45 protein-coding genes, 1 tRNA gene and 2 pseudogenes (1 of these 48 only partly in view) are annotated in these 57,671 nt (G+C 62.5%); 32 read left to right on the forward strand and 16 right to left on the reverse strand.

What is annotated here, in order from left to right:
• Positions 1-138 precede the first annotated feature (138 nt).
• Positions 139-1,518, forward strand: coding sequence for an FAD/NAD(P)-binding protein (locus tag ACMDCR_RS13725; protein WP_413993061.1), 1,380 nt, complete (start codon positions 139-141; stop codon positions 1,516-1,518).
• Positions 1,519-1,538: 20 nt separating this feature from the next.
• On the opposite strand, the gene ACMDCR_RS13730 is transcribed toward ACMDCR_RS13725, so the two are convergent.
• Genes ACMDCR_RS13730 through ACMDCR_RS13740 form a run of 3 tightly spaced genes read right to left on the reverse strand, consistent with a single transcriptional unit; the run spans position 1,539 to position 4,740 of the window.
• The gene (locus tag ACMDCR_RS13730) at positions 1,539-2,549 is read right to left on the reverse strand and encodes a zinc-binding alcohol dehydrogenase family protein (RefSeq protein WP_413993062.1); all 1,011 of its coding nucleotides are present in this window, start codon (positions 2,547-2,549) and stop codon (positions 1,539-1,541) included.
• Positions 2,546-4,015 (reverse strand): mannitol dehydrogenase family protein, encoded by a 1,470-nt coding sequence (locus tag ACMDCR_RS13735; RefSeq protein WP_413993063.1) that lies wholly within the window; start codon positions 4,013-4,015, stop codon positions 2,546-2,548. The genes ACMDCR_RS13730 and ACMDCR_RS13735 overlap by 4 nt, the downstream gene beginning before the upstream one ends.
• Positions 4,016-4,020: 5 nt before the next feature.
• Entirely contained in the window at positions 4,021-4,740 is a 720-nt protein-coding gene (locus tag ACMDCR_RS13740) for a GntR family transcriptional regulator (RefSeq protein ID WP_413993064.1), read from the reverse strand.
• Between the two features lie 199 nt (positions 4,741-4,939).
• On the opposite strand from ACMDCR_RS13740, the gene ACMDCR_RS13745 reads away from it, so the two are divergent.
• From ACMDCR_RS13745 to ACMDCR_RS13770, 6 genes are all read left to right on the forward strand, one after another.
• On the forward strand, positions 4,940-5,965 hold the full coding sequence (locus ACMDCR_RS13745) for a sugar ABC transporter substrate-binding protein (protein WP_413993065.1): 1,026 nt from the start codon (positions 4,940-4,942) through the stop codon (positions 5,963-5,965).
• Between the two features lie 180 nt (positions 5,966-6,145).
• Positions 6,146-7,165: an ABC transporter permease gene (locus ACMDCR_RS13750; RefSeq protein ID WP_413993066.1), complete on the forward strand. Its 1,020-nt coding sequence runs from the start codon at positions 6,146-6,148 to the stop codon at positions 7,163-7,165.
• Positions 7,165-8,124 carry an ABC transporter permease gene (locus tag ACMDCR_RS13755; protein ID WP_413993067.1) on the forward strand — a complete coding sequence of 320 codons (960 nt, stop codon included), beginning with the start codon at positions 7,165-7,167 and terminating at the stop codon, positions 8,122-8,124. The genes ACMDCR_RS13750 and ACMDCR_RS13755 overlap by 1 nt, the downstream gene beginning before the upstream one ends.
• 3 nt (positions 8,125-8,127) lie before the next feature.
• Positions 8,128-9,675, forward strand: coding sequence for a sugar ABC transporter ATP-binding protein (locus tag ACMDCR_RS13760; RefSeq protein ID WP_413993068.1), 1,548 nt, complete (start codon positions 8,128-8,130; stop codon positions 9,673-9,675).
• Between the two features lie 312 nt (positions 9,676-9,987).
• A complete protein-coding gene (locus tag ACMDCR_RS13765) occupies positions 9,988-10,656 on the forward strand; it encodes a hypothetical protein (RefSeq protein WP_413993069.1) in 669 nt (222 codons plus the stop codon).
• 270 nt (positions 10,657-10,926) lie between these two features.
• The gene (locus ACMDCR_RS13770; RefSeq protein WP_413993070.1) at positions 10,927-11,961 is read left to right on the forward strand and encodes an NAD(P)-dependent alcohol dehydrogenase; all 1,035 of its coding nucleotides are present in this window, start codon (positions 10,927-10,929) and stop codon (positions 11,959-11,961) included.
• A gap of 5 nt (positions 11,962-11,966) precedes the next feature.
• Here the strand turns inward: ACMDCR_RS13770 and ACMDCR_RS13775 are convergent, their stop codons facing one another.
• Both ACMDCR_RS13775 and ACMDCR_RS13780 read right to left on the reverse strand, forming a co-directional pair.
• Positions 11,967-12,596, reverse strand: coding sequence for a hypothetical protein (locus tag ACMDCR_RS13775; protein WP_413993071.1), 630 nt, complete (start codon positions 12,594-12,596; stop codon positions 11,967-11,969).
• Between the two features lie 108 nt (positions 12,597-12,704).
• Complete coding sequence (locus tag ACMDCR_RS13780) at positions 12,705-13,013, reverse strand: Dabb family protein (protein ID WP_413993072.1); 309 nt, start codon at positions 13,011-13,013, stop codon at positions 12,705-12,707.
• A gap of 261 nt (positions 13,014-13,274) precedes the next feature.
• Here ACMDCR_RS13780 and ACMDCR_RS13785 point away from each other — a divergent pair, with 261 nt between their 5' ends.
• The gene (locus ACMDCR_RS13785) at positions 13,275-13,958 is read left to right on the forward strand and encodes an outer membrane protein (protein WP_413993073.1); all 684 of its coding nucleotides are present in this window, start codon (positions 13,275-13,277) and stop codon (positions 13,956-13,958) included.
• 118 nt (positions 13,959-14,076) lie between these two features.
• On the opposite strand, the gene ACMDCR_RS13790 is transcribed toward ACMDCR_RS13785, so the two are convergent.
• On the reverse strand, positions 14,077-14,382 hold the full coding sequence (locus ACMDCR_RS13790) for a type II toxin-antitoxin system HicB family antitoxin (RefSeq protein ID WP_413993074.1): 306 nt from the start codon (positions 14,380-14,382) through the stop codon (positions 14,077-14,079).
• Between the two features lie 185 nt (positions 14,383-14,567).
• Positions 14,568-15,980, reverse strand: a complete 1,413-nt coding sequence (locus tag ACMDCR_RS13795; RefSeq protein WP_413993075.1) for an MFS transporter — start codon at positions 15,978-15,980, stop codon at positions 14,568-14,570.
• Positions 15,981-16,260: 280 nt separating this feature from the next.
• On the opposite strand from ACMDCR_RS13795, the gene ACMDCR_RS13800 reads away from it, so the two are divergent.
• The 3 genes and pseudogenes from ACMDCR_RS13800 to ACMDCR_RS13810 all read left to right on the forward strand — a co-directional run.
• Entirely contained in the window at positions 16,261-16,893 is a 633-nt protein-coding gene (locus ACMDCR_RS13800) for a CDGSH iron-sulfur domain-containing protein (RefSeq protein WP_413993076.1), read from the forward strand.
• Positions 16,894-17,436: 543 nt separating this feature from the next.
• Positions 17,437-17,688, forward strand: a complete 252-nt coding sequence (locus ACMDCR_RS13805) for a hypothetical protein (RefSeq protein WP_413993077.1) — start codon at positions 17,437-17,439, stop codon at positions 17,686-17,688.
• A gap of 41 nt (positions 17,689-17,729) precedes the next feature.
• Positions 17,730-17,933, forward strand: a pseudogene (locus ACMDCR_RS13810) (DUF1214 domain-containing protein); the annotation flags it as partial.
• A gap of 142 nt (positions 17,934-18,075) precedes the next feature.
• On the opposite strand, the gene ACMDCR_RS13815 reads toward ACMDCR_RS13810, so the two are convergent.
• The gene (locus ACMDCR_RS13815) at positions 18,076-18,462 is read right to left on the reverse strand and encodes a hypothetical protein (protein WP_413993078.1); all 387 of its coding nucleotides are present in this window, start codon (positions 18,460-18,462) and stop codon (positions 18,076-18,078) included.
• Between the two features lie 1,948 nt (positions 18,463-20,410).
• Complete coding sequence (locus ACMDCR_RS13820) at positions 20,411-21,130, reverse strand: outer membrane protein (protein ID WP_413993079.1); 720 nt, start codon at positions 21,128-21,130, stop codon at positions 20,411-20,413.
• A gap of 318 nt (positions 21,131-21,448) precedes the next feature.
• Between ACMDCR_RS13820 and ACMDCR_RS13825 the strand changes: the two genes are divergently transcribed.
• On the forward strand, positions 21,449-21,706 hold the full coding sequence (locus ACMDCR_RS13825; RefSeq protein ID WP_413993080.1) for a hypothetical protein: 258 nt from the start codon (positions 21,449-21,451) through the stop codon (positions 21,704-21,706).
• A 546-nt stretch (positions 21,707-22,252) separates the two neighbouring features.
• Positions 22,253-22,519 carry a hypothetical protein gene (locus ACMDCR_RS13830; protein WP_413993830.1) on the forward strand — a complete coding sequence of 89 codons (267 nt, stop codon included), beginning with the start codon at positions 22,253-22,255 and terminating at the stop codon, positions 22,517-22,519.
• A 180-nt stretch (positions 22,520-22,699) separates the two neighbouring features.
• Here ACMDCR_RS13830 and ACMDCR_RS13835 read toward each other — a convergent pair.
• Positions 22,700-22,900, reverse strand: a pseudogene (locus tag ACMDCR_RS13835) (hypothetical protein); the annotation flags it as partial.
• A gap of 66 nt (positions 22,901-22,966) precedes the next feature.
• Positions 22,967-23,042: transfer RNA gene (locus tag ACMDCR_RS13840), tRNA-Phe, on the reverse strand.
• A gap of 288 nt (positions 23,043-23,330) precedes the next feature.
• Here ACMDCR_RS13840 and ACMDCR_RS13845 point away from each other — a divergent pair.
• On the forward strand, positions 23,331-28,568 hold the full coding sequence (locus tag ACMDCR_RS13845) for an MG2 domain-containing protein (protein ID WP_413993081.1): 5,238 nt from the start codon (positions 23,331-23,333) through the stop codon (positions 28,566-28,568).
• A 233-nt stretch (positions 28,569-28,801) separates the two neighbouring features.
• Positions 28,802-30,907, forward strand: a complete 2,106-nt coding sequence (gene pbpC / locus ACMDCR_RS13850) for a penicillin-binding protein 1C (RefSeq protein WP_413993082.1) — start codon at positions 28,802-28,804, stop codon at positions 30,905-30,907.
• Positions 30,908-30,997: 90 nt separating this feature from the next.
• On the opposite strand, the gene ACMDCR_RS13855 is transcribed toward pbpC, so the two are convergent.
• Positions 30,998-31,870: a MurR/RpiR family transcriptional regulator gene (locus ACMDCR_RS13855; protein WP_413993083.1), complete on the reverse strand. Its 873-nt coding sequence runs from the start codon at positions 31,868-31,870 to the stop codon at positions 30,998-31,000.
• A gap of 120 nt (positions 31,871-31,990) precedes the next feature.
• On the opposite strand from ACMDCR_RS13855, the gene ACMDCR_RS13860 reads away from it, so the two are divergent.
• The 7 genes from ACMDCR_RS13860 (at position 31,991) to ACMDCR_RS13890 (ending at position 41,516) form a co-directional block, all read left to right on the forward strand.
• Positions 31,991-32,761 (forward strand): N-formylglutamate amidohydrolase, encoded by a 771-nt coding sequence (locus ACMDCR_RS13860; RefSeq protein WP_413993084.1) that lies wholly within the window; start codon positions 31,991-31,993, stop codon positions 32,759-32,761.
• Positions 32,762-32,841: 80 nt separating this feature from the next.
• Entirely contained in the window at positions 32,842-34,431 is a 1,590-nt protein-coding gene (locus ACMDCR_RS13865; protein ID WP_413993085.1) for an amino acid permease, read from the forward strand.
• A gap of 91 nt (positions 34,432-34,522) precedes the next feature.
• Complete coding sequence (locus ACMDCR_RS13870; RefSeq protein WP_413993086.1) at positions 34,523-35,896, forward strand: glutamine synthetase family protein; 1,374 nt, start codon at positions 34,523-34,525, stop codon at positions 35,894-35,896.
• Between the two features lie 107 nt (positions 35,897-36,003).
• Entirely contained in the window at positions 36,004-37,389 is a 1,386-nt protein-coding gene (locus ACMDCR_RS13875; protein WP_413993087.1) for an aldehyde dehydrogenase family protein, read from the forward strand.
• A gap of 141 nt (positions 37,390-37,530) precedes the next feature.
• The gene (locus ACMDCR_RS13880; RefSeq protein WP_413993088.1) at positions 37,531-38,697 is read left to right on the forward strand and encodes an iron-containing alcohol dehydrogenase; all 1,167 of its coding nucleotides are present in this window, start codon (positions 37,531-37,533) and stop codon (positions 38,695-38,697) included.
• 60 nt (positions 38,698-38,757) lie between these two features.
• The gene (locus ACMDCR_RS13885) at positions 38,758-39,639 is read left to right on the forward strand and encodes a phosphotransferase (protein ID WP_413993089.1); all 882 of its coding nucleotides are present in this window, start codon (positions 38,758-38,760) and stop codon (positions 39,637-39,639) included.
• Positions 39,640-40,151: 512 nt separating this feature from the next.
• Positions 40,152-41,516, forward strand: a complete 1,365-nt coding sequence (locus tag ACMDCR_RS13890; RefSeq protein ID WP_413993090.1) for a porin — start codon at positions 40,152-40,154, stop codon at positions 41,514-41,516.
• Positions 41,517-41,692: 176 nt separating this feature from the next.
• Here the strand turns inward: ACMDCR_RS13890 and ACMDCR_RS13895 are convergent, their stop codons facing one another.
• Entirely contained in the window at positions 41,693-41,935 is a 243-nt protein-coding gene (locus ACMDCR_RS13895) for a hypothetical protein (protein WP_413993091.1), read from the reverse strand.
• 726 nt (positions 41,936-42,661) lie between these two features.
• On the opposite strand from ACMDCR_RS13895, the gene ACMDCR_RS13900 reads away from it, so the two are divergent.
• Both ACMDCR_RS13900 and ACMDCR_RS13905 read left to right on the forward strand, forming a co-directional pair.
• The gene (locus ACMDCR_RS13900; RefSeq protein WP_413993092.1) at positions 42,662-44,008 is read left to right on the forward strand and encodes a porin; all 1,347 of its coding nucleotides are present in this window, start codon (positions 42,662-42,664) and stop codon (positions 44,006-44,008) included.
• A gap of 1,483 nt (positions 44,009-45,491) precedes the next feature.
• Positions 45,492-46,694, forward strand: a complete 1,203-nt coding sequence (locus ACMDCR_RS13905; RefSeq protein ID WP_413993093.1) for a porin — start codon at positions 45,492-45,494, stop codon at positions 46,692-46,694.
• Positions 46,695-46,738: 44 nt separating this feature from the next.
• Here ACMDCR_RS13905 and ACMDCR_RS13910 read toward each other — a convergent pair whose 3' ends face one another.
• Positions 46,739-48,808 carry a transglycosylase SLT domain-containing protein gene (locus ACMDCR_RS13910; RefSeq protein WP_413993094.1) on the reverse strand — a complete coding sequence of 690 codons (2,070 nt, stop codon included), beginning with the start codon at positions 48,806-48,808 and terminating at the stop codon, positions 46,739-46,741.
• Positions 48,809-49,251: 443 nt separating this feature from the next.
• On the opposite strand from ACMDCR_RS13910, the gene dapA reads away from it, so the two are divergent.
• From dapA to ACMDCR_RS13925, 3 genes are read left to right on the forward strand one after another with little or no spacing between them, the layout of a single operon-like run.
• Positions 49,252-50,142 carry a 4-hydroxy-tetrahydrodipicolinate synthase gene (dapA, locus tag ACMDCR_RS13915; RefSeq protein WP_413993613.1) on the forward strand — a complete coding sequence of 297 codons (891 nt, stop codon included), beginning with the start codon at positions 49,252-49,254 and terminating at the stop codon, positions 50,140-50,142.
• 30 nt (positions 50,143-50,172) lie between these two features.
• Positions 50,173-50,643 (forward strand): SsrA-binding protein SmpB, encoded by a 471-nt coding sequence (gene smpB, locus ACMDCR_RS13920; protein WP_413993095.1) that lies wholly within the window; start codon positions 50,173-50,175, stop codon positions 50,641-50,643.
• Positions 50,644-50,676: 33 nt separating this feature from the next.
• On the forward strand, positions 50,677-51,306 hold the full coding sequence (locus tag ACMDCR_RS13925; RefSeq protein ID WP_413993096.1) for an FMN-binding negative transcriptional regulator: 630 nt from the start codon (positions 50,677-50,679) through the stop codon (positions 51,304-51,306).
• Positions 51,307-51,313: 7 nt separating this feature from the next.
• On the opposite strand, the gene ACMDCR_RS13930 is transcribed toward ACMDCR_RS13925, so the two are convergent.
• Positions 51,314-51,958: a uracil-DNA glycosylase gene (locus ACMDCR_RS13930; protein ID WP_413993097.1), complete on the reverse strand. Its 645-nt coding sequence runs from the start codon at positions 51,956-51,958 to the stop codon at positions 51,314-51,316.
• Positions 51,959-52,146: 188 nt separating this feature from the next.
• Positions 52,147-52,815 carry an NYN domain-containing protein gene (locus ACMDCR_RS13935; protein ID WP_413993098.1) on the reverse strand — a complete coding sequence of 223 codons (669 nt, stop codon included), beginning with the start codon at positions 52,813-52,815 and terminating at the stop codon, positions 52,147-52,149.
• 431 nt (positions 52,816-53,246) lie between these two features.
• Here ACMDCR_RS13935 and rpoZ point away from each other — a divergent pair, with 431 nt between their 5' ends.
• The 5 genes from rpoZ to acpS all read left to right on the forward strand — a co-directional run.
• A complete protein-coding gene (gene rpoZ / locus ACMDCR_RS13940; protein WP_413993099.1) occupies positions 53,247-53,624 on the forward strand; it encodes a DNA-directed RNA polymerase subunit omega in 378 nt (125 codons plus the stop codon).
• Positions 53,625-53,805: 181 nt separating this feature from the next.
• Positions 53,806-55,998 (forward strand): RelA/SpoT family protein, encoded by a 2,193-nt coding sequence (locus ACMDCR_RS13945; RefSeq protein ID WP_413993614.1) that lies wholly within the window; start codon positions 53,806-53,808, stop codon positions 55,996-55,998.
• A gap of 170 nt (positions 55,999-56,168) precedes the next feature.
• Positions 56,169-56,753: an orotate phosphoribosyltransferase gene (gene pyrE, locus ACMDCR_RS13950; protein ID WP_413993615.1), complete on the forward strand. Its 585-nt coding sequence runs from the start codon at positions 56,169-56,171 to the stop codon at positions 56,751-56,753.
• A gap of 9 nt (positions 56,754-56,762) precedes the next feature.
• Positions 56,763-57,530: a pyridoxine 5'-phosphate synthase gene (locus tag ACMDCR_RS13955; protein WP_413993100.1), complete on the forward strand. Its 768-nt coding sequence runs from the start codon at positions 56,763-56,765 to the stop codon at positions 57,528-57,530.
• Positions 57,527-57,671 carry the start of a holo-ACP synthase gene (gene acpS, locus ACMDCR_RS13960; RefSeq protein WP_413993101.1) on the forward strand. Its footprint extends 263 nt past the window's final position, so 145 of the gene's 408 nt are visible here — the first part of the coding sequence; the start codon lies at positions 57,527-57,529; its stop codon lies beyond the right edge, outside the window. Before ACMDCR_RS13955 ends, acpS begins: the two co-directional genes overlap by 4 nt.

The following is a 57,671-nucleotide window of genomic DNA, read 5'->3' on the forward strand; positions in this document are numbered from 1 at the left end:
GGGACTGGCTGCCCGGGACAAGCCCGGGCATGACCAACTTGAGCCTTTCTCGCTGGGGTTCCAAAGACCGGAGCAGCGGGCTTGCTGCCAGCGCGCCATTGATCTATCAAAATACTAGATTATTAGACCGGCTTGGACATGCTCTCACCTGATCCCCTTCCATCCACCCGGCACATCGTGATTATCGGCGGCGGGGCGAGCGGCGTTCTGATGACGGCGCATTTACTGCGCCATCACGATCCGTCGCTGCGAGTGACACTGGTGGAGAAAAGCAGCGAGCTTGGTGCAGGCATCGCTTACGGTACGAGCCATCCCAACCACCTGCTCAATGTCCGCGCCGCCAATATGAGCGCCTATCCGGACGATCCCGATCATTTCTGGCGCTGGGTTGGCGAGCACAGCAGCGTCGACTGCCCGGATGCTCAGTCCTTCGCACCGCGCAGGCTCTATCGCGACTATCTCGCCGACCTCCTGTCGCCCCATCTCGTGCAGCGCGCGGGGAGCCGGCGCCTCACCATCGTCAATGACGAGGTGACGGGCCTCGAGGAACAGCCGCAAGGGCTCCTCGTCAGCTTTGCGGGGCGGGAGCCGTTGCAGGCGGATATCGGCATTCTCGCAACCGGCAATGAGGGGCCGAAGCTTCAGCCCGCGTCCTGGCGCTTCGACGGCTGGTTCGACGCCGGCCCAACCTCCTTTTCAGCGGACGCCGAGGTCGTCATTGTCGGCACCGGGCTGACCATGGCCGACAGGGTGCTCTCGCTGCTGCATGCCGGGCATCGCGGGCGGATCACCGCGATCTCCCGCCGGGGCCTGCGGCCGCATGCGCATCGGCCGGTGCCTGCTTTTCGCCTCGATACGGCCGACATCCCCTATGGCACCGGCATCACCTATCTCACCCGCTGGCTGCGGCAGCTCGTACGCCAGCACCACGCCGCCGGTGGGGACTGGCGCAGCATCGTCGATGGTTTGCGGCCGTATACACAGCCCCTGTGGCGCAATCTTTCGCATGAAGCCCGCCGCCGTTTCCTGCGCCATGCCCGGGCCTGGTGGGACATCCACCGCCACCGCATGGCGCCCGCGGCGGCGGCACGGCTTGAAGCGGCGCGCGAGGCTGGCCAGCTCTCCATCGTCGCCGGCCGCGTTGCCGGCTTCGAATCGCAGGACAGCGGTGTGCTGGTTCGCTATGTCGCCCGCACGGGCACGGCGGAACAACAGATCCGCGCCGATGCGGTGTTCGAATGCCGGGGCCGGGCGGCCGATGTAACGGCTACCGACAATCCCGTACTGCGGCAACTCCTGGCCGAGGGCGCCGTGCGGCCCGATCGCCTGGGCCTTGGTCTCGACGTCGGCGAGGATTGCGGCATCATCCACCGCGATGGCGCCGCCTGGCAACGCATCTACGCGGTCGGGCCGATCACATCCGGGGTGTTCTGGGAAATCGTCGCCGTGCCCGATATCCGCCAGCAGGTGGCGAAGTTGGCCGGCCACCTCATGCAAGGGCGCGTCACTACCGCGTGAGCTCAGCCAGCGTCACCCTCCTATACGGACAATATCGCCTTGATGACCCCCGCCTCAGGCTTCGACCACGGCGGGATCAGAACCGGCGCTTCGTCGAGGCTGCCGCTGTGGCTTGCGAGCGCCTGCATCGGCACCTTGCCGCCTCGCATGGCTGACAGCACCGTCTCGAAATCCGCCCGCACGGCATTGCGGCTGGCAAAGAGGGTGGTCTCCCGCTTATGGAATTCAGGATCGTTGAAGGTGATGTCAGCCCGCACCAGCGAGAGCAGCACATAGCGCCCGCCATGACCGACAAGGTTGAAGCCCTTCTGCATGGCGGCGGGGCTGCCTGTGGCATCGATCACGCAATCGAAATAGTCGCCATCGGTGGCCTGGCCGAGCCTCTCAAGGATGTCTGGAGAAGCCTCGAATACGGCATCGGCGCCAAGCTCGTCCTGACAGAAGGCGAGGCGGCGGGCGTTGAGGTCGACCACGCTGACATGCGCGCCGGCCGCCTTGGCGAAGATAGCGCCCGCAATGCCGATCGGGCCGGCGCCGACCACCACGACGCGATCGCTTCCGCCGATGCCGCCGCGCGAAACGCCATGGGCGCCGATGGCGAGGAATTCCACCATGGCGGCCTGGCTCGCGGTCAACCCTTCAGCCGGAATGACGTTGGCTTCGGGTACGGCGATATAGTCGCAGGCGCCACCGTCGCGATGCACGCCGAGCACTTCGAGGCGCTGGCAGCAATTCGTCTTGCCGGCGAGGCAGGCCCGGCACCGGCCGCAATAGAGCGTCGGCATGATCGAGACGATCTGGCCCTGCCGCAGGGATGAGCCTGCCGGCGCCGTCACCACCTCGCCGCCGAGTTCGTGGCCGATCACGCGAGGATAGGAGAGATAGGGCTGGTTGCCATGGAAGATGTGGTAGTCCGTGCCGCACACGCCGACATGGCGGATGCGCACCAGGACATCGCCCTCACCGGCGCTGGGTTCATCCCGTTCGATGATGCGCAGCCGCCCGGGCTCCTCGCAACTTAGGGCTCTCATGCCAGGCTCCCTGATCGAATGGCATTCAGCACGCCCTCGGAGGCGATGGCGCGATAGGCTTGCTTCAGCTTGGCCGTGAAGCCGCGATTGCGCGGCAGCTCCTCGCCGAACACGGCGGAAAGGCCGAGGAAGGCGTCGACCACGGCGTCCGGCGGCGTGGCGCGTTGGTCGGGCTGGCTCGTCCAGGCCTGGAAGGTCGGATCGTTGAGGGGCAGGGGGCCACCCTTGTCGTCGATACCACCGGAGGAGCGGATCCAGGCCGCCACGGCGAAGATCTGCGGGTCGCAGGAAAGTCCCTTCGCCAGGCAGTCGCGGATCGGGGAGAGGATGCGTTGCGGCAGCTTCTGCGAGGCGTCGCTGGCGATCTGCGCCGTGCGATGATGCAGCGAGGTGTTCTCGTAGCGGGCGAGCAGCTTGCGCGTATAGTCGAAGGCCTTGTCGGCCGGAATGGCGAGCGTGGGGATCACGCATTGCCAGTAGCGCTCGATCAGGCCGCGGATGAGGGGATCGCCTATCGCCTGCGACACCAGCTCATAGCCCGACAGCCGCCCCACCGCCGCGATGGTGGAATGCGTGCCGTTCAGCAGGCGCAGCTTCATGTGCTCGAAGGGCTCGACGTCCCCGGCGAACTCGACACCGCTCTCCTCGAGACGCGGCCTGCCGGAGACGAAGCGGTCCTCGATCACCCATTGCGTGAAGGGCTCGCCCAGCACCGGCCAGGCATCGGCAAGGCCGAGGGCCGCATCGGTGGAGGCGCGGTCGGCGTCGGTGGTCGAGGGCACGATGCGATCGACCATCGAGGAGGGGAAGGCGATCTCGCCGGTGATGTAGGCGGCAAGGTCCTTGTCGCGCAAGGCCGCATATTCGGTGAGCACGCGCTGCAGCGTGCGGCCATTCTGCGGGAGGTTGTCGCAGGAGAGCAGCGTGAAAGGACGGATGCCAGCCCTGCGGCGCCGCTCGATCGCCTCGGCCAGGAAACCCAGCGCCGAGCGTGGCGAGGCGGGATTGGCGAGGTCATGCGCGATATCAGCATTCTCCTGCCTGAGGCCGCCGGTACCGAGGTCGACGGCGTAGCCCTTCTCGGTGATGGTGAGCGTGACGATGCGGATGGCGGGATCGCTGAGCCGGGCTAGCAGTACCTCTGGATCTTCGGGCGCGACGGTCACGCCGGAGATGGCGCCGATGACACGCAGTTCCTCGCGGTCGCTGTCTCGGATGGCGAGAGTGTAGAGGCCGTCTTGCGGTTCGAGGGCGTCGCGCGTATCCGGGCTGCGCAGGGAGGAGCCGATGATGCCCCAGTTCGTTTCGCCGCGCGCCAGACAGTCGTCGATATAGACGGCCTGATGCGCCCGGTGGAAGGCGCCGGTGCCCAGATGAACGATGCCTGGCGTCACCTTCGAGCGGTCATAGGCTGGCCTGACGATAATTGATTTGAGCTGGGGCAGGGTGGCATTGCAAAGGCGCATACATCTCACTCGACGACATAAGGTCCGAATTCTTCCGGCAATTGTTTGAGGATATGGAAGATCATGTCGAGATGTTCTTCCATGAATTGGGCTGCTTCCCCGATCCTGCCGGCATCGAGCGCGTCGAGTACGACAAGGTGCTCGTCGAGAACGACGTGCAGGCGGGAAGGCGTGCCGAAGAGGCGCACGAAGCGGGCAAGGCGGCTCTTGGCCTGTAATACCGTGGACCAAACACCCTCGCGCGCAGCGAAGGCTGCGAACGCCTGGTGGAAATTCTCATCCTCCTCGAAGAAACGGTCGATGTCCCCGACGGCCAGTGCCTGGCGCTGCACCTCCACAATGGCGCGGGCCTGCGCGCTCAGGGCCAGACTCCATTTGGCGGCTGCCTCTCGCAGCAACGCGAGCTCCAGGTTCTTGCGCACGAAATGACTGTCGCGGACCTCACCGAGCCGGATGGGCGAGACGAAGCTGCCCTGCTGGGGATAGACATCGATCAGACCCTCTTCGCTGAGCCGCGTGACGGCCGAGCGCACCGGCGTACGAGAGACACCGAAATGGCGGCAGATGCGGTTCTCGCTGATCGAGGTGCCGGGCAGCAGCCGCGTGGTGATGATCGCACGCTTGAGGGCGTCATAGATCTGGTCGGCGACCGGACGCTTGCGGTCGATCTCGACAGCAAAGCCCAAACCGTCTTCCTCGCTCTCCTTGAGTGTCTCGGAAGACATTGCGCCATCTCCTCCAAAAAAACCAATGCCGGCAGGTGGATAGCGCTTTGTCTTGAATCGCACCAGCAGGTACGATTTCCATCCTTGCCCCACAAACACTATTGCATGTTTCGAGCTTGGATCCTAGTATCCAAATCGTCAGGCGGGCCGAGAAAAACAACAAGGGCTCGCGCCAAGATGCCAATGGGAGTGGAAACGCATGTTTGCCCGACATAAGCTTTTTGCCTGCGCGGCCGCCATGGCCCTGTTCGCAGGAATGGTGCCGGCTCTGGCCGCCAACGACACCAAGGTCGCCCTGGTGCCCGGCGGCCCGCACCCCTATTTCGCGGCCTGGGATCAGGCGAGCAAGGATGCCGCCAAGGATTTCGGCCTCGGTGCCGCCGACTATAAGGTGCCGCAGAAATGGGAGCTCAGCACTCAGAATGAGCTGCTCGAAAGCCTTGTGACGCAAGGCTACAACGCCTTCCTGATCTTCCCCGGCGATCCCGTCGGTTCGGTCTCCACGGCCAATGAGCTGGCCGATACAGGTGCACCGGTCATCGCGACGGCCGGCTGCCTGAAGGACCCGTCGAAGGCTGCCTTCTGCCTCGGTACGGATGTCAGCAAGTCGGCCTATCTCGGCACCAAGGAACTGTTCAAGGCCATGGGCGGCAAGAAGCGTATCGCCCATTTCACCGGCTTCCTGGTTGATCCGAACACGCAGCTTCGCATTGACGCCGTAGAAAAGGCGGCCAAGGAAGAGGGCGGAACGGTTGTCCAGGTCATCGCCGATATCGATGCGCCGGAACCGGCCGAAGAGAAGATCAATGCCTATCTGGCGGCCCATGCCGGGGAGATCGACGGGATCGTCACCACCGCGTGGGTTCCCTCCGTGGTTGCCGCCAACGCCCTGCGCAAGATCGGCGACAAGCGCATCAAGATGGTCGGCATCGACCATGACGAAGTGGTGCTGAAGGCGATCAAGGACGGCTTCCTGGCCGGAACCATGCTCCAGAATCCCTATGGGCAGGCGTATATCGGCTCCTTTGTCGCCGACAAGCTGCGCCATGGATGCGCCGTGAAGGCCGATGCGCCGTTCACCACCAATGCGCTGACCAGCCACTTCATCGACTCCGGCACCGTCTTCGTCGATGCCTCGGGTGTCGACAATTATGTCAGCGCGATGCAGGGTATCACCAAGACCCTGCTGGCGGACTTCCAGAAGACCTATCTGGACTGCAAGTAAGTCCGGCTCATGAGGTAATGGCCTTCCCCGCTTGCCAGGGAAGGCCAACCGCCGTGGCCCCAGAGTTGCCCGGAACCATCGTTCCGCCAATGGCTTGGTTGAACATCCTGAATCGCCTTCTGCGGCGGTTCATCCTTTTCCAGAAGTGCAGTATCGCCCATGACAGGTGACGAAACGCCCATGGCAGCTCTGGCCTCGCGCCCGGTCGACCAGCCGATGCGAAGCGGTTCGTTACGCTTCTACCTGACCAACGAATTCGGCCTCGTTGTCCTGATTGCCCTTTTCGCCTGTCTCTTTGGCCTGCTGACCGAGGGGCGGTTCTTCTCCAGCTTCAACCAGTTCGCTCTTGGCCGTGTCGCCGCCATCAACATCATGGTGGGCTTTGCCATGATGGTGGTGATTGTCACGGGCGGGCTCAATCTCGCAGTCGGCGCGATCGGCGTCTGTGCAGCGATGGTGTTCGGCTTCGTCGTCGAACGGGGAGGCATGCCCTGGCCTATTGCTGCCGTCGCAGCCATCGGGACCGGCCTGGTCCTCGGGTGGATCAACGGCTTCGTGATCGTGCGCTCCGGCCTGCACAGCTTCATCATCACGCTCGCCAGCATGAGCATCTTCTTCGGCACGATGACCTATCTGACGCAGGGCCAGTCCTTCCGCTCCATTCCTCCGAGCTTTTCCAGCCTGTCCACCACGCGCCTGTTCGGCCTGGTCTCGCCGGTGCTTCTCATCGCCATCACCGTCGGCCTGCTTCTCATCGTTCTCTACCGCTACACGGTTGTCGGCCGCGAGATGCTTGCCGCGGGCGCCCGGCCGGAGGCTGCGGAGCTTTCCGGCGTCCGGGTCGGCCGCATCTTCATCCTCTGCCACATGCTGTCCGGCGCGCTGGCGGGTGTGGCTGCGCTGATCGTGGTAGCCCGCAACGCGGCGGCCTTGCCCACCATGGCCGGACAGCTCGGCCAGGACTGGCTGTTGCTCGCCTTCCTGGGACCGGTGCTCGGTGGCACGCTACTCGGCGGTGGACGCGTATCGGTGATCGGTACGCTGCTCGGCGCCATCCTGGTGACGATGCTGTCCAACGGGCTGCTGCTCCTGCAGATCGGCGAATTCTGGGTACAGGCCTGCCTCGGCGTGCTCCTGCTCATCGCCGTGCTGATCGATCTCGCCCGGCGCTCCTATCTCGCCCACCGGAGGATGGTGTGATGCGGCAGATCCTGCAGACCGACTGGTTCGGTCCTCTCGCCATCATTGTCCTGGCGGTCGCCATTATCACCCCGTTCAACCCGGGCTTTCTGTCGACACTGAATATCCAGGTCCTGCTCCTTGCCATCACGGCGAACATGCTGATCGCCTTCTCGCAGATGATCATCATCGCCATCGGCCAGATGAACCTTGCGGTCGGCGCGATCGGCGGTCTGGCGGCCATCAGCTTTGCCGGCATGATGCAGGTCTGGGGTCTGCCGGCGCCGCTGGCTGCGCTGCTTGCGGCGGTGGTTGGCCTTGCCGCCGGCCTCGTCAACGGCGCCTTCATTGCGGCCACCGGCATCTCGGCCTTCGTCATTACCCTGGCGACGCTCTCCGTCTTCAAGGGCGTCAACCTCGCCATCACGCGGGCCCAGCCCTTCTATGGCGTGCCGCAGAGCGTCAAGGATTTCGGCAACACCAATTTCCTGGGGCCGCTCCCCTGGCTGGTGATCCCGGCGGCCATTGTCTTCGTGCTTATCTGGTATCTGCTCAACCGCCTGCCGCTCGGCCGCTTCATCCTGGCGATCGGCGGCAATGCCCATTCCGCGCAGCTCTCCGGCATCTCTGTCTCGCGCACCATAGTGATGGCACATGCCCTGTCAGGCCTGCTTGCGGCGCTCGCGGGCGTCGCCTGGGTGGCGCGGCTCGGCATCGGCCAACCCACTATTGGCGACGACTGGCTGATACTCTCCTTCGCTGCTCCGGTGATCGGCGGCGCGGTGCTTGCCGGCGGCCATGTCTCCGCCTTCGCCACGCTGCTCGGCGTTGCCATCGTGGCCATCATCACGCAGGCGCTGGTGCTCTTCCACATCGATCCATTCCTGGTGCAGGTGGTGCTTGGAGCCCTCATCCTCTGGGCCGTGGGCATGAACCGCTGGCGCGAGGTCCGCCTCCAGCGCGGCCTGAAGAGGATCTGAGCCATGGCGGACCTGACCTCGGATCCGGTGTTCCAGGCGCGCGGCGTCAGCAAGTTCTTCCCCGGCGTCAAGGCGCTGGAAGGCGTCTCGATCACGCTGGCCAGAGGCTCGATTCATGCCCTCCTGGGCGAGAACGGCGCCGGCAAGTCCACCTTGATCAAGCTGATCACCGGCGTGCTTCGCCCAGATGAGGGCGAGCTTTTCGTCGACGGCAAGCCGGTGCATTTCACCTCCACACGCGATGCCATCGCCACCGGTATCGGCGTGGTGCACCAGGAGCGCAATCTTATCCCGCGCTTTTCGGTGGGCGAGAACATCATGCTTGAGCGCCTCAGCGGCCGGCTGCTCAAGCCCATCGACTATGCGGAGATCAACAAGGAGGCCGGGCGCTGGCTCGACGTGCTCGGCCTCGATCTCGATCCGTCCACGCCAGTCTCCCGGCTGAGCGTCGCCAAGATGCAGCTTGTCGAGATCGCCAAGGCCTTGTCGCTGCGCTCGCGGGTGCTGCTGCTCGACGAGCCGACGGCCTCCCTTACGCCGCATGAGACGGTGGCCCTGTTCGCCCTTCTCAAGAAACTGAAGGAGGAGGGCGTCAGCATGATCTTCGTCAGCCACAAGCTCGAGGAGGTACAGGAGATCTGCGATCAGGTCACCGTGCTGCGCGACGGCCGGAATGCCTGCGACAGCCAGTCCATGAAAGGCCTCGGCCGCCAGGATCTGGTGCGGCTGATGATTGGCCGCAGCGAACAGATTCCCGACTGGCAGCCTCGCGACTATTCCGCAGCTTCGCCGGTGCTGCAGCTCGAGGGCCTTGCTACCCCGCTCGGCCATCGCGACATCAACCTCACGGTGCGGCGCGGTGAGATCGTTGGCCTCTATGGGCTGGTCGGGGCAGGGCGGACCGAGCTCGCCAAGTCGATCATGGGCCAATATCCGGCCATAGCGGGCACGATTAGGCTCGAGGGCAAGCCCGTCACCATCGGCAGCGTGGGTGACGCCATCCACACCCACAAGCTCGGCTATGTCAGCGAGGACCGCAAGCAGGAGGGGCTGATCCTCCTCCATTCGGTCCTCGACAATGCGGGCATCACCCTCTGGCGCAAGCTGGCCCGATATGGCGGTTTCCTCACTGATCGCACTGTGCGCAATAAGGCAGAGCCCTATATCCGCAAGCTCGAAGTGCGTACGCCTTCGCTCGGTCAGATCGTCGGCAACCTCTCTGGTGGCAATCAGCAGAAGATCAGCGTGGCCAAATGGCTGGCTGCCGGCGTCCGCCTTCTGATCGTCGACGAGCCCTCGGTGGGAATCGACATCAAGACCAAGGCCTATCTGCATGAATTGCTGCGCGAATTGTCGGATGCAGGCACGGCCGTGCTGCTGATCACCAGCGACATGCCCGAGATGATTACCCTGGCCGACCGCATCGTCGTGATGAACGGCTACCGACTGGCCGGCGATGTGCCGAACACGCGCGATTATGCCGCGGTGAGCGAAGGCATCATGAATCTGATCCACAAGGTGGATGATGCAACCGCCCTATCTGCCATCTAAATTCCTAGCGCGCTCGGTGATGGTCGAAGTTTTGATGCAACGGCACGTGGAGGACACAGAGGCCGAGAGTGCATCAGGAGCGCTGCTCGCGATTTGACTCGGTTCCTCGCTTAAATTACCGTTAGCAAGACTTCTGGTTCTTGGTCCTCCTCAAGCAGGCTTCACTTTCTTTCAAAGTGGGAGGTCTCTCCAGTAATCTTTCAGTTGTTCGCTCTCGGTGTTACCACGCTATTCTTCGTTAGTTCTCTGATATTCTTGTATTGCGGGCGGCTTCTCGGCCTACGATACATGAAAAAGGAGGGAGTCGACAGCATGTCGAGCCTCCTCACCATCGAGGGTGCGGTATTCGCCTTGATCGGATTGCTTCTTGCTTTCACCATATCTGGCGCGTTGTTGCGGTTCGACGAGCGCCGGCAGTTGGTCCTCCAGGAGGCCAACGCCGTAAGCACCGCCAATGATCGTCTCAGCCTTTTTGAGGGGCAAGCTCGCGATCTACAGGCCAAGCTGAGGGACTATACGGCGGCCCGGATTGAGCTTTACGAGATGCCGCGCGATCTGTCGCTCTGGGAAGGCACGGAACTCTGGTCCCCGGAACAACTGATCAAGATACGGGAATCCAAGAAAAAACTCTGGGAGGCGGCAGTCGCCGCTTGCCCGCAGTCCAATTATCGGTCCGCGTGCACATTGGCGCTGCCGGCCCTTGGCAATGTGTTTGAATTTGCGAGGCTGCGCGAGGGGGCCGCCGAAAGGCATCCGCCCCAAATTGTCTACGCCATGCTTTTCGGCTTCGGGCTGGGCGGATCGCTGCTCGCCGGATTCGGCATGGCAGCAGCACCCAGCCGGCTCCACATGCTGATCTTCGCCGCGATGCTGGGGATCACGCTATACGTCGTGACGGACACGGAGTTTCCACGGCTCGGCGTCATTCGCGTTGATAGCTTCGATCATTTTCTCATTGATGTTTATCAGCAAATGCAGTGAGGCGCGCTCCTGGATCATCGTACGGCAGCCTTGTCGTCCCCCTTTGTCGATGGCAATCAGGGAGCAGCACCGACTGCAATCGCCATGCCGATCCGGAGATCGGTACACCGATTCCGGCCGTTTCATGGGACCGCTGACCTCCCAGCCGGCTCGTCCTTTCCGGCGGCCGGGAGGCCACTTGTTCCGGGGAGTTGAACACCGCGGGCAACCCGCCCTAAAGTCAAGCGAAACGTGCCGACTCCCTGTCGGCGCCCCTGTCAGGAGGTCCCCATGCTCGCCCTCGTTCTCGAACGCCAACACGAATTGTCCATGCGCGAGATCGACCTGCCGATACAGGTCGGGCCCGATGACGTGAAGATCACGCTGCACACAGTGGGGGTCTGCGGCAGCGACGTGCATTATTACACCCATGGCCGCATCGGCAGCTTTGTCGTGAAGGAGCCGATGGTGCTCGGCCATGAGGCTGCCGGCACGGTGGTCGAGGTTGGCTCGAATGTGAAGACGCTGAAGGCGGGCGATCGTGTCTGCATGGAGCCTGGCATTCCCAACCTTTCTTCGCGCGCCTCCAAGCTCGGCATCTACAATGTCGACCCGTCCGTGGTGTTCTGGGCGACGCCGCCGGTGCACGGCGTGCTCACGCCCCAGGTCGTGCATCCCGCCGCCTTCACCTATAAGCTGCCCGATAATGTCTCCTTCGCCGAAGGCGCCATGGTGGAGCCCTTCGCCGTCGGCATGCAGGCGGCGGCACGCGCCCGTATCGCCCCTGGTGACGTCGGTGCGGTCATCGGCGCGGGCCCCATCGGCATCATGGTCGCGCTGGCGGCTCTGGCTGGCGGCTGCAGCAAGGTGCTGATCTCGGATTTCAGCAAGGAGAAGCTCGAGATCGCCGGGCGCTATGACGGCGTCATCCCGGTCGACCTCGGCAAGGAAAGCTATGCCAGCGCCATCGCGCGCGAGACGGCGGACTGGGGCGCTGACGTGGTGTTCGAGGCGAGTGGCAGTTCGAAGGCCTATAACGGCATCTTCGACCTCGTGCGCCCGGGCGGCGCGCTCGTGCTCGTCGGCCTCCCGGTAGAGCCTGTGACCTTCGACGTGCCCGGAGCCATCTCGAAGGAAGTGCGTATCGAGACCGTGTTCCGCTATGCCAACATCTATGATCGCGCCATCGCCCTGATCGCCTCCGGCAAGGTGGATCTCAAGCCGCTGATCACCGGCACCTATGCCTTCAGGGACAGCATCGCCGCCTTCGAACGGGCCGCCAAGGCGTTGCCGACGGATGTGAAGCTGCAGATACTGATGGATTGAGCGTATCAATCCGTCGATGCCTGCGTGAACGCGACACCTGTCGCCACATCGTTCTGCAATCGGTAGGTCAGCGTCTGCAGCTTCGAGCCCTCGTCTGCGCTGGCGGTCGTGCTATTGTATTTCAGCCGGTTGGCGCTGTCGGGCTTTTCGCGGCCGAGCGCCCTGGTGATTGCACCGAGCTTGCTGCCGAGGCCGGGGACGCCGAAATCGAGACCTGTGAGGCCGGCCGGCGCCGCGCTGCATCCCTCGATGTTGCTGGCCGCGCTGTTCTCGATGCTGACCACGGTGACGGCGTGCTCATCACCTCCGATCTCGCCCGAGGCAAAGGTCAGCGCCACCGGGTCCTTGCCCGGCGTTAGGTAGCATAGCCAATACGTGGCATCACCGGCGTCGCCATGGTGCTGGATCGTGCCGCCGAACTTCGTCGCGATGACGGTGAGGGTGGTAATCTCCGGCTTCACTTCGAGATCGCCGGCCCTGATGCTCTTGACGGGCGCCTTCTTCAACGCCTTGCCGCTGACCACGCGGTTGCCGAGCACTTCATTGGCAAAGCCCGGCAAGCTCGGCTCCGCATGGGCGGGGATCGTCAAGCTGGCGATAAGCGAGGCGCAAGCAGCGAGCAGTCTCTTGCCCATATGAGAATCCACAGGGATGTGATCGTAGAGCCGGTCCGCTATCAATAGATCATCGAGCGGAAACAAAGCATTAAATAGTGACGGCTCTTATTCATCGTCTCTCGCTTGTCATAGGGTGAAATCAGCAACCATCACACCGTCCAGGCCACTGTCGAGGCAGGGAAGCAGGCGCTCTGCCAGGGCAGCCCGTGCCGGGTGGCTGAGATAGGCTTCCCGCGCCGCTTCATTGTCGAAATCCATGATGAAACCATGCCGGAAGCCTCGGTCGAGACCTTCCCGGCTGTCGTTCCTTCCGGCTACGACCGCCGACAAACCAGGAACGATATTCTTCATCAGGGCAAAATCTGCGAGCAGTTCATCAATCGTCTCTTCAGCTATGTCGTTCCTGAACTGCAAGAACACGCAATGACGGATCATCGGTGCCTCCTTTTCATCTGCAATATCTTAGACATGAGAGAGGCCGCCCGAGGCCCGTCGCGATCTTTTCCCGTAGCTTCGGCGAGAATGCGGCACCCGGCGAAATAAGCCGGTCAACCCTTGCTGCTCGGGGGCAACGGGCCGCCTTGTATCATCATTCCTGAAAATATTCCGGGTCGAATTCACGCCTTTGTGGCGTTTGAGTTGCAGCCATGCCCGTCTCCATCGTCTGGTATCGGCTTCCCGGCAGGGGTGAGCGGTATGCAGAGACTTGTTTTCGCCACCGCGTTTATTGTGGCCGCAACGATCGCCCATGGCGCCGATCTTGCGCCGCAACCGGCGGAACCTGCCGCGCCGGTCGCTTTGCCTTTCAACTGGAGTGGCCCTTATCTCGGCCTTCATGCCGGCTATGCCTGGGGACGGGAAGACGATTACCAGAGCAGGCTCTTTCCGACGCCCGTCACCAGCGGCGACAGGTTCAATCTCCAGGGCTTCGTCGGCGGTGCGCATGCCGGCTACAACTACCAGATCGGTCAATTCGTCCTGGGTGCCGAGGCTGATCTCGATGCGACAGGCATCAGCGGCAGTTCCCGGTTCAGCGACGAAGGCGGCGCCGTCGCGGGCGTACTCAAGCTGAAGAGTGACGTGCAGGGCTCCGCACGCCTGCGGGCCGGCTATGCCATTGACTATGTGGTGCTTTATGCCACTGGCGGCCTCGCTGTTGCCGATGGCAAGCTGAGCGTGAACGGGGTCAGCGACCAGAACACTCATCTTGGCTCGACGATCGGTGCCGGCGCCGAATATGCCTTCATGCCAAGTTGGATCGGCCGGGCCGAGCTGCGCTTCAGCGACTTCGAGAAGAAGAGCTATCAGACGCCGGATGGACCGGTGAAGGCCGATTGGAACCAGACGTCAGCCACTGCCGGCGTCGGCTACAAATTCTGACGATGATGACCGTACTCTAAAGCGTTTTGCGATCTGACGGAATCGGCAAGAATCGCAAAGACGCGTCGAAACAAAGAGTTAGAGCAAAGCGGCGTTTACGCCTAAACGCGTTTTTGCTCTAGCGCATACTTGGCTGGTGGGCGGCGGGATCCTGCATCGCGCCCGCCCCTACGCTCATCATCAGCGCGCCGTCGGCTACCGCGTCAGCGAAATCCAGATTGGCAAGCAGCGTCGCCTGCGAGCGCGCGACCGGCCTGATGATGTGACTGGCATCCTGGTCGCGGAGCCAGCGGCTCAGCTCGGCACTCGCCCGGCGATGGGCCTCGTCGATGGTGCGGCCATGGGCGACGCACCCCGGGCAGTCCGGGAAGACGACATCATACGCGCCATTCTGTCCGGCAATCAGAGCAACATAATGTGTCATGGACGCCTCCTCCATGATGGCCGCTGCACTATACACCGTCGCGCGGGGAGGTGCCGGCATAGCTGGCTACATGACGTAGATTTAATCCGGCTCCCTGATGGGGGAGATCGCTGGGAGCCGAGCTGGATGGTCTTATCGACGCTGTCGCTCGGGGGCGAACGATGCAAGGGCCCATCCCCTGCGTCTCAATCAGGCCCGGTGCGGAAGAGCAATGGCGACAGACGCAGGCCTGCGATGAAGCCGGGAATGGCGATTGCGATCGCGATGGCGAAGACCACCAGCATGGCCTCCCGCAGGCCCTCCGGAGAGGTTGCGGTGGCCGCGCCCGCCATGTTCGCGACCAGCCCCAGCAAGGCCGCTCCGATGGCATAGGCAGCCGACTGCAGGGTGGGCAGCAGTGTGGAGGTGCGGCTGCGGTCCTCTTGCGGCGCAGCCTCCATCAGGCCCTGGCAGAGATAGCCCCAGCTCGTGCCGAAGCCGACTCCGATGAGGATCTGGCCGATCGCCAGAAGGGCGATCACATCGAATTCCAGTGCCGCAAGGATGGCGGCGAGGCCGACGACCAGCAGCAGCGGCCCAACCCAGACCAGCCGTCGCCGCAGCGCATAGGATGCCTTGCCGGCCACCACGATGGCGGTGATGCTCCACGCGATCGCCATGAGGGCATTGAGGGCGCCGGCCAGGGTCGGCCCGTAGCCCCACAGATGCTGGATGAGATAGACCAGATAGACGGAAGGGGCAGATTGGGCCATCGGCATCAGCAGGATGACCCAGAGGCCGAGGCCCGTCGGCCCTCTCAGCCGGAAGGCGCCGGACGGGAAAAGCCTTGCGGTTGCCCTTCGGTCGCCCCACACGGCTCCGGCATAGAGGAGCGCCGCGAGGACCAGCAGCCCCGCCGTGGCGAGGACGCCGCCGGCGAGATCGGCGACCATGACCAGCAGCATGCCGGCGGTGATCGCTCCGAGCTGGGCGAACGGCACGGCCTCGCCGGCGAGCCTTTCCCGGCCTCGGGGAACGACTTTGAATACCAGCCCCATGAAAAGGAGCGAGAGCGGCACGTTGATCAGGAAGGCCACCCGCCAGGAGATGGTCTCGCTGATCACGCCGGCAATCACCGGTCCGCCGAACGCCGCGCACGCCCAGACCATCGCCTCGGCGCCAAAGACTTTCGGCACCAGCCGCGAGGGGAAGATCTCCGGGATCAGTGCATAGCAGGTCGCCGCGATCAGGCCCTCGCCGAAGCCCTGGAAAACGCGCCCCGCCAGCAACACCGGCATGGTCGGCGCCAAGCCCGCCTGCAAGGTGCCGAGGGTGAACAGCAGTGCCGCGGCCTGCAGGCCAATTCGCGCCCCGAAACGGGCCTTGACCAGCGCGGCAATGGCGCCGCCGACAATGGCAAAGAGCAGATACAGGCTGAACGACCAGGAAATCAGTGCAGCTCCGCCAAGTTCGTCGATGGTGGAGGGCAGCGCGGTCGAGACGAGGAAGCCATTGAAGGCGAACAGCGCTACGCCCAGGCACAATGTCGCCGTCGCCGCGGCATAACCCGGCGCCAGCATTTCCTGCCAGCGCGCATCGATCGTTGCCTGCACTTCCATGAAACTCTCCAGCCCTTGCGCTTAAGCATCCCGAGATAGGCGATGAAGGCAAGCGCGATCGCCTTCCGGATATCGGGGCTACAACTTCAAGTGCAGTTGAGGTCAAGGCGCCTTTTCCAACTTTGTCGTCGCCGGGTCTTGCGGGATGGGCGCGGCGTCTTCTGCGTCGACATCGAGCTTCCCCTCCCGGCAGGCAGCTTCTTCCACTGGTGCGGTTGCTGTTTTCGCGCAACACTGGCTTGCCGCTCGCGGGGCGGCAAAGTCATCGAGGAGAAAAGGGATGGCAGTCGAGATTGTCGAGGGCAGGGAGGTGACGATACGGTTCGACGGTGGCCGGTGCATCCATGCCAGGCGCTGCGTGATGACGCAGCCGGGTGTCTTCCGCGCCAACGTCGAGGGCGCTTGGATCGACCCCGATGCAGCAAGTGCCGAGGAGGCGATGGATGTCGCCCTCGGCTGTCCGTCCGGTGCCATCGAGGTCACACGCAAGGCCGGCCCGCAGGAGGCCGCACCGCGCGCCAACCGGATACTGATCCGGGAGAATGGGCCGCTCGCCGTGCATGCCGATCTCCATATCAAGGGCGAACCGGCCCAGTTCCGGGCAACGCTTTGCCGCTGCGGGCTATCGAAGAACAAGCCTTATTGCGACGGGAGCCATGCCGGCAATTTCACTGCCAGCGGCGAACCGGCTGCGCAGGCGAGCACACTTCAGATCATCGACCTCGTGGGCCCGGTCGAGATCACGCCCTTTCCGAACGGGCCGCTCGGCGTGAAGGGTGCGCTGGAGATCTCCTCGGGCACCGGACGCAACACCAATCGCGTGACCCAGACAGCTCTCTGCCGCTGCGGCCATTCCGGCAACAAGCCCTATTGCGACGGTACGCACAAGAAGGTGGGTTTCGAGGCACCCTAGAGCAGAGCGCGTTTGAGCGGGAGCGCATCTCCGGGTTCACCTGTTGGCACCAAATGCATATTGCGGTTCCAGGTACCTGGCGCGGTCTTCGACCGTTCGGAACTGCCGCGGGACGACAGCGCTGACATGTTGCAGCCGGGCCCAGCGCCTGCCATCGTTGGCGCGTGCCATGAGGCTGCCTGTCGACAGGCAGGTGTCCAACCGATCGGAGGCCCTATGCCGGATGATGTGCCAAGCACGCTCGACGAAGCCCGGGAGCTTTTCGAAGCTTCACCCTCGGCGGAATCCGCCACTCAGTACGCCCGGATGACTTCCTTCTACCTGTCAGACGGCATGATCAGCCCCGAGACATAGGATGCGATCAGGCATCAGGTCCGGCCCTATCTGAGCGTCGTGGCCGAATAGGGCGCGGTGGGAGCAGGAACGAATACACGCCAAGCGTGTTAAACTGCGTGTGTCCGGTTGGAGGAATGCGTGATGAAATCCCTCGTTACTGCTGTTTTTGTTGCATCCATGGGCCTGGTAGGCGGCCCGACTCTGGCAATGCCCATTGCCCCGAGTGGTTCCACCGATAACGGCCTTGTCCAGACGATCGAGGATGGCTGCGCCCGTGGCTATTACATGAGCTATGGTCACTGCGTCCCGAACAGCGCACCTTATGGCGCGCCCGGATATCGCTACACCCCTGAATATTATGCGCCACCGCCGCCGGTCTATTACGCGCCGCGCCCGTATTATTACAGACCGCGCTACTACTATCGGCCGCGCTATTACGGCCCGGTGTATCGGTATTAGTGCAGATACATTCGCGCTGTCCCGTGCCCCGGCTTGTTGCCTACAATACTGACGGGTCGCTTGATCTGTATTTCCAGAACGAAGGCCCTGGTAAAGATCGGGAATCCAACTGGCTTCCGACGCCAAGGGGCCCGTTCAACCTGACGATGCGCCTCTACGGTCCGAAGGCGGAGGCGCTCACCGGCAAGTGGAAGCCGCCGCCTGTCACACGCATCCCGCAGTTCCCGACTTTGCCGGGTCAATAGATTGAAGCGCGGGCAACCCGACGGTTGGGGCTAAAGGCGATCATTATAGGGATTGGGCAAGACCTGACACTTGTGGTCTGCGTGCTTTCTTGCTTCATCCCTGTTTCGCGTTTTCAGAACCAAACAAATCGTTTGCATCGCCTCACTGGCCGCTCGTGCAATGTTGATATTCGGCCACGCTGTCCAAGGTCATGCCGATCGAGGCTTGACCGTTGTTGTGCAACTGTATGATCAGGTTCATGAAGCTTTTGTCGTCGGGATTGCTTCGATTTGAGCACGATCCGCGGCCGGAATAGTCGGTGCCGTTGGGCACGGCCCTCTCCACGACGTAATCAACGGCGCAGGTGATCTTTGGCCCCTGAACGGTTTTCTCGTTTATCGTGAAACGGGTGTTGTCCGACTGACAAGCCTCGGCGTTGGGGGCCCACACGCCCTGAAGTTCAGTAGGAAAGCTCTCGTGGCGCACATCCGCGTGGGCGGCTTGCAGCATAATGACGGGAAGCAGTGACAACAGGATCTGCTTGCGCATCGCTTTCTCCTCTGCGTTCGATAATATATACCATCAATTGGGGCCTGCTGCAGCGATTACAGGTGCTGATCAAAGTAATACGTCGCGCCGCCCGGTCCGTGTAGTGGAGAATCCGACAGCCGGTGGCCCTTGAATGTGGCTGTGATTGCGAGGCCGTTGAAGCAGCACGCGAGCGGGATTGGTTGTAGATGCACGCACCAAAACTGCTTGCGAACCTCCGCCAGGAAATATCAATTCGCGTGGCGCGGCCAGAGAACGTCGATCACTTGCTGAATTCATTGCGGAAGGCCGGCGTCGCGCCGTGGGGCGACCATCCTCTTGCTTCCGACTAGGCCAAAACAATTGTTCGATGGCTGCCAAGCGGCATGGTGACCCCAGCGGTGGTACCGTGTACCACCGCATCTTGGCAGCATCCCTTTCCGATACCACCGCGTGGCGCGGCCGCAGACATACGACGACGAAACGTGCCGAGCGCACGTCCTAGCTAAATCTTTGATTCTAGATGAATTCTGAGCGCCAGAGAATGTTGCCGATCTTGGCGGTGGTGCCTAGGGGTGGCAACCAATTTTTCAACTAATAAATTGAAACTAAAGAAGAATAAATTTTGCCCGTTGATAAGTTACCAACGGCTGTACCAACAAATGCAAAGGTGGTCGCTAGGTGCACGGCGGTCGTTGCTTTCTACCGCTGTGAATAATCACCTGAGGACCCCTCGTTGACGCGACTCACAAGCACTGCGCCCCTCTGACCTTCGGGCTAGAGGGGCGCTTTCGACGTGTTTGGAATATATCTATTGGGCTGCGGCCGGCGCCCCGATGCCAGGTGGTGGCGATAGATGGTCCGGCGTGGGCTTCTGAAAGTACGCACAGCCAGCCAAGAAGATGGCGATGCCGAGCACTGTGATGAGCTTCATCATGATCTCCGTCGACTACTAATTAATCTCGACCTACTAGGCTTTGAGCCGCACGAAAACCCGCCACCACTTCCTCGCGCCGAGATCGGCGCATTCTGCGGTAGGGTTGTCAAGGTCCTTACCTGAATGATCCAAACCAGCCCCATCACATCATAGCGCGCCAACGGGTCCATCGGGTGCAGGCCAAACAGCCCATTCTCGCGCCAACCGAGTGGGTGTCTGCGAGGTGGGCAGCGAATGCCTGCTCTCACAAGTGGGGCGCAATTATATACGGGTATTGATCTAACCCAGTTTGTTTCAAAAACTTGATTACGACCTCGCGTGTCACACCACCATCCCAGCCCACCTCGATGAACGTCCGATCATGGCTCTCAAAGAGGAGATAGACATAGATCTCGCCATCGAAATCTATCTCACCTGGTAGAAACCAAGTTTCCCCCCATCCATCTTCGATCGTCATGTCAAAGCGACGACCGGTACTTCGCTCGATCTGATCCTTCGTCGCCGTTATCCCTGCGCAGAAATTTAAGTCACTCCGCATGCGTCTGTTGGCTGGAGTTATCGAGAGCTTGGAAACCGAGGGCGCGGGGGCACGAAATGAATGCAGCCAGCGGCCCAAAAATCGACGCATTTGATAACCGATCTCCGCGACAATTACCTGGAGGGACTTCGCAAAATACCGAGTTTTGTTCCGATTACTGAAGTAGCAAGCTGGAGAGCGAATATCAGAATGAGAAGAACTTTGATCACTAACAATTCGTGATTCATATTCCGACCGATTTTTTGCAAATCTTCCAATTAAAGCGGGACTTTTGCATCTGACTTCTGCAACCGCTCCACAACCACCAGCGCGTCATCCGGCAACGGCCGCTGCAGCGCCTTCGCCTCGCTCCACGGCGCTCGCAGACTGAATGCTGCCCGATGTACCATAGATCCTAGCTCTTCGATCTCACACGCAGCCCGAGCCGATATCCGGCGACTGCACAAAAAAGCCCGGCACATGGCCGGGCTCCGTCAAACGACCCCTTGGGAGGATCAGAACTTGTAGCTGACGCCGACGCGGACATCGTTCGTTTTGAAATCACGATCGATGAATCCGGTGGTCCCAACATTGGTCACGACGCCCGCCCGCTTGCTTCCGTAGTCGCTATAGCGATATTCAACGCGGGCAAGGATATGGTCCGTTATGGCGTATTCGAGGCCTGCACCAACGGTCCAGCCCGACAGCGTATCGCTGGTGGATGCCGCGGTTATACCGGTGAAGCCAGCCTTTTGATCGCCAAATGCATAACCGCCTGTCACGAAGGGTAGAAAGCGATCGAATGCATAGCCTAGCCGCAGACGTGCGGACCCGAACCAGTCCATCTTCGAGAAAGCTGAGTTTGCGGGAGCTACGCCAAAGCCGGGAACAATAATTGCTTCCCGGCCAGACTTGATTTCACCGCCGTTTATATCGGCTTCTGCACCGATTACGAAGCCACCGTCGAACTGGTAGTTATAGCCGGCAAAGCCACCGCCGAAGGCGCCGTCGCCGTTCGCCGACGACTTGCCGGCCAGGCTGCCATCGGGATTGATGAAGGTCAGGTCACTGTTCGACCAGCCGTATCCAGCCTGGGCACCGAGATAAAAGCCAGTCCAGCTATAGGGAATGTAGGCGGGAGCCGCCGGTTCAACGGGCGCCGGAGCGAGATCGGCAGCAAAGGCGGAAGTGACAGTCAATGCAACTACGGAAACGGCAAGAAGCAGCTTTTTCACGACGGCACCCCAGAAGAACATACCACAACCTCTGGCTAGGCGATTTACTGGAAAAATGCTGTAGCGCCACCGCAACAGTGACACTCAATGTGCACGATCGGCGACCCGATCGAGGATAATTCCGCCGAGGAGCGGGGTTAAGTTGGTCCAGAGGTCGCCGCGAGAATGTCAATCCGCTGCAGGAGATCGAACGCGCCGGCGAGTGGAAGGTTGCACCGAGGACGCCGCGCTTGACAAGCTAATCAGTCGGCCCAGTCTCGATCTGTAACGCGATCATGGAACGCAACAGATCGCTGATACAATGGGGAGGGGGCGGCAATGGAGTTCTGTGATTTCACTATTGGCCTGGAATTCTACACTGAAGCGGGCAAGTGGCGTTGCACCGACGTCGGCACTAGGACGATTTCTGCCATCCGCCTCGACAAGGTTTCTACCTCAGACGGCCACACCCTTGCTCAGGCGGACGCCGAAGCAGAGGGATGGTTTGACGGGCCGCCCTATGCGGCGGCCGAAGAATGCTTTGATGAGCATGACTTCGAGGGATGCTCGCTCGTCGCAAAGCGTCTGACAAAGTAGCGCTATATAGCTAGCCGGCAGTGGTCAGGCTTCCGCCACCAATCGCTTGGCCTCATGCAACGGCACGAATTGGTGAACCGTCAGCAGGTCGTAGCGGGCCAGCATACGCTTGAGCTGGAAACTCGCAGGGAGGCCAGGAACCCATTAGTCGGATCGCAATGGGCAATCGTTCCGCCAAAACCAGAAGGCGCTCCATCAACAGGGCGAGCCTTCCATGCCCCCTGGCTGTGGCCCCGGTGCCCTTGATCCATCTGTGAGATGGTGGGAGCGCACCGAGGGGTCAAGCTCGATGCGCTCCCGGACTAGGCTGAGGTCGTCTCCCTACCGGCGGTCCTTGGGTGACAAATCCAGAGGGGACTTCTGGGAGATGGCGCATTTCCCATGACTGACAGCCCGTCGCGCGAGTGATTGCATGAGCCGGCCACGGGTTCCCTGTTCCGGGGTTTGCTGAGCAAGGAATACAGCACTCGATCTGCGCTGCCGTGTTACTGTGACCAGGCTGAGGCTGTTCCAGCTTGTGGCCAACATAAGTATCGGGAGGACACGATGACGGCTGTAGTAGTGACCCACGCCGTGGGCGATATCGAACAGTGGCTCAAGGCCAACAACCGCGAGCGGCTGTTTCCTAATTTCTGTTCAAGCTATCGTATCTTCAAGCATGCCGGCGGAAAGGGCGTTTCTATCGTCGCTGAAGACGTGGACCTTGCCAAAATGCAGGCGCTGCTCAGTACGCCAGAGGCCGCTGCAGCAAAGGCAGAGGACACTGTCATCGATCCAATTGAAGTTTACATTGAGGTCGAAGGCGGAAAGTGAACGGAGTTCGCGATCGGCGGCGATAAGGAGTTCAGCCTCGCAGGCCTGTAGTCCCACTCGCGAGGCCACTCCTTGGTCGTCCCCGCACGAAAAAGCCGCCACCCTAGGGCAGCAGCTCAGCTTGCCATCTAAGCGGTAGGCAAGCCGCCAGAGCTTGCCTCCCTTAGGCTGAATGAATAGCTGAAGGCCGCCGCCGTCGGAAAGCTTCCTCAGCTTCTCACCTGGCTTGGCGTTACGCGCTGCCACGTCTGTCAAGGACATTTCTCTAGCCGCTGTTGGCACGCGAAATTGTTGGTATTGGCGCATCCCAGCAATCGCACCAACATTTTGCGTGAATACCAGCGGACAACGGCGAACACGAATGCACGCTTTAGAGCCCATTTTGGCGCTTAAGCGTTGATCTTTATAGCGATTTTGGATGAATACAAACACCTGTGAACAGGCGCATGGTGCCTAGGGGCGGAATCGAACCACCGACACTGCGATTTTCAGTCGCATGCTCTACCAACTGAGCTACCTAGGCATCCGGTCGAGTCAGCCGGGGCCGACGCGAGACGGCGGCTTATAGCTATGGGTTCTGGGGTTGTCCAGCCCTGTCGCCAAAAAAGTGACAGGGCTGTCAAAGTGGCTGCTGCGCCAAGGTGTTACGGGCGGAACAGGCGGCAAGAACTTGATAAATCCTCATTGCGGCCGGCCCGGCCCGCTCTTAGTGTGACGGCAGGGAGGGCCTTGCGAGCCTGGATGTGCCGCTTGCGTGTCACGCGGGGGTGCTAGCGTGGGCAAGGCTTTGGCGTGAATGAGGATTGGCAGCATGCTTGGCGAGACAGCACGCATCAACGGCGCCGTTCGGTATTTTGTACAACTCATGATTGTGCTCGCTTTGCTGGGTTGGCAGACTGCCATTCCGGCTCATGCGGCGCCGCCGTTCCAGGCCGAGAGCTATTCCTATGCGGCCGACAACTACAAGGACACGCTCGCCAAGCTCGCCAAGACCATGAAGAAGGGCCTGCCGCAGGTGCAGCAGGAACTGCAGGCAGCGGAGCAGGCCGACAATGCCCGCAACACGGCAGTGGCGGTGGAGCAGGTGCTGGCGCTCAGGCCCAATGATTTCGCGTCCTGGAAGCAGCTTGCCGATCTCCTTCTCGTCGCCGAGCCCTTCAACAGCCAGGACGGCTATGAGCTGCCCTACAAGGCGCTCGGCGCCTCGATCCGCGCCTATCAGCTCGCTTCGACCACGCAGGACAAGGCTGCCGCCCTGAACGACGTGGCGCAGGCCCTCGTCAAGCGCGAGGACTGGCGCCCGGCCCTGACCGCCTACCGGGCCAGCCTCGACCTCGTCGAGGACGCCACGATCCGCGATACCTATGAGCAGGTGCGCAAGGAGCATGGCTTCCGCATCACGGACTACACGGTGGAAAGCGATGCGCCGCAGCCACGGGTATGCTTCCAGTTCTCCGATCCGCTCTCCAACTCGGTCAGCGATTTCGCGCAATATTTCACCGAAGATCCCGGTCCGGTCTCGGCTGTGACTGTCGATGGCACCAAGCTTTGCGTAGAGGGTCTCAAGCACGGCGGAAGCTACAAGGTCACCGTGCGCCAGGGCCTGCCCTCGGCGGTGGACGAGAGTCTTCTCAAGGATGCCGATTACGAATTCTATGTGCGCGACCGCGCGCCTTCGGTGCAGTTCGTCGGCAAGTCCTATGTGCTGCCGCGCACCGGCCAGAACGGCATCCCGCTGGCTTCTGTCAACTCCAAGCAGGCCAAGCTGAAGCTCTATCGCGTGGGCGACCGCAGCCTGCTCTCGGCCGTGGCCGATTCGAGCTTCCTCGACCAGATCTATGGCTCGCAGGCCAGCGAGCTTGCCCGCAGCAAGGGCCAGAAGGTCTGGGAAGGCACGATGGACCTGGCGACCCCGCCGAACGAGGACGTAACCACTGCCTTCCCGGTGGATGAGGCGCTCGGCAAGATCGAGCCGGGTCTCTATGTGATGACGGCCCAGGCAGGCGAGGTGAGCAGCGACAAGGATGATGAGGATTCCGGCCAGCTCGCAACCCAATGGTTCGTGGTTTCCGACCTCGGCCTCTCCACGCTGAAAGGCAAGGACGGACTGCACGTCTTCCTGCGCTCGATCGCGACCGCCGAGGCGCTCGCCAATGTCACCGTGCGCCTGATCGCCCGTGACAACGAGATCCTCGGAACCGTGAAGACGGGCGCCGATGGCTCGGCCTGGTTCGACGCCGGCCTGACCAAGGGCACGGATGGCCAGGAGCCGGCGCTTGTCGTCGCCTCCGACGACAAGCAGGACTACGCCTTCATCGATCTCTCGCAGCAGGCCTTCGACCTCACGGATCGCGGCGTCACCGGGCGTGATCCGCCCGGCGCGGCCGATGCCTTCGTCTATGTCGAGCGCGGCGTGTACCGTCGCGGCGAGACCGTGCATGCCGCTGTGCTGCTGCGCGACGGCAACGCCAATTCGCTCGGCAATGTCCCGGTCACCCTGGTGGTGCAGCGCCCGGATGGCGTCGAATATTCGCGCACCGTGCTGAACGACCAGGGCGCCGGCGGGCGAACTTCGGATGTCCCGGTCATCTCCTCGGCCGCCAGCGGCACCTGGCGCGTTCAGGCCTATACCGATCCCAAGGGCGCGCCGGTGGGCGAGACCACCTTCCTGGTGGAAGACTATGTGCCTGACCGTATCGAGTTCGATCTCACCGCCAATGGCACGCGTATCGACCGCACCAGCGGCGCCAGCCTGAAAGTGGATGGGCGCTATCTCTTCGGTGCGCCCGCCGCGGGCCTGGACATCGAAGGCGATGTCTCCGTATCGGTCGACGACCAGCCTTTCCCGCAATGGAAGGACTATGCCTTCGGTCTGACGGATGAAAGCGTCGATGCGGTACAGAACACCATCGACGATCTCGCCCAGACCGACGACAAGGGCCATGCCGACTTCACCGTGCCGCTGCCCCAGTTGCCGACCACTACCCGGCCCTTGAAGGCCAACTTCACCATCCGCATGAAGGAAGGCGGCGGTCGTGGCGTGGTGCGCACCACCTCGCTGCCGATCGCCTCCGCTGGCGCGATGCTCGGCCTGAAGCCACGCTTCGACGACGGCACGGTGCCGGAGGGCCAGCAGGCTCTGTTCGAAGCCATTGCGGTCGACCCCCAGGGCGACCAAGTGGCCGCCAAGGGCGCGACCTGGACGCTCAAGCGCCTGAGCACGACCTATCAATGGTACAAGTCCGACAATCGCTGGAACTATGAAGCCGTGACCACGGCCCGCAAGGTGGGCGGCGGCACGGTCGATCTCCTCGCCGACAAGCCGGTGCAGATCGCCGCGCCGGTGCAGTGGGGCCAGTACCGCCTCGAGATCGCAGCCGATGGGCTCGCGTCCGCCTCCTCGAGCTTCTACGCCGGCTATTACACCAGCGAGAAGGCCGATACGCCCGACATGCTGCCGGTGGCGCTCGACCGCTCCAGCGTGAAATCCGGCGATACGCTGCAGGTGAAAATCGATGCGCGCTTCGCCGGCAAGGCCTCGGTGCAGGTGGTGGGCGAGAAGCTCCTTTCCTCGCAGCTGATCGATGTGCCAGCGAACGGTACGACGGTTCCCGTCACCGTCGGCAAGGATTGGGGCACCGGCGCCTATGTCGTCGTCACTCATTTCCGCCCCATGGACGTTGAGGCCAAGCGCATGCCCACGCGAGCCATAGGCCTCGCCTGGTTCGGCATCGACCGCAACGAGCGCACCCTGAAGGTCTCGCTCTCGCCAGTGGACACGATGAAGCCGCGCCAGCCTCTCAAGGTGCCGGTGAAGATCGAAGGCCTGAGCGGCGAGAAGGCCTATGTCACCTTGGCGGCCGTGGATGTCGGCATCCTGAACCTTACCGGTTACAAGCCGCCTGAACCGGAGAGCTACTACTACAACCAGAAGCGCCTCTCGGCCGAGCTGCATGACATCTATGGCCAGCTCATCGACGGCATGGAGGGCGTGCGCGGGCACATACGCACCGGTGGCGACGAGGGCGCCAATTTCAACAGCCCGCCTCCCACCCAGGCGCCACTTGCCCTGTTCTCCGGCATTGTCGAGGTCGCCTCCGACGGCACGGCGGAAGTCAATTTCGACATCCCGGCCTTCAACGGCACTGTACGCGTGATGGCGGTCGCCTGGACGCCAACCAAGGTCGGCCATGCCTCAGCTGACGTCATCGCGCGCGATCCGGTGGTGATTTCGGGCACGCTGCCGCGCTTTCTGGGCTCGGGCGACCAGTCACGCTTCCGGCTCGACCTCGTCAATGCCGAGGCGGCGCCGGGCGACTACACACTTGCCGTGAACGTCGACGGCCCCATCGGCGCCGCTCCGGCTGCACTCTACCAGACGGTGAAGATCGGGCCGGTCGGCTCGCGCACGCCGGTGAATATTCCCATCACCGCAACCGGTGTCGGCACGGCCAGGCTGGTGGCTTCGCTCGCCGGGCCAGGCAATGTCGCCATCGACCAGAGCTTCACGCTGGGTGTGCTGCCGGCCAATCCGCCGGTGACGCGCCGAGTTGTGCAGAACGTCGCGGCCAATGGCGGCGCCATCACGGTGAACTCGGATCTGGTGGCGGAGATGGTGCCGGGCACCGGGGCAGTCTCACTGTCCGTCGGGCCCTATTCGGCACTCGACGTGCCCAGCCTGATGCGCGATCTCGACCGCTATCCCTATGGCTGCTCGGAACAGCTCGTCAGCCGTGCGCTGCCCTTGCTCTATCTCGCCGAGCTCGGCGGCAACAATCTCGACCTCGACGGCACCGTGAAGGACCGCCTGGCCGATACGGTGCAGCGCCTGCTTGCCCGCCAGGACTCCAATGGCGCCTTCGGCCTGTGGAGCGCCGACAGCGGCGAACTCTGGCTCTCCGCCTATGTCACCGACTTCCTGCTGCGGGCCCGCGAGAAGGGCTTCGCAGTGCCCGAGCAGGCGCTCAACCAGGCGGTCGACTATCTGCGGAACCGCGTCGGCAACGCGCCAGAGGTGGAAGAGGGCAAGGGCGAGGATATCGCCTATGCGCTCTATACCCTGGCTCGGGCCGGCCGGGCGCCGGCCGGTGATCTGAAATATTTCGCCGACACGAAAATCGGCCAATTCGGCACAGCGATGGCGCGGGCGCAGATCGCGGCTGCGCTCGGCATGCTCGGCGACAAGCCGCGTGCCAACGAGGCCTTTGCCTCGGCCGCCGAGGCCCTTCAGGCTGAAGCTGCCGGGACCGTCTCGGGCTATCGGAATTATGGCTCACCGCTGCGCGACGCGGCCGCCATGGTAGCGCTGGCTGGCGATAGCGGGGCAGGAGCGCCGGTGATCAGGTCGGCGCTGCAGGTCATCACCGACGCCCGTGCCAAGACGCGCTACAGCTCGACCCAGGAGATGACCTGGATGGTGCTGGCGGCCCGTTCCGTGGTCGACCAGGCCCGCTCGATCGAGCTCAATGTCGATGGCTCGGCGCAGCAGGGCGCGTTCTACAAGGTCTATCGCGGTGGCGCGCTGGCGGCGCCCCATACGGTCAAGAATCCAAGCGCGACCCAGTTGCAGGCGGTGGTGGCGGTCTCCGGTTCGCCCACCGTGCCAGAGCCTCAATCCTCCAATGGCATGAACCTCACACGTGACTACTTCACGCTGGACGGCAAGCCCGCGGATCCCACCCGGGTACAGCAGAACACCCGTCTCGTGGTGGTGCTGAGTGCCGGCCGCCCCGGTGACGACCAGACCGGCAATTTCCTTCTCGTCGACCGGCTGCCCGCCGGCTTCGAGATCGAGAACCCGAACCTGGTCGCAACGGGCGAGACCGGCAGCCTGTCCTGGCTGAAGGACCTCACCGACGTGACCCATTCCGAGTTCCGCGACGACCGTTTCGTCGCCGCGTTCACGGATCAGGCGATGAAGGTTGCCTATATCGTCCGGGCCATCGCCCCCGGCCATTACACGCTGCCTGGGAGCACCGTGGAAGACATGTACCAGCCCGATCGGAATGCCACGCTGGCAACAACGACGATGAGCGTCACGGAAAGGTGAGGGGATAGAGGGACCATGGGCAACGGTCTTGTCGCTTCCCGGATGAGGCGTCATTCCGGGCGACCGTATCCTCACAAGCTTTTGCTTGTGAGTGGAGACCCGGAATCCGTGAACGCTGTCCTTCGAGGATTGAGTTCATGGGATCCGGCGTTCCCACTTGCAGGCATGCTTGTGGGGATCGCTCCGGCCGGAATGACGCCGTTTCGCCTCGCTGGTTTTCGAAGCTCTGCTCCATGACCACTCGCCGCACCCACATCCTCTGTGCTCTCTTTTTCACGGCGATCATTGTCGTGAATGCTGGCGGCTTCGCGCTCTCCGAGGCCCTTCGCCGTCTCGGCCCGGTACCTCTGGGCGAGGCCATCACCTATTCCCCCCTGGTGGTGGATCGCGATGGCAGGTTGCTGCGCCCTTTCACCACGGCGGATGGGTACTGGCGCCTGCCTGCCAAGCCCGAGGAGGTAGACCGGCGCTACATCTCGATGCTGGTTGCCTATGAGGACAAGCGCTTCTACTCCCATCACGGCGTCGATCCGGTGGCCTTGCTGCGCGCGAGCTGGCAGATGCTGCGCCATGGCCACATCGTTTCAGGCGGTTCGACCCTGACCATGCAGGTTGCGCGCCTCCTGGAGCCGCGCCCGAGCCGTACATTTGCCGACAAGGCCGCCGAGATGATCCGGGCGGTCCAGATCGAGAGCCGGCTCAGCAAGGAGCAGATCCTGCAACTTTATCTCGCGCTGGCGCCTTATGGCGGCAATCTCGAGGGTGCACGGGCCGCCTCGCTCGCCTATTTCGGCAAGGAGCCCAAGCGCTTGTCGACGGCCGAGGCGGCCATGCTGGTCGCCTTGCCGCAGGCGCCCGAGACGCGCCGGCCCGACCGGTCGCCGGCGGTGGCCAAGGCGGCGCGTAATCGGGTGCTGACCCTGCTCGCAGGCAAGGGCGTCATCAATGCGGACCAGGCCAAGGCCGCTTCCCTTGAAGCCGCACCCCAGGGTCGCAGGCTCTTCCCGATCCTCGCCGCCCATGTGGCGGAACGCTTCGCCCGCCAGGATCAGGCTAGGGCACAGAAGGCCAGCCTCATCGAGACGACCACGATCTCCCGCTTCCTGCAGGAGCAGCTCGAGAACCTGGCGCGCGAGCGCGCCACAGCGCTCGGCGGCGGCGTCTCGGTCGCGATCATCGCCGTCGACAACGCCACCGGCGAGGTGCGCGCGCACGTCGGGGGCGTCGGCTATTTCGACAAGGCGCGAGCCGGCCAGATCGATCTGGCCGAAAGCCTGCGTTCGCCCGGTTCCACGCTGAAGCCCTTCATCTATGGCCTCGCCTTCGAAGACGGCCTGGCCCATCCCGAGACGCTGGTCGACGACAGGCCGGCCCGCTTCGGCATCTACAAGCCCGAGAATTTCGACGATGCATTCCAGGGCACGGTGACCATGCGCCGCGCTCTGCAGCAGTCGCTCAACGTGCCGGCGGTGATGCTGTTGAATTCCGTGGGGCCGACCCGGTTGATCGCACGCCTGAAGAACGCCGGCGCCGAGCCGGAACTGCCCGTCGATGCCGCGCCTGGCCTTGCCGTGGGCCTGGGCGGGGCAGGGGTGAAGCTCACCGATCTCGCCACGCTCTATCTCGCACTCGCGCGCGACGGCGAGGCGCTGCCCTTGATCTGGCGGCCGCAGGACCGGGCTCTTGCCGTGCAGCCTCACCGCCTCTTCGAGCAGGCGGCGGCCTGGCAGGTCGGCAATGTGCTGATCGGCGCACCGCCGCCGGAGAACGCCATCGCGGGGAAGATCGCCTACAAGACCGGCACGTCCTATGGCTATCGTGATGCCTGGGCGGTGGGCTATGACGGCGCCAACACGGTTGCGGTCTGGGTCGGCCGGCCGGATGGCGCGCCGGTGTCGGATCTCATCGGCCGCAAGGCAGCGGCGCCGATCCTGTTCGACGCCTTCCAGCGCATCAGCGAGAAGCGCACACCGCTGCTGCCGCCGCCGCCCGGTGTGGTCTTCGCCCGTACCGCGGACCTGCCGCCCGCCCTGCAGCGCTTCCGCCCTGGCAGCTTGCCGGAAGTTGCGACCTCCGGCCCGGGGGATGCGCCGCTGGCGATTTCCTTCCCGCCTGATGGCGCGCGCGTGGACATCTCGTCGGGCGAGCCCGATGCCACGCTCGCCCTCAAGGCCATGGGCGGCGCACCGCCCTTCACCTGGCTCGCCGACGGCCTGCCGATCGCCATCGGCGAAGAGCGGCGCGAGGCGGTGTGGGACAATCCCGGCAAGGGCTTTGCGCGGCTTTCGGTGATCGACGCGAAGGGGCACACTGCCAGCGTGCAGATCAGGCTGGAATGACGCTGGGAGCGCGGACGTCCTCGTCCACCTCTTGGAAACGATGCGCCCGCGGAAAAGGAAGGGGCGGGCAGGATGTCCGCGCTCCCCGCATTACCGCGGGCCGCCTTTGCGCAGCATCTCCAGCGCTTCCATTCGCGCCCTCGACAGCTCCCACAGCGACTTCGTCGCGCCGGCGATGAGGGCTTCCACCACTGCCAGGATGGCAGTATTCGAATCCCAGTTCGAAGGCGCCGCGGTCCGTGCCGAGATCACGTGGCGGGCAAGCCGGGCGATGGGCGAGAGCCACTGGTCGGTGAAGAGCACGATGGTGGCTCCGCGCTCGGCCGCTTCCTGCGCGAGCAGGATGATGTCGTCCTGGTAGCGGCGGATATCGAAGACGATGAGCACGTCGCGCTTGCCGAAATCGATCACCTGGTCGCGCCATGTTGCGGCCTGGCCCTCGACCAGCGTCACATCCGGGCGGATCACCCGCAGGTGCCGCACCGCATAGAGCGCGATCGCCTCGGTGAGGCGGCCGCCCACGATGTGAAGCCGCCGCTTGGTATCCGTCATGATGGCAAGAATTGCTTCGAATTCAGCGGGCGCGACCGATTCGAAAGTCTGCTTGACATTGGCCAGCACGGCCGCGGCGAAGCTCGAAAGCGGGGTGGCGCTGGCGGCCTCCTGCGATCGCTTCATCAGTGGAGACTGCAGCTGTGCCTCCAGTTCCTCCTTCAGATGGCGCTGGAAGTCGGCATAGGCGCCGAAGCCGAGACGGGCGATAAACCGCAGGATCGAGGGCGCCGAAACGCCGGCCCGAGCGGCAAATTGTGCAACAGTTTCAAGGCCTGCAAAGGGATAGTTCGACAAGAGCACGTGAGCGGCCCGCCGCTCGGTTGGCGTTAGGTCACCAAGCCGGCTGCGGATCAGCGTCGCGAGGGTCTCGTCGCCTGTGGCGGTCACCTGATCCGGCTCTGTCATCATCGCGCGGCTCCGTCTCAAAAGGTACGAAACCGAGGTTGGCGGTTATTTTCGTAATTGACAAGTCGGGCGATGCTGTACTCACTATAACACAGTCTTCAAGTTCTTGGCCGGACGTAACGAATGTTAGACTCTCTTACTGAGATGGCTGCCATCGCTGTCGTCGACAATGCCGACGGGGCCGGCCCCTATGTCATCGTCTGCGAGCATGCCTCCAACTTCATACCGGCACGCTTCGGCAATCTCGGTTTGCCGGAGACCGAACTGCAGCGCCATATCGCCTGGGATCCCGGCGCGCTCGGTGTAGCGCGCGTGCTGGCGCGGGAGCTCGATTCGCCGCTGGTCTCCTGTGCGGTCAGCCGCCTGTTGATCGACTGCAACCGTGATCCTTCCGTATTTGACGCCATCACGGCCAAGAGCGAAGATACGGTCATTCCCGGCAATGCCGGGCTTTCGCCTGAGGAGCGCCAGGCGCGCGTGAGAGACATCTACGAGCCTTTCCATGCCGGTGTTGCAGCCGTGGTGGCCGCCAAGCGAGCGAAGGGGCCTGTCGCTGTTATCGGTATCCACAGTTTCACACCGGTATATAATGGCGCGGAGCGCCCCTGGCATATCGGCATCCTGTTCGATCGCGACGAGAGCCTGTCTGCCCCGATGCTGGCCGCGCTGCGCCGCGATGCCGCCATCGTCGTCGGCGCCAACGAGCCCTACAGTCCCGGCGACCGGGTCTACCACACGCTCGATCGCCACGGCCAGAGCCAGGGGCTGGCGAGCGTCATGGTGGAGATCCGCAACGATCTCCTTAGGACACCGAAGCAGGAAGCAGCGTGGGGCACAAAACTTGCCTCCATTCTCAAAGGCATCGCATTTCAGGAGGGAATCCCTCAAAAATGAGAGCTGGCTAACCGGCCAGGGACGTAACGATCTGAAAGATACTACCCATCCTCACAAAACGATAAGTCGGGGGACTTACAATGAGTGGATCGACTGACGAGGACGTAAAGGTCCTCCATTCCATGGGCTACGCACAGGAGTTGGCACGCCGCATGGGCGGATTTTCCAACTTCGCCATCTCCTTCTCCATCATCTGCATCCTGGCCGGCGGCATCACGTCGTTCCCGCTCGCCATGGGTACGGGCCTTGGCTTCGAGGCCACCATCGGCTGGGTCGTCGGTGGCGTCTTCGCGCTTGTTGTCGCGGCTTGTCTTGGCCAGATCGGGTCGGCCTATCCAACGGCCGGCGGCCTCTATCACTGGTCGTCGATCCTTGGTGGACGCGGTTGGGGCTGGGCCACGGCCTGGATCAACCTGCTCGGCCTGATCTTCGTCGTCGCGTCGGTCAACGTCGGCGTGTGGCAGTTGTTCCGGGATCTCGTCCTTGCCGGCGTCTTCCATGTCGACGTTACCAACTGGACGGCCGTGAGCGATCCTCTACCCAGCGGAATGACCGCTGATCAGGCTGCTGCCATCAACAGCTCGGCCTACTATACGCAGGTTGTTGCCGTGTCCCTGATCACCATTGTCCAGGCCCTGATCAACCATTTCGGCATCAAGCTCACCACGCTGCTGACCGACTTCTCCGGCTATCTCATCCTGGTCGTCGCCGTGGTTCTGACGGCGACATTCCTGATCTGGGGCGGCCACTGGGATTTCTCCCGCATCACCACTTTCGTCAATACCACGGGTGATCCTGGCGGTGGCTATGTTCCCTCGCCGCGCCCTGTGATCATCGCCTTCCTCATCGGCCTGCTCTACCCGCTTTATACGATCACGGGTTTCGACGCTTCGGCTCATACTTCCGAGGAAACGCAGAATGCTCGCGTGGCGGTGCCGCGCGGCATGATCCATTCGGTATTCTGGTCGCTGGTCTTCGGTCTCGCGATGGCCGTGTCCTTCGTGATGGCCAGCCCGGATCTTGCCCAGACGGCCAAGGATGGCGCCGCCGCCTGGTTCAACCTGTTCAGCAATCTTCCGGCGCCCGGCATCCTCAAGGATATCCTGGCCATCGGCATCGTGATTGCCAACTTCATCTGCGCCCTGGCCGGACTGACCTCGACCTCGCGCATGATCTACGCCTTTGCGCGTGATGGCGGCTTGCCCGGTTCCTCGGTCTGGAAGGGTGTGAGCCCGACCTGGCGTACGCCCGTTGCCGCCATCTGGCTCGGCGCAGTTCTCTCGGTCGCGGCGACGCTTTACTCACCCGCTTTCGCGGCGCTGGCGGCCGGGTGCGCTTTGTTCCTCTATGTCTCCTACGCCATGCCGATTGCGGCAGGCCTGCTCGCCGAAGGCAAGACCTGGACGGAATTCGGCCCGTTCCGCCTTGGCGTCTGGTCGAAACCACTCGGTATCATCGCGGTTCTTGGTGTTCTGGTCCTGATGTATGCCGGCATCCAGCCGCCCTTCGACATCCTGATCAACTACGCCATCGGCCTCGTGGTGCTTCTCCTGGTGCTGTGGTTCGGCGTCGAGGCGCGGCGCTTCAAGGGGCCGCCGATCGGGGCCGACATCGCCAGGCGTGCCAGCGAAATCGCGCAGGCCGAAAAGGCCGTCGGCGAGACGGCTTGACGGTAGCAACTGGCCGGCTCCGCTTTGTGCCGGGGCCGGCCTTTTCATTGCAGCTTCACGAACACTCCAGACAGTCGGGAACAGGCGGACTATGGCAGCCCCAGCGAGACCCAAGAATGCAGCCGAAGCGATTGCGTATGTGCGTGAGAAGGGCTTTGCGGACGTAAAGGTCGGCGTCTTCGATATCGACGGCGTCTTTCGCGGCAAATATATGGCTCGCGACAAGTTCGAAAGCTCGCTCGAAAAGGGCTTCGGCTTCTGCAATGTGGTGCTCGGCTGGGACTCCAACGACCAGCTCTACGACAACACCTCCTTCGCCGGCTGGCACAACGGCTACCGCGATGCGGAGGCTCGGTTCGCGCCGGAGACGATGCGCACCATCCCCTTCGAGAACGGCATTCCGCTCTTCATCGGCGAGTTCGCCGGCGAGGCCGAAGCCTATTGCCCGCGCGGCACGCTGCGCCGCGTGCTCTCCCGCGCCGCCGACATGGGCTACAAGGTTTCGGCTGCGGCTGAGTTCGAATTCTTCGTCTTCGACGAGACGCCGGACAGCGTGCGCGAGAAGCGGTACCGCAATCTCAAGAACATCACGCCCGGTTTCTTCGGCTATTCCATGCTGCGCGCCGGCGTACACGCCGAATTCTATCAGGATCTCCTGGAGATGTGCCGCGAGATGGACATGGAGATCGAGGGTCTCCATACCGAAACAGGCCCGGGCGTGCTCGAGGCGGCCCTGAGGGTGGATGAGGCCCTGGCCATGGCCGACAAGGCGGCCCTGTTCAAGACTTTCACCAAGATCCTCGCCCAGAAGCGTGGCTGGATGACGACCTTCATGGCCAAGTGGTCGCATGACTGGCCCGGACAATCCGGCCATCTGCATTCCTCGCTCACCAGCCTTAAATCGGGCAAGGGCGCGTTTTACGACAAGGCGAAGCCTCATCAGATGTCGGACGAGATGCGCTGGTATGTCGGCGGCCAGCAGGCGCTGATGCCGGAATTGCTGGCGATGATCGCCTGCACGGTGAATTCCTACACCCGCCTCATCCCCGGCTTCTGGGCGCCGACCGACGCGAGCTGGGGCGTGGAGAACCGCACTTGCGCGCTGCGCGTCATTCCGGGCTCGGAAAAGTCGCAGCGGGTCGAGTATCGCGTGGCGGCGGCCGACATCAATCCCTATATCGCCCTGGCGGCGGCCATCGGTTCGGGCCTGTGGGGCATCGAAAACAGGATCGAGCCGGACGCGCCGGTGCAGGGATCCGCCTATGACAAGAAGTTCCCCAAGGTTCGCCACTTGCCGCGCAGCCTGTGGGAAGCCGCCCAGCGCCTCAAGGCGTCCAAGGCAGCGCGCTCCTTGTTTGGCGATGCCTTTGTCGAGCACTATGCCGCCACGCGGGAATGGGAGGAGCGCGAGTTCCGCCGTACCATCTCAGACTGGCAGCTGGAGCGCTATTTCGAGATCATATAGATATTCCGGGTGCACGGGCATCCTGCCCGTTCTTGCTCCGGTGCCATCGGCGAAAAGGAAGAACGGGCAGGATGCCCGTGCACCCGGTCCTACCAAGGTTCCCAAACATGTCCGATATCGTCTGTATTTCTCCCATCGACGGCAAGGAGCTGGTGCGTCGTCCGGCCGCGAGCGCCGCCGAGATCGACAGCGCGCTTAAGGCCGCCCGCGCGGCCCAGAGGGAATGGCGCAAGCTCTCCATCGAAGAGCGCAGCGCGTACGTGCTGAAGTTCCTCGACATCATGCTGGGCATGAACCAGGAGGTCGTGCCCGAGCTTGCGCAGCAAATGGGCCGGCCGGTGCGCTATGGCGGCGAGTTCCGTGGCTTCGAGGAGCGGGTGCGCTACATGGTACGCATCGCCGGCGATAGTCTGGCGCCCACCATCCCCGATGACGACCGGCCCGGTTTCAAGCGCATGATCAAGCGCGAGCCGCTTGGCGTGGTCTTCGTGGTGGCGCCCTGGAACTATCCTTTCATGACGGCGGTGAACACCGTCGCGCCCGCCCTGATCGCCGGCAATGCCGTGATCCTCAAACATGCCGCGCAGACCATCCTGGTGGGCGAGCGCTTCCAGAAAGCGATGGACGCGGCGGGCCTGCCCAAGGGCGTGTTCCAGAACCTGGTGCTCACCCATGAACAGACCAGCGACATGCTCTCCAAGGGGCTGGTCGACCACACCAATTTCACGGGCTCCGTCGCCGGTGGTCAGGCGATCGAGCGGGCGGCAGCCGGCACTTTCATGTCACTTGGCCTCGAACTTGGCGGCAAGGATCCGGCCTACGTAAGGGCTGATGCCAATGTCGAGCATGCCATCGAGAATCTCGTCGACGGCGCCTTCTACAATTCCGGCCAGTGCTGCTGTGGCATCGAGCGCATCTATGTGCATGAGAGCCATTATGACCGCTTCGTCGATGGCTTCACCGCGCTCACCAGCCAGTACGTGCTGGGCAATCCGCTGGATGAGAAGACCACGCTGGGCCCGATGGCCAATGTTCGCTTTGCCGGTTGGGTGAGGAAGCAGACCGTCGAAGCGATCGCCAAGGGCGCCAAGGCCCATATCGACACCACCAGATATGGAGCCGATGTCGGCAACACCGCCTATCTCGCTCCGCAGGTCCTCACCCGGGTCGATCACTCGATGTCGGTGATGATGGAGGAGAGCTTCGGCCCGGTCGTCGGCATCATGAAGGTGAGTTCCGACGAGGAGGCGATCAAGCTGATGAACGACTCGCCCTACGGCCTCACCGCGGCGATCTGGTCGCAGGATCTCGACGCAGCGGAGCGTATCGGTGGCGAGATCGAGACCGGCACCGTGTTCATGAACCGCTGCGACTATCTCGATCCCGGCCTGACCTGGACGGGCGTGAAGGACACCGGCCGTGGCACGGGCCTCTCCCGCCTGGGCTATGAGTCACTGACGCAGCCCAAGAGCTATCATCTGAGGACGATCTGATCCTTCCTGGGATCGCAGGCATCCCTGCCTGCCTTTGGAACCGCGGCGTTTCAAGGAAGGGCAGGCTACCGTTACAATCATCATGATGATTGTAACTGAGATACCTGCGATCCCAGGAACCACCCCCAACGGAACCCGCCCATGACCACCACGTCCCCCCGCGCCAATTGGAGCTACCCCACCGCCATCCGCTTCGGCGCCGGTCGCATCTCGGAGCTCGCCGACGCCTGCAAGACTGCCGGTATCACGGCGCCGCTCCTGGTGACGGATCCTTTCCTCGCAACCCAGAAGATGACCAAGGACGCGCTCGACAGCCTTAGGGCCGCAGGGTTGCATGCCGCCATCTTCTCGGATGTGAAGCCCAACCCGGTCGAGTCCAATGTCTACGCCGGCCTCGAAGTGCTGCGGAAAGGCGGACATGACGGCGTGGTGGCCTTCGGCGGCGGCTCCGGCCTCGATGCCGGCAAGGTGATCGCCTTCATGGCCGGCCAGAAGCGGCCCATGTGGGACTTCGAGGATGTCGGCGATTGGTGGACCCGCGCCGATCCCAAGGGCATCGTGCCGATCGTCGCCGTGCCGACCACGGCGGGCACCGGCTCGGAAGTCGGCCGCGCCGGCGTGATCACCCAGGAGAAGACTCACACCAAGAAGGTGATCTTCCATCCACTGATGATGCCGAAAGTGGTGATCTGCGACCCCGAACTCACGGTCGGCATGCCCAGGCACATCACCGCGGGTACCGGGCTCGATGCGCTCGCCCATTGCCTGGAGGCCTATTGCTCGCCCTTCTACCATCCCATGGCCGAAGGAATGGCTGTGGAAGGTATGCGGCTCGTCAAGGAATATCTGCCGCGGGCCTACAAGGACGGCACTGACATCGAAGCCCGCGCCCACATGATGTCGGCCGCTGCGATCGGCGCCACTGCTTTCCAGAAGGGGCTGGGCGCCATCCACGCGCTTTCCCATCCCGTCGGGGCGCTTTACGACACCCATCACGGCCTGACCAACGCGGTGTTCATGCCTTATGTGATCGCCTTCAACAAGAAGGCGGTGAAGGAGAAGGTCGAGCGCCTGGCCGCCTTTATCGGCCTCAAGCCGCGCTATTCGGCCTTTCTCGACTGGACGCTGGCCCTGCGCGAGGAGCTCGGCGTGCCGCATACGCTGGCCGGCCTCAAGGTGGATGACCAGAAGTTCGACCTGATGTCCAAGATGGCGCCGAAGGATCCGACTGCGGGCGGCAATCCGGTCGCCTTGACCAAAGCTGGTGCTCTCAAGCTCTACCGCAAGACGCTCGAAGGCACGGTGTAAGCTTCGGGACTGATGGGCGCGGAACGGGATCCCTCCGAGCCCTCTCCCGCAGGAGCGGCGATGCACGATCTTGAGGCCCGGCTCGCCGCTCTTCCGATCTGGTCCGGACCGCTCGCTATCGAGCCGCTGCCCGGCGGCATGACCAACCGGAATCTATTGGTCAGCGCGCCACAGGGCCGCTTCGTTGTGCGGATCGCCGGCGACAACGCAGCGCATGGCATCGATCGCTCTGCCGAGCAGGCGGCAACGCGCGCCGCCGCGAGGGCCGGCCTCGGCCCGGAGCTCTTCTGGGCAGAGCCGGACCTGATGGTCATGCGCCATGTCTCCGGACATACATTGGCAAGGAGGAATTTCGAAGACAAGTATACACTGGCCGGTGCGGTAGAGTTGCTTCGAAATACCTATCTTAAGCTTCCGCTCTATTATGAAGGGCCGAAGCAGGATCGGCGCCCCCTTACGGTCCTGGCCCGTTATGCCGATGCGCTTACCCGCGCGCCTGGCCGCTGGCGCGAGGCTGTCGAGAGCCATCGCTCGTTGCTTTCTCTCCTGGCGCCCCGCCTTGCCGACATTCCCCAGGGCTTTGCCCATAACGACGTGCATGGCGACAATCTGATCGACGATGGCAGCAGGCTCTGGCTGGTCGATTGGGAATATGCAGGGCAGGGGCAGCCGCTGGCCGACATCGCCAGCCTCGCCAACAACGCAATGATGGCAGAGGGCGCCGCCAACACCGCCCTGGAGCTCTGGCTCGGGCGTACGGCAACCGAGCGGGATCTCTCCTCCTTTGCCGCGATGCGCCTGGCAACAGCCCTGCGCGATCTCTTCTGGGGGTACGCCCAGGACAGCGCCCAGCAAGGATCTGCCGATCGGTCTCAGATCGATCTCGCTGGCTATATCGGGATCAACGAAGATCGCGTGAAGATCGCCGTCGGCCGCCTGTAACGGACCAACGCCCCTTATCCGCAGAGCTGAAAAGCCGCCGACCACGGCGCCGCGACGCCTGTTGTCATGCGCGCCTGCACAGGCCGGGGAATCAGAAGTTGTATGAATGAAATCAGACAATCTAAAGTATTGATATAATCTTGGTTGCACACTAAAACCAATGCGTGTAATACCCATGCGTGCATCAGAGTCAAATGTGGCGATAAGTGATTTTAAACTCCAAGTTGTTAGATTGTTTTATTTCAATTTAGAATTGCTATAGTAAAAAATGACTCTCTAGGCGGTGATCAAGTTGTGTCTTTTGGGTGACATGTCTTTGGCAAAACGATGCGAATACATTCGCGGCTGTTGAATCCGCATTGTGTTAAAAAAGCGACTGAAGCAGTGTCATGCCAACGATTCACCCAATGGGTCGTATCCGGACCGCCGACCTGAGGTTGGGGCCGGGGTCTCGCGAACCGGTCGAAGACGCAAATGTCGCGGCCGCAGTAAAATGTCTTGGAGGTCATCTCATGACGATGAAGTCACTTCTTCTCGGCGCAGCCGCCGGTATCGCCGCCATCGGCGCCGCCCAGGCCGCCGACCTGCCCATGACTAAGGGCGAAGCCGTTGAATATGTGAAGGTCTGCTCGGCCTTCGGCCCTGGCTTCTTCTATATTCCCGGCACCGATACCTGCCTCAAGATCGGCGGTGAAATCCGCGCTGACTACCGCGCATTCGGCGGCGACCGTCCTGGTTTCGTCGCAGGTACCGGTGCGCTAGCGGGTGATACGGTCTTCTCTAAGAACAAGTTCAACCGCAACGACAACCGTTCGGCCTTCAACACGGAAGCCCGTATCTGGTTCGATGCCCGTACCCAGACCGATTACGGCCTGTTGCGCTCGTACTTCCAGATCGACGCTGACTCCCATCCGATCAGCGCTGGCGGCCGCAGCAATGTCTATAACGGCAACACCTTCACCATCGACAAGGCCTTCATCCAGTTCGGTGGCCTGACGGCGGGTTACGCCCACTCGTTCTTCGGCTTCTACGACAACGAGTACGGCGACACCATCTGGGCTCCTTACTACGCTGAATCGAACACCACCAACCTGATCGCCTACACCGCTCAGTTCGGTGGCGGCTTCAGCGCCACGCTGTCGATCGAAGACGGCCGCGACCATCGCTCGAGCCTTGCGCTGAACGACTATATCTATGGCGGCCAGCAGGTTCCTGACGTCGTCGGCCAGCTCCGTTACGACGGTGATTGGGGTTCGGTCGCGGCTCAGGCTGCCGGACATCAGTCGCGTAGCGGCGTGGTCGTCGATCCTCTCACAGGCATCGTTACTCCGGGGCCGCATGAGAACAAGTACGGCTTCGCGGTTGGCGGCACGGTGCTGATCAAGATCCCGGTGATCGACGGTGGCCACTTCATCGTTGAAGGTCAGTACGCCGATGGTGCGACTGACTATCTCGGTGCCGGCAATTCTGTTCTCGGCAGCCAGGACGTCTTCCAGCGTGCAACCGGCGTCGGTACCTTTGGCTCCTCCGAAAGCGGTAAGGGCTGGTCGATCGTGGCTGAACTTGGCGGCAACATCACGCCTGTCCTGAATGCCAACCTGGTCGGCAGCTACATCGACACATCCTTGGACAACGCTGTGTTCAATCCTGTGACCGCCGGTTCCGAAGACCTGAAGATCAAGGAGTACACAATCGCGGGTAACCTGACCTACACCATCGTCAAGGGCCTTACGGTTGCTGGAGAAGTCGCGTATACTCACGTCCAGGCTGACAATGTTCTTGTGAACGCTGGTACGGTGGCAGCTCCGGTTGCTGGCATCCGTGATGACAAGTCCAACATCTGGCAGGCTGGTATTCGCCTGAAGCGCGTATTCTAATTTCACTTCTTCGAAACAAAGAGAGGCCCGGCGAAAGCCGGGCCTTTTTTTATCGCCCATGCTTCTGGCGATGAGTTCTCCCTGGAACCGCGGGGATAACCGACAGGGTAGAGGCAGAGTTCGCGGCTGAAGGGCCAGGGGCGAACCAATAACGCCAGGTGGGCGAGGGGGAAACATCACGGCGGGTAGAGCGCTTGCCCGACGATCGGTCTTGTTGCCTGGATCTCGCGCAACTCCACTGCGAGCCGATGGTTCTGAAGGTCATTCCCATCCGAGACGGTGGCGGCCGAGAATTTGTCCGGGTCTCTCCAAGCCGGATCAAAGCTCACCGATTCTTCGGTCTTGGTATCGCGCCCGCGAATGCCGTTTCTCGTCTTGCGCTGCCCATAGCCCCGCGTCGTCGGCGCAGGATGGAACAAGCCGCAAGTCCCTTCGAATAGTCGAGCCATTGCAGAGCAGGCCTGGGCCTGGCCTCCTAGAGCGTCTTGTCTTCACACGGAATCACCAAGAATCGCAAAATGCTTTTGATACCAGTCAGTTTATTCCGAAATCCGCTCCTACCTGAACGCATCTTGCTCTAAGGATGGAGCGGCGTGCATGTCCTCCTGCCTCAAGTGCCATCGGTAGTGCCCTGGCGAAGCAAGTCGGTGCGGGCTTCTCCCCTGTCCAGGGTCTTTCTCGCCACATTTCCGAAATTTGGGCGATGCTGGTCTCGAGCGCAGAAGAGATTCGGCCTTCGAATCTCCCGACTAATGGCTAAATCGGGACGGCGCATCCACACAACGTCGCTCCCCACAGATAGTGACGGGCTGCTTCGAAAGGGAGCTCATAAGAGGCCCGGGCCGCCGGGAATTGTGGCGGAAGTTGTCAAAAAGCCCCCAAATATGGCGCCTTCTACCCGAAAAACGGCGAATAAGGCGTCTGTGTCTTTTTTGCTACACAACTTTTTCAAAATGCTTCCACTCGGGGTTGCCGAGTACAATCTCTATTGTGCAACCGAGAAGAGTCCGACAATGTTTCTCCAACGACACAGAAGATGGGTCGTGTCCGGATTACAAGTTCTGAGTGTGATCGGGGTCTCGCGAGTCGGTCGAAGCACCAAGCGGCGCTCTCGATCAAATAATAACTGTCTTGGAGGTCATCTAATGACGATGAAGTCTCTTCTCCTCGGCGCCGCTGCTGGTATCGCTGCTATCGGCGCTGCCCAGGCTGCCGATCTGCCCATGACCAAGGGCGAAGCCGTCGAGTATGTTAAGGTCTGCTCGACCTTCGGCCCCGGCTTCTTCTACATCCCCGGCAGCGACACCTGCCTCAAGATCGGCGGCGAAATCCGCGCTGATTACCGCGTGTTCGGTGGCGATACGCCGGTTGCCGGCCTTCGCTCTACCAGCTTCAACCGCAACGACAACCGCAGCGCCTTCGGCACCCAGGGTCGTATCTGGTTCGACGCACGCACCCAGACCGATTGGGGTCTGCTGCGTTCCTACTTCCAGATCAACGCCTCCGGCCGTACCGCCAGCCGCACCGGTCTGGGCTCGACCAATTCCTTCCAGGTTGACAAGGCCTTCATCCAGTTCGGCGGCCTGACGGCTGGTTATGCCCATTCGTTCTTCGGCTTCTACGATAACGAATACGGCGACACCATCTGGGCGCCCTACTACGCCGAATCGAACACCGTGAACCTGCTGGCGTACACCGCCCAGTTCGGTGGCGGCTTCAGCGCCACGCTGTCGATCGAAGACGGCCGTGATCATCGCGAGGATGGGCTCGACGGTGTGTTTGTCGGACTTGGTGGCGCCCCGCTCGCTTATGTTCCGGGTGGCCAGCAGGTTCCGGATATTGTCGGTCAGCTGCGCTATGACGCCGACTGGGGTTCGTTGGCCGTGCAGGCTGCCGGTCACCAGACTCGCTCTGGCGACATTATTGGTGCTAACGGTGTACCGCTTCCTCCCGGCGGCGGCGGTATCCCGCACGAGAACAAGTATGGCTTTGCGGCGGGCGGCACTGTCCTGATCAAGCTCCCGTTCATCGATAGTGGCCATTTCATCGTTGAAGGTCAGTATGCCGACGGTGCGCTTGACTACCTCGGTGCTAACAACACCGTCTTGGGCACCTCGGATGTCTTCTTCACCGGACCGACGGCCGTGGCCGCTCGCGCTGAGCGCGGTAAGGGTTGGTCGATCGTCGGTGAACTCGGTGGCAACATCACGCCCGTGTTGAACGCCAACCTGGTCGCCAGCTATATCGACACGCAATATAACAGGGCCGTCCTCGCTCCGGCTGGCGGCTTCCAGGATTACAAGATCCAGGAGTTCACGGTCGCCGGTAACCTGACCTACACCATCGTGAAGGGTCTGACGATCGGGGGTGAAGTCTCCTACACCCGCGTTGAGCAGAAGAACGTTCCCAACGCTGTGGTGGCGCCGACCGCGCTCCGCGACGACCAGGCGAACATCTGGCAGGCTGGTATCCGTCTGAAGCGGACCTTCTGATCTGGCCTTTAGCTAGAATTCAAGATTGGAGCCCGGCGTGAGCCGGGCTCTTTCTTTTGGTACCATAATGAAGAGATTGGGGCCGACGAGCGTCGGATAGTAATGACTATCGATTGCTGAGGATTCCAGACAGCCAGGCACTTGCGTGCTACTCCCTGCTCCAAGCGGGCGGCGGCCTGCCATTGGGCGTGTCGAGTTGCGGAGTTTTGGCTGGTGCCCTGAACTGGCTGTCTCATCAGAAGCAGCCCCGCAAGGTCGCCATGCTTGGGGGGACAGCTGTGGCATATATTCGGCTCATGCGGCCGCTTGCCGGCAGAATCCGACTTTCGTAGCCGATATCGAAGCCTATATCCAAGCCGACGAGGCACGCCTCGCGGCAATCTCCAGTTTGTGGGAGTTAGGGGCCGTTAAAAATTATAGATTCGGACTGCCGGTATTGAGATTGCAAGAGAAGCGCGACGCTCGAAGCGCTCATTCTTAAGCGATCCCCTGGCTGCCCGGTCAAACCGCAGGTCGGCGACTAGGTCAATCGACACCACCCTGCCTGGCATCCTCCTCCGACCGCGTAGGTACGCAAAGAGAACGGATCTTGACTTTCGTTCGTTCCCATGCTTTATTCCGTAACGGAATGAGGCGTCAGCGGCCGGGGTCTGTACAACCCTGCCCCGAACGCCTCCATCCACCCCGACAGCCTGTCGAGGCGATAGGCGCATGCGGCGGTCCTGCTTCCTTCGAAGCCGGCCTCCAGGGGTGACGAGCGGGACAGACGGGATCGGCACCCCATGGAAGTGCCCTGGATCCCCGGACGGAGCGTGAAGGGCTTGAGCCCGGCAACGCCTTTGTCCCTCCTCCCGCCGATGCGGTGAAGACGGCTGATGCCACCGTCCGGCCAGGACGGACGTCGCTCAGCCCCTTTGCCGAGCCGGCTGGGCCGGGTTCGGATGGTCCGTGCCATCCGCTCCCGGCTCGCCTCCGCCTTCAGAAGGCGGAAAAAAACGGGTGGCCTTGCGCGCCTTGTCAGCGTGCCCGGCCGCCGGAACGGGGCGATGGCGGCCTGCACCGACAGTGCGGCCTGCATCTTCCATGATCCTGCTTTCACGGCTGCCCCGCAGCCGCCATCGCCCGGTCTCCTCAATCAACCCAGCCGGAAAGGGCGTGGGAACGAGAGCGCTTGCGCATTGCGGTGAGAAAGCGGTGGAGGCGAGAGAGTATGATGCTTGGGGAACATTTACAGAATCAGTATCTCGCCAAGCCAGTGTTCAGAGAGCAGGAGAGGCAGTACCATACCTATTTTGACCTATAACAAATCTGGCGTTACCGCCCTTGTTTGCGTGCCTTTTATGCAACTCTGACTGTGAATATGCCCCATTTCCGATCGGTTTTCGCCGCCATCCATTGAGTCACGCCGAATTTTGCCTCATCCTCCCAAGCCTAGAGTTGGCGTCCACGCCCGGCACTCCTGAGTCTCAGCCGAGGGGAAGTAATGAAGGCAGGCATCTTCAGCCTTGCTGTCTTGCTGATGGGTTCCTGTGCCGCCGCGGCGCAGAGTTTGCCTCTGGGCAAGGCCGGGCCGGATGAGAATGTGCAGGCCTGCGTCATGATGGGCGTCGGCTTCTGGGCTCTGCCGGGGACGGACACCTGCCTCAAGGTCAGCGGCGAGGTGAGGGCGGACTATGTGCTCCAGCACCAGCCCACCCGCAATGACGATGCCACCGACTTTTTCACGCGCGCGCAAATCGGCTTCGACGCTCGCACCAACACCGATTACGGCTTGCTGCGCTCCTATTTTCTGCTCGACGCCTATGTCGGGCCCGGGCAGACGACGAGCTTCGTGGTCGACAAGGCCTATCTGCAGATCGGCGGCCTGACAGCGGGCTACGCGCACAGCTTCTTCGGTATTTACGATCTCGACTATGCCAATGATCTGTTGCAACCCTATTTCGGCTATGCGGCGACTACGAATCTTCTTGCCTATACGCTGGAATTCGGCAACGGCCTCTCGGCGACCTTGTCCATCGAGGATGCCCGCGGCACGCACAGCAGCCTGTTCGACACCCCCTCTCCCTTTCAGACCAAAGTGGTCTCATCCGGGGGATCCGTGGTGCCTGATATCGTCGGCAATTTGCGCTACGACGCCGATTGGGGCGAGGCCTCCGTGTTCGGGGCTGCACATCAGATCCGGTATCCTGCACCCTCCAAGCCCTTGGGCGGCTCCGACTATGGCTACGCCTTTGGTGGCGCGCTCGGCCTCAACATACCCGTGCTGGCAGGCGGACATATCGTGGCTGAGGGCACCTATGCGAACGGTGCGTCCTCCTATCTTGGTTGGCAGCAGCTTGATGCCGCCTTCGATCTCACCAACGAAAGGACGGATCTTGGCAACGGCTGGACGGCGACCGGCGAGTTCGGCCTCAACTTGACGCCCGCCCTTACCGTGAACCTGCTAGGCAGCTATCTCGACTACAGCGCCGCGAGCGCCGACACTCGCATCTTCGTTCCCCAGGCGCCCGACATCCAGGGCTGGGTGGCCGGCGGCAACGCCGTCTACACGGTCACACGCGGCCTCTCTTTCGGGGCGGAGGCCTACTACTCGTCCTACCGCGGCAAGGGCGGCCAGGGCTTCTTCGCCTTCGAGGACGAACAGAAGGGTTGGACGGGCGTGCTGCGGGTGCGGCGCACCTTCTGACGGCATGACGGAGAGGTCGGTCAGGTGCCGACGGTTCCGGGCGGCTACCGCCCTACGCCGCGTCGGAGGTCGGCGTCGATCAGCAGCGCGCTCTTATCGCCGAGCCGCGAGCGGTAGACCTGCACATTCTCAAGCACGCGCTGCACGTAGTTGCGCGTCTCCATATAAGGAATGCGCTCCACCCAATCGATAGGATCGACTTTCGGATCGCGCGGATCGCCATAGGTTTTCACCCAATCGGCAACCTTGGAAGGACCGGCATTATAGGCTGCGAAGGTCATGATGTAGGAACCGCGGAAGCGGTCGATCAGTTCGCCCAGATGCGCCTCGCCGATCATGGCGTTGTAGGCCGGATCGGTGGCGAGGCGCTTGGGGTCGAAGGCCATGCCGGCCGCCTTCGCGGTCGCCTTGGCGGTCGACGGCATCATTTGCATCAGGCCACGCGCTCCCGCGCCACTCACCACATCATGCCCGAATTCGCTTTCCTGCCGGGCGATGCCGTAGACCACGGCGCGTTCGACATTGCCGGAGCCCTGGTAGCCGGGAATGGCGCCGGTCGGAAAGGCGATCGCGTCGAGTGGCAGGCCGCGCTGCGTCGCCGATTTGCCGACACCCAGCGCCGCCTTGGCGTCACGATTGGCGAGGGCGAGCTGGCCAAGCAGGCTGAGCTGCTGGGTGTCCTGCAAGCGCTTGCCCATGTCGCCGATGAGCGAACGGGCGTAGTTGCGTTCGTCCATGGCGTAGAGCTGGGTGATGGCGCGTATGGCAGTCAGGTTGCTGAACGCCGCCCTTGCGGCGGCTGAGGCCTCCGGCACGGCGTGAAGATCCAGCGTGCGGATGCCCAGACGCGCCCGGGCGATCTGGCCATAATAGGTGATGGGGTAGCGCGCGGCGAGCTGGTAGAAGCGCGTGGCGGCGCCCTTGTCCCCCAGTGCTTCGGCCGCGCGGCCCTGCCAATAGGCGCCGCGCGAGATACTGATCGGCCGCTGCGATTGTGCGCTGAGATTGGAGAAATGGCGCGCTGCGGTGCGGGCATCGCCAAGGAAACGCAAGGCGATCCAGCCGCAGTGGAATTCGGCTTCCATACGCGTGTTGTCGCTCTCGGCCGTATAGCCCGCCGCCACCGTATAGGCGGCGCGGAAATCGCCCTGGTCGAGCAAGGCGCGCGCGACCAGGCGCCGTTCCGTCCACCATTCGTCCGGTCGCACCAGGGACGCGGCATCGCGCGGAGCGCGCGCCAGCAGCGCCGCAGCCTCCTTGTCCCTGTCGAGGCCGCGGAGATAACGCACCTTGGCGAAGATATAGGCGGGATCGGCGGATACATTGGAGGCGAGCAAGGCGCCGGCATTGCCTGCCCCCTTTGCTACGGCGATGCGCACCCTGGCGAGCGCCACGACATCGCTGCCGGCGCGGGCGGCTGCGCGCAACCCGTCACCATAATCGCCGTCATAGATCAGGCGATCGGCCCGGAATTTGTGGTCGGTGTGCGAGAGCAGGTTGCCGTAGGTCCTGATGATATCTGATTCGACTTGGCTGGAGAGTGCGTCGTTACGGTAGGCGTCGCGGATCAGGGCAGCGGCCCCACCTTGGTTGCCCGAGCGTAGCGCCACGGAAGCCAGCACCACCTTGCCCTCGTCGGTCTCGGGCGGCGAGGAAGTGAAGAAGGTGCTGACGGTGCCAGCATCGGCGCCATCATTATAGAGCGCTTCCTCAGCGCGCCTGCGCAGCAGTCCATTCCCGGGCCAGCTTGGATAGGCCGTCAGGAAAGCATTGATACGCTGGAAGCCGACCTGTCGCGATGCGTTGCGGATGGCGATCCACTCCGCCGTGGCGCGGCTGGCAGGATCGTTCAGGGAGCGCGCGAGGCTGTCGCCGCCGGCAATATCGCCGCGTTCATAGGCATCGATGGCCTGACGAAGCGTCTCGAGCTGTGGTGCGACGGGCGAAGCGGCGCCGATCGAGCCGGTGATGTCGCTGTCGGTGCTGATGAGCAAGGCAGGCGAGCGGCTCAGCGTCGCGTCGCCGGGCTGAGTGAGGGGAGCGGCAACAGCGCCCGTCAGCACGGCAACAAAAAGGGATGTTCCACTCAAAAACCGCACGAACATTACCGCCATGCCAACCCAGGAATTCCAGACTGGCTATTGTCGCGTCTCCTCATTGAGGAAGCGTGAATTACACCATCGTAATGCCACACTCTCGCCATCACACAGGCGTGAGAAAATGGCGGTTTTGATGACCTGACGGCGGCGGATTCACGATTCACAGCCAATTTATGCGGCCCTCGGAGCTGGCGCACTTCATTAACTGGATGAATGCGAAAATCCTGGGCTCGAAACCGGGTACTTTCAGCCGAGAATTCGCCCTCCCGCTCTTTTCGCGGCTGATATGCTCGTATATGTCTGGCCAGCGACGGTGTTGCGACGAAGTCGCCCTTCACCTCAAAGCGCCTTGCGACTCGACGGCATCGTCAAGAATCGCAAAAGCGCGTCGAAACAGAGAGTTAGAGTAAACGGCGTTTCGCGAAAACGCGTTTCGCTCTGGCGGTTGCGGAGTTGAGATCATGTCGAAGACCAAGTTCAGAGGTTCGCTCACCGCCTTGGTGACGCCGTTTCGGGACGGTGCTCTGGACGAGAAAGGATTCCGCGACCTGATCGACTGGCAGATCGCCGAGGGCACCAGCGGTCTCGTGCCGGTGGGCACCACGGGCGAGAGCCCGACGCTGAGCCATGCGGAGCATCGCCAGGCCGTCGAGATCTGCATCTCACAGGTCAAGGGCCGCGTTCCCGTCATCCCCGGCGCGGGCTCCAACAACACGGTTGAAGCAATCGACCTTGCCAGGCATGCCGAGAAGGCCGGCGCCGATGCGGTGCTGGTGGTCACGCCCTATTACAACAAGCCGACGCAGGAGGGGCTCTACCAGCACTTCAAGGCTGTGAACGACGCCATCAACATCCCGATCTTCATCTACAACATCCCGCCACGCTCGGTGGTGGACATGTCTGTGGAGACAATGAAGCGCCTTTACGAGCTGAAGAATATCGTGGGCGTCAAGGATGCAACCGGCAACCTCGCCCGCGTCTCCCAGCAGCGCCAGCAACTCGGCCCGGACTTCATCCAGCTTTCCGGCGAGGACATGACGGCGCTCGCCTTCAACGCTGCCGGCGGGCAAGGCTGCATCTCCGTGGTCTCCAACATCGCGCCGCGCCTTTGCGCCCAGTTGCAGGACGCTACTTTGCGCGGCGATTATGCGGCTGCCCTTGAAATCCAGGACCGGTTGATCCCACTTCATGCTGCGACCTTCCTCGAACCTGGCCTCGCCGGTGCCAAATGCGGCCTGGCCATTCTCGGCCGGGTGAAGGAGGAGGTCCGCCTGCCGTTGCTGCCGGTCACCGAGGGTGCCCGCGGCCAGATCAAGCAGGCCATGGTCCATGCAGGTCTTCTCAATTGACCAGCCTGCTGAACTGAAAGCGAGAAACACGTGTCCGAGAAGAAGGGCGCCCAGAAGCTGGTCGCCGACAACCGCAAGGCGCGGTTCCACTACGAACTGCTCGATACCTTCGAGGCCGGCATTGTCCTGGCCGGGACGGAGGTCAAATCCTTGCGCCTCGGCAAGGCGACGATCGGCGAATCCTACGCCGGGCCCTCGGGCGATGAGCTGCTGCTGTTCAATGCCGATATCCCGGAATATCTGCAGGCCAACCGCTTCAACCATGAGCGCAAGCGCCCGCGCAAATTGCTGCTGCATCGGCGCCAGATCGCCAAGCTGATCGGTGCCGTGCAGCGCGAGGGCCTTACCATCGTGCCGACCAAGCTCTATTTCAACGAGCAGGGCAGGGCGAAGATCGAGCTCGCCCTGGCCCGCGGCAAGACCATGGGCGACAAGCGCGAGACCGAGAAGAAACGCGACTGGCAGCGCGAGAAGGGCCGCCTGCTGCGTGACAAGGGCTGATCTCTCACGGCCTGCCATCGTACGGAGTTGCCGATGTACCAGCCTCCCCATTTCCGCGAAGAACGTCCAGAGGTGCTGCATGCCCTCATGCGTGCCCACCCGCTAGCGACCTTGGTGACGCTGGCCGATGGCCGGCTGGATGCCAATCATATCCCGATGTTGCTGGACGCAGAGCGGGGCCCACAAGGCACGCTGCTTGCCCATATCGCGCGCGCAAACGATCTGGCGCGCCGGCACGACCCCGATACGGAAGTGCTTGTGATCTTCCAGGGCGTCGAGGGCTATATCACGCCGAGCTGGTACGAGACCAAGCGCGAAACCGGCAAGGTGGTGCCGACCTGGAATTATATCACCGTGCATGTGCATGGGCGTCTGAGGATCCTCGACGATCCGGCCTGGCTTCGGGCGCAGATCACCGCGCTCACCAACACCCACGAGGCGAGCCGCTCCCTGCCCTGGCATGTCGATGATGCGCCCGAGGCCTTCCTGCAGGCGCAGATCAAGGGCATCGTCGGTCTGGAGATCGAGATCACCAGCCTTGAGGGCAAGTGGAAGGTCAGCCAGAACCGGCCGGAGGCCGATCGGGAAGGCGTCCATGCCGGCCTGTCGGAACGGGGCGACCTGGCAATGGCGGAACTTGTGAAACGCGCCTCGGAGGGCTGACGGCCGTTCAGGCAGGCAGAAGGCTCCTGATGGTCTGGAAGACGTCCCTGAACATCTGGGTCGTCAGACGGCCGGTATTCGTGTTGTAGCGCGAGCAGTGATAGCTATCCACGAGGATGAGCTTCCCGATCCGGTGCTGGGCGTGATGGGCGAAACGATAGCGCGCCGGCTTCTCACCAAGGGCCGTGACCACGCTGTCATGGCCGATCTTGCCGAGCGCCAGGATGACCCTGAGCTCTTCCATCTCCTCGATGGTGCGGATGAGGAACGGCCGGCAGGCGGCGATCTCGCTGCCAACAGGCTTGTTTTCCGGCGGCACGCAGCGCACCGCATTGGTGATGCGACAATCGACGAGTTCCAGGCCGTCATCCGGCCGCTCGTCATAGCTGCCGGTGGCAAAGCCGAAATCACCCAGCGTTTCATAGAGGAGGTCGCCGGCCCAGTCGCCGGTGAAAGGACGGCCGGTGCGATTGGCTCCCTGCAGGCCGGGCGCCAGCCCGGCGATCAGCAGGCGTGCGGCCGCAGAACCGAAGCTCGGCACGGGGGCATTGTGCCAGTTCGGTTCCTTGGCCCGCCAATGCAGGCGGAAGGCGACGAGACGGTCGCAACGCGGGCAGTCTCGGCCGGGCTCGGTGGTCGATGGGACGGGCATCGGAAACGTATCTTGCGTTATGAAGGCGGGAAGAACCGCAACTGACGTGTTGCAGGCTCTACGGTCCCGAGTGCACTTCGCGCATCATCGCGGCTGGATAAGGAAGGGCACTTCGGACCATCGATGGTCGCTTCTTCCATCAAGGTCGGTTGCCATGCTCGGTCCGGCGAGGTGCACCCGAAGGTGTTTCACTCCTCCTCGCCCTGATTGCCGGCGCCCGCGGCCATGAAGCCGGGCGTTTGTCCGGCAAAGCCCTGCTGTACCGGCTGGCGCGGGGCACCGGGACCGGCGGGATAGTTCGGACCGGACTGATTGCGCACGGCCCGCTCGGAGGGATCCCGGCCGATCTTGCTCTGCAGGGTGACGAGGTCGACGAATTCGTCAGCCTGGCGGCGCAGTTCGTCGGCCACCATGGGCGGCTGAGTGGAGACGGTTGAAACCACCGAAACGCGGACGCCCTTGCGCTGCATGGCTTCCACCAGCGAGCGGAAATCGCCGTCGCCCGAGAACAGGATCATGTGCGAGATGTGATCGGCCAGTTCCATCGCATCGATGGCCAGCTCGATATCCATGTTGCCCTTGACCTTGCGGCGGCCAGTCGAATCCACGAATTCCTTGGTTGGCTTGGTGACGACCGCATAACCGTTGTAGTCCAGCCAGTCGATCAGCGGACGGATGGAGGAGTACTCCTGATCCTCAACCAAAGCGGTGTAATAGAAGGCTCGGACGAGATAACCCCGACTATGGTATTCCTTGAGCATCTTCCGATAGTCGATATCAAACCCCAAGCTTTTCGCTGTGGCGTAAAGGTTGGCGCCATCGATAAAGAGGGCGATGCGTTCCTGGATGTTGTTCATTCTTCTGCCAGTCAGGGTTCGTTGTGCTAAAGCCGGCTTCTGAAGCATAGCGAAATTTTGTGTCTAAATTTAAGTTTAGTATTGAGTGCCGAGTTAACATAAAGCGCGTGCTTCGTGTCTAATCCCAACGAAAAGCCAGCAACGACAAGCTTAAGCTTGTCGCAATCTGCTTGTGCCTAGGACGGTATAGAAAGTCAAGTCTGCGATCTGTGCCGCTACATTGGCGTTCTTCAGCCAGGAACATATATGGTTTATTGCAATATCGAGACGTGAAGGCTCGTTATTGTGCGATCTCCTGCGAAAGTCTTGCCCGGCGGGGTGAACCTTATGGTGACAATTATATCACGGTTCCGCGATAGGGGTTGCAGAAAGTTCCTGCTCGGTGTAGTTGGCGCGCTTGATCCCAAAACACGGTACAGAAAGGCTTCGCCATGGCCCGCGTCACGGTGGAAGATTGCATCGACAAGGTCGAGAACCGCTTCGAGCTGGTTCTGCTCGCCAGTCATCGTGCGCGCATGATTGCGGGCGGTGCGGCGCTGACCGTCGAGCGCGATCGCGATAAAAACCCGGTGGTGGCTCTGCGCGAGATTGCGGATGAGACGCTCACCCCGGATGATCTGAAGGAAGACCTCATCCACTCGATGCAGAAATACGTCGAGGTGGACGAGCCCGAATCGGATCCTGCCGCGCTCGCAGCCAGCGATTCCGACGACAACATCGCCTTCGACCGCATGTCGGAAGAGGATTTGTTGCGCGGCCTGGAGGGTCTGGTGCCCCCGGCCAACAACGGTTCGGACGACGAAGAGTAATCTCTTCGCCCTTGCAGGCAAGATTAGGCGGGTCGGCGATGCCGGCCCGCTTTTCTTTTGTGCACTGCCCGTATTGAATAGGGCCGTGGCTGGCCGCGGAGCGTGGCCGCGAAACGTTGGGTTTGCCGGGCCTGAAAATCGTTACGGCGGGAGAATGTGAGTGACGGCGCCTTTCCGCCTGATGCGGCAATATGAACTCGTCGACAAGGTCCGGGCCTATAATCCGGCCGTGAACGAGGATCTCCTGAATGCTGCCTATGTCTATGCCATGCAGAAACATGGCGCGCAGTTCCGTGCCTCGGGCGATCCCTATTTCTCCCATCCTCTCCAGGTCGCCTCGCTTCTCACCGACCTCAAGCTTGACGACGCCACGATCGCGGCCGCGCTTCTGCACGATACCATCGAGGATACGGATGCCACCCGTGGCGAGATCGAGCGGCGCTTTGGCAAGGAGATCGCCGCCCTTGTCGACGGCCTGACCAAGATCAAGAAGCTGGATCTCGTTTCCAAGGAGGCCAAGCAGGCCGAGAACCTGCGCAAGCTCCTGCTGGCCATCGTGGAGGATGTGCGCGTCCTCCTCGTCAAGCTAGCCGATCGTCTGCACAATATGCGTACGCTCAATTTCATGAAGGCGGAGAAGCGTGCCCGCATCGCCCAGGAGACGCTCGACATCTATGCGCCGCTTGCCGGTCGCATGGGCATGCAGGACATGCGCGAGGAGTTGGAGGACCTGTCCTTCCATGAACTCCAGCCCGCGCACTACGAGACCATCGTCCGCCGCCTCGAAGGGCTGAAGCGCCGCAACGGCGCACTGATCGCGGAGATCGAGAACGATCTGCGCGAACAGTTGCGCGAGCGGGGGATCGAGGCCACCGTCAAGGGCCGCGAGAAGCGACCCTATTCGATCTTCAAGAAGACCGAGCAGAAGCAGGTCGCCTTCGAGCAGCTTTCCGACATCTTCGCCTTCCGCGTGCTGGTCGGCACGGTGGAGGATTGCTATCGCGCGCTCGGCATCGTCCACACCAAATGGCCGCTCGTGCCGGGGCGTTTCAAGGACTATATTTCGACACCTAAGCAGAACGACTATCGCTCGCTGCACACCACGGTGATCGGGCCCGGTCAGCAGCGTGTGGAACTGCAGATCCGCACCGACGACATGCACCGCATCGCCGAATTCGGCATCGCCGCCCATGCGCTCTACAAGGAGAACAAGGCGGGCGACACGCTGCGCCTTGAAGGCGAGAGCCGGGCCTTCGCCTGGCTGCGCCGTACCATGGCCATGCTGGCGGAAGGCGACAACCCCGAGGAATTCCTCGAGCATACGAAGCTCGAGCTCTTCCAGGACCAGGTCTTCTGCTTCACGCCCAAGGGCAAGCTGATCACCCTGCCGCGCGGGGCCAATGCCATCGATTTTGCCTATGCCGTGCATACCGATGTCGGCAATACGGCTGTGGGTTGCCGCGTCAACGGCCGCACGGCGCCGCTGGTCTCCGAACTCTATAACGGCGACGAAGTGGCCATCATCACCGCCAAGGAGCAGACCCCGCCCGCTGCCTGGGAGACACTGGTTGTCACCGGCCGCGCCCGCGCCGCCATCCGCAAGGCGACGCGCAGCGCCGTGCGCGCCCAATATGCCGGGCTGGGGCAGCGTATTATCGAGCGCGCCTTCGAGCGGCTCGACAAGACCTATTCGCCGGACGCCCTGCAGGGCGCACTGAAGCGGCTGGCCCGCAAAAGCGTCGAGGACGTGCTCACGGCGGTCGGCCGCGGCGAAATGCGTTCGCAGGATGTGGTGCGGGCCGTCTTTCCGGATTTCAAGGTCGAGCAATCGAGCCACGCGGCGGCCGGCCTCGACGAAACCTGGTTCGGTCTGCAGGGTGGCCAGAATCTGCGCTTCAAGCTGCCGAGCGGGGGCGATCCTGCCACGGCTGCCATTCCCGTGCGTGGCCTCATGGGTGATCTGCCAGTGCGCTTCTCGGAAGGCGGCGCCGTGCCTGGGGACCGCATCGTCGCGATTCTCACCCCGGGCGAAGCGATCACCATCTACCCGATCCAGTCGCCGGCTCTGGCCAATTTCGAGGACCATCCCGAGCTCTGGCTTGACGTGCGCTGGGATCTCGAAGCGACGCGGGCCGAGCGCTATCCTGCGAGGATCCAGGTCGTCTCGATCAATGAGCCAGGCACCTTGGCCCAGATCGCCCAGGTCATCGCCGAGACGGACGGCAATATCGACAACCTCGCCATGCAGCGCCGCTCCTTCGACATGACGGAGATGATCATCGATCTGGAGGTCTACGACCTCAAGCATCTGCTCGCCATCATTGATGGCCTGCGCGCCCGCAAGGTGGTGAGCGAGGTCACGCGCATCGTGTGAGGGAACCCTTCGGGTTTGAACCTCCGAGCCCTCTCCGATGCGAAGGCAATGCCGCCACGGGAGGGCCTGCCTTCACGCATGAAATTTTCACCCCGGCGCCTGCCTCTGCCATTGATCTCGACGCTGTGGAAGCGTAGCCCCTACAGCCGGAAAATCGCAGGGAGCCGATGATGACGCAGGATGAAGTGCTGGCCGAGTTCAAGGATGCGGGCGCGTTGCTCGAAGGGCATTTCATCCTTTCTTCAGGGCTGCATTCGCCGGTGTTTCTCCAGAAAATGTTCATCTTCATGGATCCGGTGCGCACCGAACGCCTGTGCAAGTCCCTGGCTGCGAAGATCACCGAGCGCTTCGGCAAGGTCGACATGGTCGTCTCGCCCGCCGTCGGCGGCATCGTGCCAGGCTATGAGACGGCGCGTGCCCTCGGCGCCAAGGCGGTGTTCGTCGAACGCGAGAACGGCCAGTTCCAGCTGCGGCGGGGCTTTCAGATTCCGGCCGGCGCCCGTGTCGTCATGGTCGAGGATATCGTCACCACGGGCCTGTCTTCGCGCGAATGCCTGGCGGCGATCGCCGAGCATCCGGGCGAGGTGGTGGGCGCGGCCTGCCTGATCGATCGCTCCGGCGGCAAGGCTGATCTCAGCAAGCCGCTGGTGGCGCTTGCAACCCTCGACATTCCCGCCTTCCCGGCAGACCAGTTGCCACCCGAGCTTGCCAAGCTCCCGGTGGTCAAGCCCGGCAGCCGCGCGCTTTCCAGTTGAGAGACAACCATGTCCGGTAACACGCGTTCCAACCAGATCCGCCTCGGTCTCAATGTCGACCACGTCGCCACCGTACGCAATGCGCGCGGCGGCAGATGGCCGGACCCCGTGCGGGCGGCCCAACTTGCCATCGAGGCTGGCGCCGACGGCATCACCGCGCATCTGCGGGAGGACAGGCGCCATATCCGCGACGCTGATATCCATCGTATACGGGCGGAGGTGCCAGCGCCTCTCAATTTCGAAATGGCGGTTACGCCTGATATGCTGGAGATCGCCCTGAAGGTGAAGCCGCATGCTGTCTGCCTGGTGCCCGAGAAGCGCGAGGAGCGCACCACGGAGGGCGGCCTCGATGTGCGCGGGGGCGAGGCGAACCTGCGCAATGCCATCCCCCGCTTCAAGGATGCCGGCATTCGGGTGTCGCTCTTCGTCGAGCCGGACAGTGCCGTGCTGGAAGCCTGCGCGGCGCTGGGCGCCGATATCGTGGAACTGCACACCGGCACCTGGTGCGAGGCGGTGACGGGGGGGCAGGGCGGTCGCGCCGAGGCCGAGTTCGAGCGCCTCAAGCTTGGCGCGGGTATCGCCGCCAGCCTCGGCCTGGAAGTGCACGCCGGCCACGGGCTTGATTTCGAGACCTCGGAGGTCCTGGCCACCGTGCCGCAATTCGCCGAATTCAACACCGGCCACTTCCTCATCGGAGAAGCGATCTTCGTGGGGCTCGCGGAGAGCATCCGCGAGGTGAAGGCCGCCATGGCTGCGGGGCGGAGCCGGGCTGCATGATCATCGGCATCGGCAACGATCTGTGCGACATCAAGCGTATCGAAACGGCGCTCGAGCGTTTCGGCCGCCGTTTCGAGGAGCGTTGCTTTACCGAGGTCGAGCGGGCCAAGGCGGCCGGCCGGGCCGACAAGGCCGGTACAC

The sequence above is a fragment of the Labrys okinawensis genome (assembly GCF_047345005.1).
GTDB classification, from domain to species: domain Bacteria; phylum Pseudomonadota; class Alphaproteobacteria; order Rhizobiales; family Labraceae; genus Labrys; species Labrys okinawensis.

Excerpts from the sequence above, each read along its gene's own strand:
- ACMDCR_RS13935 (WP_413993098.1), bottom strand. The coding sequence starts at position 52,815 with ATGAACAACATCCAGGAACGCATCGCCCTCTTTATCGATGGCGCCAAC.
- ACMDCR_RS13870 (WP_413993086.1), top strand. The coding sequence starts at position 34,523 with ATGGCAGCCCCAGCGAGACCCAAGAATGCAGCCGAAGCGATTGCGTAT.
- ACMDCR_RS13910 (WP_413993094.1), bottom strand. The coding sequence starts at position 48,808 with ATGGCGGTAATGTTCGTGCGGTTTTTGAGTGGAACATCCCTTTTTGTT.
- ACMDCR_RS13785 (WP_413993073.1), top strand. The coding sequence starts at position 13,275 with ATGCAGAGACTTGTTTTCGCCACCGCGTTTATTGTGGCCGCAACGATC.
- ACMDCR_RS13740 (WP_413993064.1), bottom strand. The coding sequence starts at position 4,740 with ATGTCTTCCGAGACACTCAAGGAGAGCGAGGAAGACGGTTTGGGCTTT.
- ACMDCR_RS13875 (WP_413993087.1), top strand. The coding sequence starts at position 36,004 with ATGTCCGATATCGTCTGTATTTCTCCCATCGACGGCAAGGAGCTGGTG.
- ACMDCR_RS13805 (WP_413993077.1), top strand. The coding sequence starts at position 17,437 with ATGCCCATTGCCCCGAGTGGTTCCACCGATAACGGCCTTGTCCAGACG.
- ACMDCR_RS13730 (WP_413993062.1), bottom strand. The coding sequence starts at position 2,549 with ATGAGAGCCCTAAGTTGCGAGGAGCCCGGGCGGCTGCGCATCATCGAA.
- ACMDCR_RS13890 (WP_413993090.1), top strand. The coding sequence starts at position 40,152 with ATGACGATGAAGTCACTTCTTCTCGGCGCAGCCGCCGGTATCGCCGCC.
- ACMDCR_RS13900 (WP_413993092.1), top strand. The coding sequence starts at position 42,662 with ATGACGATGAAGTCTCTTCTCCTCGGCGCCGCTGCTGGTATCGCTGCT.
- rpoZ (WP_413993099.1), top strand. The coding sequence starts at position 53,247 with ATGGCCCGCGTCACGGTGGAAGATTGCATCGACAAGGTCGAGAACCGC.
- ACMDCR_RS13815 (WP_413993078.1), bottom strand. The coding sequence starts at position 18,462 with ATGCGCAAGCAGATCCTGTTGTCACTGCTTCCCGTCATTATGCTGCAA.
- pbpC (WP_413993082.1), top strand. The coding sequence starts at position 28,802 with ATGACCACTCGCCGCACCCACATCCTCTGTGCTCTCTTTTTCACGGCG.
- ACMDCR_RS13930 (WP_413993097.1), bottom strand. The coding sequence starts at position 51,958 with ATGCCCGTCCCATCGACCACCGAGCCCGGCCGAGACTGCCCGCGTTGC.
- ACMDCR_RS13775 (WP_413993071.1), bottom strand. The coding sequence starts at position 12,596 with ATGGGCAAGAGACTGCTCGCTGCTTGCGCCTCGCTTATCGCCAGCTTG.
- ACMDCR_RS13880 (WP_413993088.1), top strand. The coding sequence starts at position 37,531 with ATGACCACCACGTCCCCCCGCGCCAATTGGAGCTACCCCACCGCCATC.
- pyrE (WP_413993615.1), top strand. The coding sequence starts at position 56,169 with ATGACGCAGGATGAAGTGCTGGCCGAGTTCAAGGATGCGGGCGCGTTG.
- ACMDCR_RS13795 (WP_413993075.1), bottom strand. The coding sequence starts at position 15,980 with ATGGAAGTGCAGGCAACGATCGATGCGCGCTGGCAGGAAATGCTGGCG.
- ACMDCR_RS13750 (WP_413993066.1), top strand. The coding sequence starts at position 6,146 with ATGGCAGCTCTGGCCTCGCGCCCGGTCGACCAGCCGATGCGAAGCGGT.
- ACMDCR_RS13855 (WP_413993083.1), bottom strand. The coding sequence starts at position 31,870 with ATGATGACAGAGCCGGATCAGGTGACCGCCACAGGCGACGAGACCCTC.
- ACMDCR_RS13735 (WP_413993063.1), bottom strand. The coding sequence starts at position 4,015 with ATGCGCCTTTGCAATGCCACCCTGCCCCAGCTCAAATCAATTATCGTC.
- ACMDCR_RS13825 (WP_413993080.1), top strand. The coding sequence starts at position 21,449 with ATGGAGTTCTGTGATTTCACTATTGGCCTGGAATTCTACACTGAAGCG.
- ACMDCR_RS13955 (WP_413993100.1), top strand. The coding sequence starts at position 56,763 with ATGTCCGGTAACACGCGTTCCAACCAGATCCGCCTCGGTCTCAATGTC.
- ACMDCR_RS13885 (WP_413993089.1), top strand. The coding sequence starts at position 38,758 with ATGCACGATCTTGAGGCCCGGCTCGCCGCTCTTCCGATCTGGTCCGGA.
- ACMDCR_RS13800 (WP_413993076.1), top strand. The coding sequence starts at position 16,261 with ATGGCAGTCGAGATTGTCGAGGGCAGGGAGGTGACGATACGGTTCGAC.
- ACMDCR_RS13790 (WP_413993074.1), bottom strand. The coding sequence starts at position 14,382 with ATGACACATTATGTTGCTCTGATTGCCGGACAGAATGGCGCGTATGAT.
- ACMDCR_RS13865 (WP_413993085.1), top strand. The coding sequence starts at position 32,842 with ATGAGTGGATCGACTGACGAGGACGTAAAGGTCCTCCATTCCATGGGC.
- ACMDCR_RS13755 (WP_413993067.1), top strand. The coding sequence starts at position 7,165 with ATGCGGCAGATCCTGCAGACCGACTGGTTCGGTCCTCTCGCCATCATT.
- ACMDCR_RS13845 (WP_413993081.1), top strand. The coding sequence starts at position 23,331 with ATGCTTGGCGAGACAGCACGCATCAACGGCGCCGTTCGGTATTTTGTA.
- ACMDCR_RS13925 (WP_413993096.1), top strand. The coding sequence starts at position 50,677 with ATGTACCAGCCTCCCCATTTCCGCGAAGAACGTCCAGAGGTGCTGCAT.
- ACMDCR_RS13765 (WP_413993069.1), top strand. The coding sequence starts at position 9,988 with ATGTCGAGCCTCCTCACCATCGAGGGTGCGGTATTCGCCTTGATCGGA.
- ACMDCR_RS13760 (WP_413993068.1), top strand. The coding sequence starts at position 8,128 with ATGGCGGACCTGACCTCGGATCCGGTGTTCCAGGCGCGCGGCGTCAGC.
- ACMDCR_RS13905 (WP_413993093.1), top strand. The coding sequence starts at position 45,492 with ATGAAGGCAGGCATCTTCAGCCTTGCTGTCTTGCTGATGGGTTCCTGT.
- ACMDCR_RS13745 (WP_413993065.1), top strand. The coding sequence starts at position 4,940 with ATGTTTGCCCGACATAAGCTTTTTGCCTGCGCGGCCGCCATGGCCCTG.
- ACMDCR_RS13725 (WP_413993061.1), top strand. The coding sequence starts at position 139 with ATGCTCTCACCTGATCCCCTTCCATCCACCCGGCACATCGTGATTATC.
- ACMDCR_RS13780 (WP_413993072.1), bottom strand. The coding sequence starts at position 13,013 with ATGATCCGTCATTGCGTGTTCTTGCAGTTCAGGAACGACATAGCTGAA.
- ACMDCR_RS13770 (WP_413993070.1), top strand. The coding sequence starts at position 10,927 with ATGCTCGCCCTCGTTCTCGAACGCCAACACGAATTGTCCATGCGCGAG.
- ACMDCR_RS13860 (WP_413993084.1), top strand. The coding sequence starts at position 31,991 with ATGTTAGACTCTCTTACTGAGATGGCTGCCATCGCTGTCGTCGACAAT.
- ACMDCR_RS13830 (WP_413993830.1), top strand. The coding sequence starts at position 22,253 with ATGACGGCTGTAGTAGTGACCCACGCCGTGGGCGATATCGAACAGTGG.
- ACMDCR_RS13945 (WP_413993614.1), top strand. The coding sequence starts at position 53,806 with ATGCGGCAATATGAACTCGTCGACAAGGTCCGGGCCTATAATCCGGCC.